This is a genomic window from Paenibacillus sp. L3-i20 (genome assembly GCF_022180385.2).
GTDB lineage: Bacteria > Bacillota > Bacilli > Paenibacillales > Paenibacillaceae > Pristimantibacillus.
This window is the reverse complement of the sequence record NZ_BQME02000001.1, coordinates 1,922,034-1,979,704: the sequence shown is the minus strand read 5'-3', so window position 1 is coordinate 1,979,704 and position 57,671 is coordinate 1,922,034. Positions and strand designations below refer to the sequence as shown.

At 41.3% G+C, this 57,671-nt stretch carries 57 protein-coding genes and 1 pseudogene (1 of these 58 only partly in view); 27 read left to right on the top strand and 31 right to left on the bottom strand.

Features of this window, described 5'->3' with window-relative positions; translation table 11 throughout:
- A protein-coding gene (locus MFF31_RS09315) for a chitinase (protein ID WP_238187739.1) crosses the window boundary here: on the top strand, positions 1-553 show its end. Its footprint begins 713 nt before the window's first position; the window shows 553 of its 1,266 coding nt (coding positions 714-1,266); its start codon lies beyond the left edge, outside the window; its stop codon occupies positions 551-553.
- Positions 554-656: 103 nt separating this feature from the next.
- Here MFF31_RS09315 and MFF31_RS09310 read toward each other — a convergent pair whose 3' ends face one another.
- Positions 657-1,133 carry a GyrI-like domain-containing protein gene (locus tag MFF31_RS09310; RefSeq protein WP_238187738.1) on the bottom strand — a complete coding sequence of 159 codons (477 nt, stop codon included), beginning with the start codon at positions 1,131-1,133 and terminating at the stop codon, positions 657-659.
- Positions 1,134-1,188: 55 nt separating this feature from the next.
- Positions 1,189-2,136, bottom strand: a complete 948-nt coding sequence (locus tag MFF31_RS09305; protein ID WP_238187737.1) for a helix-turn-helix transcriptional regulator — start codon at positions 2,134-2,136, stop codon at positions 1,189-1,191.
- Between the two features lie 396 nt (positions 2,137-2,532).
- On the opposite strand from MFF31_RS09305, the gene MFF31_RS09300 reads away from it, so the two are divergent.
- The gene (locus MFF31_RS09300; RefSeq protein ID WP_238187736.1) at positions 2,533-3,921 is read left to right on the top strand and encodes a glycoside hydrolase family 19 protein; all 1,389 of its coding nucleotides are present in this window, start codon (positions 2,533-2,535) and stop codon (positions 3,919-3,921) included.
- 141 nt (positions 3,922-4,062) lie between these two features.
- Here the strand turns inward: MFF31_RS09300 and MFF31_RS09295 are convergent, their stop codons facing one another.
- The 3 genes from MFF31_RS09295 to MFF31_RS09285 form a co-directional block, all read right to left on the bottom strand.
- A complete protein-coding gene (locus MFF31_RS09295) occupies positions 4,063-5,454 on the bottom strand; it encodes an MFS transporter (RefSeq protein ID WP_238187735.1) in 1,392 nt (463 codons plus the stop codon).
- Between the two features lie 56 nt (positions 5,455-5,510).
- Positions 5,511-6,101, bottom strand: a complete 591-nt coding sequence (locus MFF31_RS09290; RefSeq protein WP_238187734.1) for a TetR/AcrR family transcriptional regulator — start codon at positions 6,099-6,101, stop codon at positions 5,511-5,513.
- 346 nt (positions 6,102-6,447) lie between these two features.
- Positions 6,448-7,758, bottom strand: a complete 1,311-nt coding sequence (locus MFF31_RS09285; protein WP_238187733.1) for a GHKL domain-containing protein — start codon at positions 7,756-7,758, stop codon at positions 6,448-6,450.
- A gap of 307 nt (positions 7,759-8,065) precedes the next feature.
- Here MFF31_RS09285 and MFF31_RS09280 point away from each other — a divergent pair, with 307 nt between their 5' ends.
- The 7 genes from MFF31_RS09280 to bioC all read left to right on the top strand — a co-directional run bounded on the left by MFF31_RS09280 (position 8,066) and on the right by bioC (position 14,389).
- Entirely contained in the window at positions 8,066-8,731 is a 666-nt protein-coding gene (locus MFF31_RS09280; RefSeq protein WP_238187732.1) for an HAD family hydrolase, read from the top strand.
- Complete coding sequence (locus MFF31_RS09275; RefSeq protein WP_238187731.1) at positions 8,721-9,338, top strand: NUDIX hydrolase; 618 nt, start codon at positions 8,721-8,723, stop codon at positions 9,336-9,338. Before MFF31_RS09280 ends, MFF31_RS09275 begins: the two co-directional genes overlap by 11 nt.
- Before the next feature lie 106 nt (positions 9,339-9,444).
- The gene (gene bioA / locus MFF31_RS09270; RefSeq protein ID WP_238187730.1) at positions 9,445-10,806 is read left to right on the top strand and encodes an adenosylmethionine--8-amino-7-oxononanoate transaminase; all 1,362 of its coding nucleotides are present in this window, start codon (positions 9,445-9,447) and stop codon (positions 10,804-10,806) included.
- Complete coding sequence (gene bioD / locus MFF31_RS09265) at positions 10,803-11,546, top strand: dethiobiotin synthase (RefSeq protein WP_238187729.1); 744 nt, start codon at positions 10,803-10,805, stop codon at positions 11,544-11,546. Before bioA ends, bioD begins: the two co-directional genes overlap by 4 nt.
- Positions 11,543-12,721 (top strand): 8-amino-7-oxononanoate synthase, encoded by a 1,179-nt coding sequence (gene bioF, locus MFF31_RS09260; protein WP_238187728.1) that lies wholly within the window; start codon positions 11,543-11,545, stop codon positions 12,719-12,721. The genes bioD and bioF overlap by 4 nt, the downstream gene beginning before the upstream one ends.
- A complete protein-coding gene (locus tag MFF31_RS09255; RefSeq protein ID WP_238187727.1) occupies positions 12,718-13,506 on the top strand; it encodes an alpha/beta hydrolase in 789 nt (262 codons plus the stop codon). The genes bioF and MFF31_RS09255 overlap by 4 nt, the downstream gene beginning before the upstream one ends.
- Entirely contained in the window at positions 13,493-14,389 is an 897-nt protein-coding gene (gene bioC, locus MFF31_RS09250; protein WP_238187726.1) for a malonyl-ACP O-methyltransferase BioC, read from the top strand. Before MFF31_RS09255 ends, bioC begins: the two co-directional genes overlap by 14 nt.
- Positions 14,390-14,611: 222 nt before the next feature.
- Here the strand turns inward: bioC and trpB are convergent, their stop codons facing one another.
- Positions 14,612-15,775: a tryptophan synthase subunit beta gene (gene trpB / locus MFF31_RS09245; RefSeq protein ID WP_238188546.1), complete on the bottom strand. Its 1,164-nt coding sequence runs from the start codon at positions 15,773-15,775 to the stop codon at positions 14,612-14,614.
- 283 nt (positions 15,776-16,058) lie between these two features.
- Between trpB and MFF31_RS09240 the strand changes: the two genes are divergently transcribed.
- Both MFF31_RS09240 and MFF31_RS09235 read left to right on the top strand, forming a co-directional pair.
- Positions 16,059-16,997, top strand: coding sequence for a sigma-70 family RNA polymerase sigma factor (locus MFF31_RS09240; RefSeq protein WP_238187725.1), 939 nt, complete (start codon positions 16,059-16,061; stop codon positions 16,995-16,997).
- Between the two features lie 73 nt (positions 16,998-17,070).
- The gene (locus tag MFF31_RS09235; RefSeq protein WP_238187724.1) at positions 17,071-17,514 is read left to right on the top strand and encodes a VOC family protein; all 444 of its coding nucleotides are present in this window, start codon (positions 17,071-17,073) and stop codon (positions 17,512-17,514) included.
- 607 nt (positions 17,515-18,121) lie between these two features.
- Here MFF31_RS09235 and MFF31_RS09230 read toward each other — a convergent pair.
- A complete protein-coding gene (locus MFF31_RS09230) occupies positions 18,122-18,991 on the bottom strand; it encodes a pentapeptide repeat-containing protein (RefSeq protein ID WP_238188545.1) in 870 nt (289 codons plus the stop codon).
- Positions 18,992-19,175: 184 nt separating this feature from the next.
- Between MFF31_RS09230 and MFF31_RS09225 the strand changes: the two genes are divergently transcribed.
- Positions 19,176-19,493, top strand: a complete 318-nt coding sequence (locus MFF31_RS09225) for a hypothetical protein (RefSeq protein ID WP_248565438.1) — start codon at positions 19,176-19,178, stop codon at positions 19,491-19,493.
- Between the two features lie 90 nt (positions 19,494-19,583).
- Here MFF31_RS09225 and MFF31_RS09220 read toward each other — a convergent pair whose 3' ends face one another.
- The 4 genes from MFF31_RS09220 to MFF31_RS09205 all read right to left on the bottom strand — a co-directional run bounded on the left by MFF31_RS09220 (position 19,584) and on the right by MFF31_RS09205 (position 21,737).
- Positions 19,584-19,766: a class I SAM-dependent methyltransferase gene (locus MFF31_RS09220; protein ID WP_238187722.1), complete on the bottom strand. Its 183-nt coding sequence runs from the start codon at positions 19,764-19,766 to the stop codon at positions 19,584-19,586.
- Between the two features lie 195 nt (positions 19,767-19,961).
- Positions 19,962-20,489 carry a GrpB family protein gene (locus MFF31_RS09215; protein ID WP_238187721.1) on the bottom strand — a complete coding sequence of 176 codons (528 nt, stop codon included), beginning with the start codon at positions 20,487-20,489 and terminating at the stop codon, positions 19,962-19,964.
- On the bottom strand, positions 20,482-21,078 hold the full coding sequence (locus MFF31_RS09210; protein WP_238187720.1) for a PadR family transcriptional regulator: 597 nt from the start codon (positions 21,076-21,078) through the stop codon (positions 20,482-20,484). The genes MFF31_RS09215 and MFF31_RS09210 overlap by 8 nt, the downstream gene beginning before the upstream one ends.
- A gap of 92 nt (positions 21,079-21,170) precedes the next feature.
- Entirely contained in the window at positions 21,171-21,737 is a 567-nt protein-coding gene (locus MFF31_RS09205) for a GNAT family N-acetyltransferase (protein WP_238187719.1), read from the bottom strand.
- 234 nt (positions 21,738-21,971) lie between these two features.
- On the opposite strand from MFF31_RS09205, the gene MFF31_RS09200 reads away from it, so the two are divergent.
- Positions 21,972-22,643: a response regulator transcription factor gene (locus MFF31_RS09200; RefSeq protein WP_238187718.1), complete on the top strand. Its 672-nt coding sequence runs from the start codon at positions 21,972-21,974 to the stop codon at positions 22,641-22,643.
- A 71-nt stretch (positions 22,644-22,714) separates the two neighbouring features.
- Positions 22,715-23,641, top strand: a complete 927-nt coding sequence (locus MFF31_RS09195) for a sensor histidine kinase (protein ID WP_248565437.1) — start codon at positions 22,715-22,717, stop codon at positions 23,639-23,641.
- 34 nt (positions 23,642-23,675) lie between these two features.
- Here MFF31_RS09195 and MFF31_RS09190 read toward each other — a convergent pair whose 3' ends face one another.
- Together MFF31_RS09190 and MFF31_RS09185 are read right to left on the bottom strand one after the other, a co-directional pair.
- Positions 23,676-25,640 carry an ABC transporter permease gene (locus MFF31_RS09190; protein ID WP_238187716.1) on the bottom strand — a complete coding sequence of 655 codons (1,965 nt, stop codon included), beginning with the start codon at positions 25,638-25,640 and terminating at the stop codon, positions 23,676-23,678.
- Positions 25,637-26,383, bottom strand: a complete 747-nt coding sequence (locus MFF31_RS09185) for an ABC transporter ATP-binding protein (RefSeq protein WP_238188544.1) — start codon at positions 26,381-26,383, stop codon at positions 25,637-25,639. The genes MFF31_RS09190 and MFF31_RS09185 overlap by 4 nt, the downstream gene beginning before the upstream one ends.
- 720 nt (positions 26,384-27,103) lie before the next feature.
- Between MFF31_RS09185 and MFF31_RS09180 the strand changes: the two genes are divergently transcribed.
- On the top strand, positions 27,104-27,499 hold the full coding sequence (locus MFF31_RS09180; protein ID WP_238188543.1) for a RidA family protein: 396 nt from the start codon (positions 27,104-27,106) through the stop codon (positions 27,497-27,499).
- A gap of 76 nt (positions 27,500-27,575) precedes the next feature.
- Here the strand turns inward: MFF31_RS09180 and MFF31_RS09175 are convergent, their stop codons facing one another.
- From MFF31_RS09175 to MFF31_RS09165, 3 genes are read right to left on the bottom strand one after another with little or no spacing between them, the layout of a single operon-like run.
- Positions 27,576-28,181: a response regulator transcription factor gene (locus MFF31_RS09175; RefSeq protein ID WP_238187715.1), complete on the bottom strand. Its 606-nt coding sequence runs from the start codon at positions 28,179-28,181 to the stop codon at positions 27,576-27,578.
- 3 nt (positions 28,182-28,184) lie between these two features.
- A complete protein-coding gene (locus tag MFF31_RS09170; RefSeq protein ID WP_238187714.1) occupies positions 28,185-29,297 on the bottom strand; it encodes a sensor histidine kinase in 1,113 nt (370 codons plus the stop codon).
- Between the two features lie 37 nt (positions 29,298-29,334).
- Positions 29,335-30,480 (bottom strand): DUF418 domain-containing protein, encoded by a 1,146-nt coding sequence (locus MFF31_RS09165; protein WP_238187713.1) that lies wholly within the window; start codon positions 30,478-30,480, stop codon positions 29,335-29,337.
- A gap of 244 nt (positions 30,481-30,724) precedes the next feature.
- Here MFF31_RS09165 and MFF31_RS09160 point away from each other — a divergent pair, with 244 nt between their 5' ends.
- A complete protein-coding gene (locus tag MFF31_RS09160) occupies positions 30,725-30,961 on the top strand; it encodes an ATP-binding protein (RefSeq protein WP_238187712.1) in 237 nt (78 codons plus the stop codon).
- A gap of 44 nt (positions 30,962-31,005) precedes the next feature.
- On the opposite strand, the gene MFF31_RS09155 is transcribed toward MFF31_RS09160, so the two are convergent.
- The 3 genes from MFF31_RS09155 to MFF31_RS09145 form a co-directional block, all read right to left on the bottom strand.
- Complete coding sequence (locus MFF31_RS09155; RefSeq protein WP_238187711.1) at positions 31,006-31,746, bottom strand: phosphotransferase family protein; 741 nt, start codon at positions 31,744-31,746, stop codon at positions 31,006-31,008.
- Positions 31,747-31,779: 33 nt separating this feature from the next.
- Positions 31,780-32,097 (bottom strand): MGMT family protein, encoded by a 318-nt coding sequence (locus MFF31_RS09150; protein WP_238187710.1) that lies wholly within the window; start codon positions 32,095-32,097, stop codon positions 31,780-31,782.
- Between the two features lie 124 nt (positions 32,098-32,221).
- On the bottom strand, positions 32,222-32,731 hold the full coding sequence (locus tag MFF31_RS09145; protein ID WP_238187709.1) for a C40 family peptidase: 510 nt from the start codon (positions 32,729-32,731) through the stop codon (positions 32,222-32,224).
- A 680-nt stretch (positions 32,732-33,411) separates the two neighbouring features.
- Between MFF31_RS09145 and MFF31_RS09140 the strand changes: the two genes are divergently transcribed.
- From MFF31_RS09140 to MFF31_RS09110, 7 genes are all read left to right on the top strand, one after another.
- Positions 33,412-34,011 carry a glycosyltransferase family 2 protein gene (locus MFF31_RS09140; protein ID WP_238187707.1) on the top strand — a complete coding sequence of 200 codons (600 nt, stop codon included), beginning with the start codon at positions 33,412-33,414 and terminating at the stop codon, positions 34,009-34,011.
- Between the two features lie 61 nt (positions 34,012-34,072).
- A complete protein-coding gene (locus tag MFF31_RS09135) occupies positions 34,073-35,101 on the top strand; it encodes a polysaccharide biosynthesis protein (protein WP_238187706.1) in 1,029 nt (342 codons plus the stop codon).
- Positions 35,098-35,952, top strand: coding sequence for an SDR family oxidoreductase (locus tag MFF31_RS09130; RefSeq protein ID WP_238187705.1), 855 nt, complete (start codon positions 35,098-35,100; stop codon positions 35,950-35,952). Before MFF31_RS09135 ends, MFF31_RS09130 begins: the two co-directional genes overlap by 4 nt.
- Before the next feature lie 463 nt (positions 35,953-36,415).
- Positions 36,416-37,120: an MIP/aquaporin family protein gene (locus MFF31_RS09125; RefSeq protein ID WP_238187704.1), complete on the top strand. Its 705-nt coding sequence runs from the start codon at positions 36,416-36,418 to the stop codon at positions 37,118-37,120.
- A 37-nt stretch (positions 37,121-37,157) separates the two neighbouring features.
- Positions 37,158-38,660, top strand: a complete 1,503-nt coding sequence (gene glpK, locus MFF31_RS09120) for a glycerol kinase GlpK (protein ID WP_238187703.1) — start codon at positions 37,158-37,160, stop codon at positions 38,658-38,660.
- A gap of 221 nt (positions 38,661-38,881) precedes the next feature.
- The gene (locus MFF31_RS09115; RefSeq protein ID WP_238187702.1) at positions 38,882-40,546 is read left to right on the top strand and encodes a glycerol-3-phosphate dehydrogenase/oxidase; all 1,665 of its coding nucleotides are present in this window, start codon (positions 38,882-38,884) and stop codon (positions 40,544-40,546) included.
- A gap of 38 nt (positions 40,547-40,584) precedes the next feature.
- Complete coding sequence (locus MFF31_RS09110; protein ID WP_238187701.1) at positions 40,585-41,127, top strand: glycerol-3-phosphate responsive antiterminator; 543 nt, start codon at positions 40,585-40,587, stop codon at positions 41,125-41,127.
- 116 nt (positions 41,128-41,243) lie between these two features.
- Here the strand turns inward: MFF31_RS09110 and MFF31_RS09105 are convergent, their stop codons facing one another.
- The 6 genes from MFF31_RS09105 to MFF31_RS09080 all read right to left on the bottom strand — a co-directional run bounded on the left by MFF31_RS09105 (position 41,244) and on the right by MFF31_RS09080 (position 49,185).
- Entirely contained in the window at positions 41,244-41,618 is a 375-nt protein-coding gene (locus MFF31_RS09105) for a GntR family transcriptional regulator (protein WP_238187700.1), read from the bottom strand.
- A gap of 200 nt (positions 41,619-41,818) precedes the next feature.
- Positions 41,819-42,478 (bottom strand): fibronectin type III domain-containing protein, encoded by a 660-nt coding sequence (locus tag MFF31_RS09100; protein ID WP_238187699.1) that lies wholly within the window; start codon positions 42,476-42,478, stop codon positions 41,819-41,821.
- Between the two features lie 166 nt (positions 42,479-42,644).
- Positions 42,645-43,838 (bottom strand): efflux RND transporter periplasmic adaptor subunit, encoded by a 1,194-nt coding sequence (locus MFF31_RS09095; protein WP_238187698.1) that lies wholly within the window; start codon positions 43,836-43,838, stop codon positions 42,645-42,647.
- A 23-nt stretch (positions 43,839-43,861) separates the two neighbouring features.
- Positions 43,862-46,960, bottom strand: a complete 3,099-nt coding sequence (locus MFF31_RS09090) for an efflux RND transporter permease subunit (RefSeq protein ID WP_238187697.1) — start codon at positions 46,958-46,960, stop codon at positions 43,862-43,864.
- Between the two features lie 180 nt (positions 46,961-47,140).
- Positions 47,141-48,511: a sensor histidine kinase gene (locus tag MFF31_RS09085; protein WP_238187696.1), complete on the bottom strand. Its 1,371-nt coding sequence runs from the start codon at positions 48,509-48,511 to the stop codon at positions 47,141-47,143.
- Positions 48,508-49,185 carry a response regulator transcription factor gene (locus MFF31_RS09080; protein WP_238187695.1) on the bottom strand — a complete coding sequence of 226 codons (678 nt, stop codon included), beginning with the start codon at positions 49,183-49,185 and terminating at the stop codon, positions 48,508-48,510. Before MFF31_RS09080 ends, MFF31_RS09085 begins: the two co-directional genes overlap by 4 nt.
- A 727-nt stretch (positions 49,186-49,912) precedes the next feature.
- Between MFF31_RS09080 and MFF31_RS09075 the strand changes: the two genes are divergently transcribed.
- Positions 49,913-51,265, top strand: a complete 1,353-nt coding sequence (locus tag MFF31_RS09075) for a lytic polysaccharide monooxygenase (RefSeq protein WP_282570437.1) — start codon at positions 49,913-49,915, stop codon at positions 51,263-51,265.
- Between the two features lie 233 nt (positions 51,266-51,498).
- Here the strand turns inward: MFF31_RS09075 and MFF31_RS09065 are convergent.
- Positions 51,499-51,855, bottom strand: a pseudogene (locus MFF31_RS09065) (winged helix-turn-helix transcriptional regulator); the annotation flags it as partial.
- 170 nt (positions 51,856-52,025) lie between these two features.
- On the opposite strand from MFF31_RS09065, the gene MFF31_RS09060 reads away from it, so the two are divergent.
- The gene (locus tag MFF31_RS09060) at positions 52,026-52,745 is read left to right on the top strand and encodes a 3-ketoacyl-ACP reductase (protein ID WP_238187694.1); all 720 of its coding nucleotides are present in this window, start codon (positions 52,026-52,028) and stop codon (positions 52,743-52,745) included.
- A 123-nt stretch (positions 52,746-52,868) separates the two neighbouring features.
- On the opposite strand, the gene MFF31_RS09055 is transcribed toward MFF31_RS09060, so the two are convergent.
- Together MFF31_RS09055 and MFF31_RS09050 are read right to left on the bottom strand one after the other, a co-directional pair.
- Positions 52,869-54,242, bottom strand: a complete 1,374-nt coding sequence (locus tag MFF31_RS09055) for an MFS transporter (RefSeq protein WP_238187693.1) — start codon at positions 54,240-54,242, stop codon at positions 52,869-52,871.
- 47 nt (positions 54,243-54,289) lie between these two features.
- Positions 54,290-54,652 (bottom strand): DoxX family protein, encoded by a 363-nt coding sequence (locus MFF31_RS09050; RefSeq protein WP_238187692.1) that lies wholly within the window; start codon positions 54,650-54,652, stop codon positions 54,290-54,292.
- A 158-nt stretch (positions 54,653-54,810) separates the two neighbouring features.
- On the opposite strand from MFF31_RS09050, the gene MFF31_RS09045 reads away from it, so the two are divergent.
- Both MFF31_RS09045 and MFF31_RS09040 read left to right on the top strand, forming a co-directional pair.
- On the top strand, positions 54,811-55,278 hold the full coding sequence (locus MFF31_RS09045) for a MarR family winged helix-turn-helix transcriptional regulator (RefSeq protein WP_238188542.1): 468 nt from the start codon (positions 54,811-54,813) through the stop codon (positions 55,276-55,278).
- A 121-nt stretch (positions 55,279-55,399) separates the two neighbouring features.
- Positions 55,400-56,209 carry an alpha/beta fold hydrolase gene (locus tag MFF31_RS09040; RefSeq protein ID WP_238187691.1) on the top strand — a complete coding sequence of 270 codons (810 nt, stop codon included), beginning with the start codon at positions 55,400-55,402 and terminating at the stop codon, positions 56,207-56,209.
- Positions 56,210-56,540: 331 nt separating this feature from the next.
- On the opposite strand, the gene MFF31_RS09035 is transcribed toward MFF31_RS09040, so the two are convergent.
- From MFF31_RS09035 to MFF31_RS09025, 3 genes are all read right to left on the bottom strand, one after another.
- The gene (locus MFF31_RS09035; RefSeq protein ID WP_238187690.1) at positions 56,541-56,981 is read right to left on the bottom strand and encodes a hypothetical protein; all 441 of its coding nucleotides are present in this window, start codon (positions 56,979-56,981) and stop codon (positions 56,541-56,543) included.
- The gene (locus tag MFF31_RS09030) at positions 56,981-57,187 is read right to left on the bottom strand and encodes a helix-turn-helix transcriptional regulator (RefSeq protein ID WP_238187689.1); all 207 of its coding nucleotides are present in this window, start codon (positions 57,185-57,187) and stop codon (positions 56,981-56,983) included. The genes MFF31_RS09035 and MFF31_RS09030 overlap by 1 nt, the downstream gene beginning before the upstream one ends.
- 153 nt (positions 57,188-57,340) lie before the next feature.
- A complete protein-coding gene (locus MFF31_RS09025) occupies positions 57,341-57,649 on the bottom strand; it encodes a hypothetical protein (protein WP_248565436.1) in 309 nt (102 codons plus the stop codon).
- Between the last annotated feature and the right edge of the window lie 22 nt (positions 57,650-57,671).

Genomic DNA, 57,671 nt, shown 5'->3' with positions numbered 1-57,671 from the left:
CGGTGGCGGGCCAAACCCTCGTGGAGGAGTAAGTACGTGGGGATTATTTTGGAACGAAGAAATCGCCTATATGAACACAACAACCGTCAATTATGCCGAATCGCATAATGACTTTCCCCCAGTCGCGGGCAAATCCTATCATGGACGCGGTCCAATTCAACTGAGTTGGAACTACAACTACGGATTGTTCAGCAGCATTATTTATGGGACAAAAGATACGCTACTTGAGGAGCCTGAGCTTATAGTGAAGGACGGTAAGTTAGGTTTTATGACGGCTATCCTATTTTGGATGACACCACAGCCTCCGAAGCCATCTGCTCATGATGTGATGGTCGGTAACTGGACACCTTCGGAAACGGATATCACCAAAGGACTGACATCACCAGGCTTTGGCATCACCATTATGATCATTAATGGCAATCTCGAAGGAAACAATGACGAATCTGACCGTCGTATTAAACGTCGCGTGACCCATTATCGAGATATTACAGCTAGAATGGGCGTAAATATTGATGGTGAAAAATTGGATACAGCAGGTATGAGCCCCTTTTAGAATTAAACGCACCAACGAAAAAGGCTGACTCCTAAACGTTCAACCGATATGCATACCTTAGATGGATGCTTGCTGGGAACGCTTGGAGGTCAGCCTATTCTTCCTATTTAATCGCAATATAGATTTGTATTTCACTATTAGTTGGGTCAAAATTTGATCCATCATACAGCTCGAAATCCCCTGTATATGCTCTTTCCTCGGATGAATCCATATAGTACTGCCAAATGAAGCCCCATGCCTCAGCAACCACTTCGTATACTGGACCTTTCCTAGTCGTAAATACTCTGTACTTGCTTGCTGGAACAACCGCATATGCAACTCCATCACTCGCTGGATCTACGTTCACTTCATGTCCGAGAATGACGGTATATGCTCCTGTTGCATCACTTTCGTAGTCTGTATACAATCCATAGATTAGATGGGAATTTTGATTGTAAGGCTGTGCTGCCGTACCACCGCTAAAGTAAGTTTCCCATAGCTGCGGCAATCGTCCGTTTGACCCCATTTCCTCTGCATTAGTTGTTCGTGTGCTTACTCCAGCTATTTTTATCTCATGCTTTTCAATTGTATATGTGTTCATCTCTCTGCCTCATTTCCTATCGTTTGATCACAGTATACATAGGAAAAGTGGACATCTATCTGTCCACTTTGCAATAACGTTCTATAATTTTTTGTGCACGATTCACTAATTCCTCCGCGATATAATTCGGCTCCTCAACTTTAACAGACTCTCCATAACTCAGAAGCATCCCATAGAACCATTCATCAGCTACATATTGCCCCTTCACCTGAATCGAACCATCCTCTAGTATTGTGATCTGTTCAGGATGGAATGTATCAACAATTCGATAACGAACTTTGGGCTGAAATGTAATTACGACCTCTTCCTTTGTAAACTGCGACCATTGCTCATCCCATACATACCCATCAAGAGAGGGTGCAGGCCGCCGGACGAAATGTTGACCCATAATGCGTAAATGTTGAATACGCGATAATCGAAATACCCGAAAATTATGTCGCAAGGTGCAATACGCGTGTAAATACCATATGTTACTCTTCAAAATTAATACAACTGGCTCAATAACTCTTTGGCTCTCCTTACCGTTCATGTTTAAATAGCCTATTTCTACCAAGCTTGAGCTTTCAACAGCTTGCCTCAACATATTAACTTTTTCCCTAGCCGCAGTCCCTTGTCCCCATGGGTTAAAGTCAAAGACAATCCCAGTGCCTTGCTGCTCTGGATGTTCACGATCTACTTGATTTAGCTGTGTTTTAACCTTCTCAAGCAAGGAAGCAAACACATGATCATCCATCACTGTGTTAATGCCTCTAACTGCCGCAACAACAGCTTCTATTTCGTTCAACGTCAAATATTGACGGGCGATCGTATATTGTTCCATAATTTCGAATCCACCGGCTGTCCCTTGGTGCGCGACAATCGGAATACCAGATTGGCTTAACGTGTCCATATCCCGGTAGATCGTCTTCTTTGAAACTTCAAAACGTTCAGCCAGCTCTTTTGCACTCACCCGACCACGATTCAGCAATAATACCGTCATCGCTAGTAAACGATCAATTTTCATAAACAAATCCCCATTCAGAAGTCCTAACCATATATTTATAGTTTGAACCTTCTTCGGCCTACAAGCAACCTCCTTACGGAGCGTAGGTGAGGCGTAACTGATAAGCGCGATTCAGCAGCTTCGGAAATTAGAAGTGGATGGCTTTATTAAGGAGTCACGACAGACATGGGAACTCGCTGACGCATTAACGGACAATGAATGCAAATAGTGACATGCAGTCCGACTTTTTCGGTCTGCATCTTAATACTCACATCTATCTACCTACTAATTTGTAATATTTTTCTACAGATCATATCTAAAGTTCTATAAATATAGTAAATTATACATATAGATAACAGTTTTCCCGTTTACTATACTATTATTGCAATCAGATTCACCACTATGAGGAGGATGTGTATGAAGTCGAAATTGTTAGGCAAGGGCATTATTCGCTTTAGCGTCATAGTTCTGTCATCACTTTTAGTATTAACATCTTTGGAAGCGGTTACATTAAAAGTCTCAGCTAATGGAGGGCAACAGCAGGTGGCTTCACTAACCGCCACTACTTGGGTGGCAACCCAAGTGTATTTACCTGATCATCAAGTCTTCCATAACGGTAATGTGTACAAGGCTAAATGGTGGAATCAGGGAGATACTCCGGGTGCGGGTGATGCTTCTAGCTCCCCTTGGTTATTGCTTGGTCCAGGTACAGCTAGCGGCGGTAGTGGTGGTGGCGGTGGTAATGACCTTGCAGTAGGTCAAAGCCGTGTTCTGACAGATACTCAAATTACAGCCTCATGGGGCGGTATTGACCCACAATTTTCACCAGCTAATGCGGTAGCGGCAGTACAAGCCGCTTTGCCTCAGACGCAATATGAAGAATTGTTCCCAATGCGTATCGGTACCCCAGCATGGCATACTTTTGCCGCTAGTAAAACGTATTATAAGCCTGGCCAAACAGACTACTACTCCTATAGTAACTTGATTGCCGCAGTAACGGATGTTGCGAACATTAAGTATAAGCTTGAATATCGTCAAGGCGCTACTTGGAACAACCGTGTATTCCGTTTAAATAAAACAACAAAAACTGAAACATTGGTTTATCAAAATGCCGACTTTAACCAATCTTGGAACTTAAACGTTCCAATCGTCTCCAAAACAGTGGACTTCGGCTCCTTTATTAAAGAAGGCTCCGCGGTAAATCGTAAACGTGAGTTGGCAGCATTCCTTGCAAATATTGCACATGAAACAGGCGGAGGCTGGGCGACAGCTCCTGGCGGTGAACTAAGTTGGGGATTGTTCTGGAATGAAGAAGTTGCTTATATTAACTCAACAGCGACCAGCTATATTGCAGCACATGCTGACTTCCCGCCAGTTGCAGGCAAATCTTATCATGGCCGTGGACCGATTCAACTTAGCTGGAACTATAATTATGGTTTGATCAGTGGCATTATTTACGGAACAAAGGATACGCTGCTTCAAAATCCTGAACTTATTGTAAACGATGGAAAGTTAGGTTTTATGACAGCAATCCTGTTCTGGATGACACCACAACCGCCGAAGCCATCAGCACATGATGTCATCGTTGGAAACTGGACTCCTTCTGCAACAGATATTACGAAAGGATTAACGCCTGCGGGCTTTGGCGTTACTATTATGATCATTAACGGCAACTTTGAAGGCAACAAAGACGAAACCGACTACCGTGTTGGTCGCCGCGTAGGTCACTATCGTGACATCACTACTAAGATGAGTGTCTCTATTACTGGTGAAAAGGTGAATACGATTGGTATGAGCCCGTTCTAACAGGGATGTCTTAGAGCGAAGCTCTCAATAAGAGAATGAAATAAGCTGGCGCCGTATTCATTCCGACGTCAGCTTATTCTTTTGCACAGAAATGTCTGTTCCTTAAGTCTTCTCTCAAATAGTTATTACTATTTCGATGCTTTACGCTATTTTCAGCTCTTTTGACTCTATATCTTTACTACTCTCTCTACCAAACTGGTAGTAGTAAAAAATCATAGTGAGAACCTGCAGAACTGCTATAACCAAAAAGATATTGCTGAACACAAAACCACCTGATTGACTACCCGCTGGATTCCATAGCGTATCTGAACCTAGAGCGACCACCTTGCTTAATACGCCGGTCGAAATGCTTTGAGAAATGAAATTCAGCATGAAGAACAATCCCATCCCAACTCCAACTTGTTCTTTGGGCAACACTCTTGAGACTGAATTAGACAAAGCGATTAGTATAAAGGATTGCCCCACATTACCGAAAATTAAGAAGAGGGCAATAAATACAGCTGAGCTTGTCGTGAACGTTGAAAGCAACACAAAACATATCATTAACAGCGCTGATGAGAGATAAAACAAATAAGAGTTTCCTTTCGAATCTGCTAACCTGCCACCTCTTCTCCCCATGAGGGCAGAAGCTACAGCAGCAGGCACCATCACAAAACCAATCCAGCTAGAAGGAAGTTGCTGCACTGTTGAAAGCAGCAATGGACTTAGGAAATAGAGAGACAATCCCATCCCGTTTAATAAGAAAGTAATCGGAAGCACCAGCGTATATTTACGATTTTTGAATAAGCTAGGCTGAATGAATGGGTCCCCCGCTTTGCGAATTCGGACAATAAACAATAGGAGTGCGAGTAAACTACCCAGCATAATCAACCAAGATTCATTCGTAACTGACAGCAGTAATAAAGCTACCATTATTCCTAGCAGACTTCCGCCAATCCAATCAAACTTCCCCGTTGCCGTTCCTACATCATTGCCCAAATACTTACGATAAAACGGAATAGTCAATACAATCAGGAAAGGTACTGCGAACAACCACCGCCAATGAGCAACACTGACAATTACGACGGATATAACTGGTCCTAGTGCACTACCAATTGCCAAGCCAACTGCGGTCATGCCTAGTGCCGATCCTCTGCGCTCTGGCGCAAAGAAACGTATTGGAATGAGCATGGCAGTTGCCGGGATAGAAGCAGCTCCTAATGACTGCAGGCATCTCCCAACAAGCGCAAGCCAAAAAGTTTCTGATAAAAGTCCGATCAACGAGCCAAATACAAACATAAGCAACCCAAAAGTAAGTAAGTTTTTCAACTTAAATCGATCAGCAAGCTTGCCATAAGTAACCGTTCCAATAGCATAAATGAGCGCATATGCGGATGAGAACCAACTTACCTCTGCAATAGATAAATTAAATTCCTTACTAATATCAGGGAGAACGATGTTAAACATTAATGCACTCATCATCGAAATAATTAATGTAAACACCATGACCATCATCAACTTTTCACCTGTGCGTTGTAATTCTTTTGTATTCATTTTTCTCACTCCTAATTTGCCTGTCAGTACTTACTGTCATTATTTCTATTAAAAAACTAGGGAGTTAAAGCCCTAGTGAATAGATCTACACTTTCCGTTATGAAATCGTCCATTGTAATTGTCGGATAGTTACATTGCAGCCCTAGATCGTTTATAAATGCGCCAAAATTCGCCATCATAAATGAAAAGGCATCCATCTTTGGATTTCTGCTGATGACCTTGCCCTTCTCCGCCATATCAACGAAATAACTAGTTAGAAACTCCAGAAGCTGCTCGGGATGCTTCTTTGTTCGTTCTTTAAAACCTGGCAGGTTAATTTCTTCCTTCATACTAATCTGAATCATCTTCCGATTACGGTTCATAATTTCATGATACGTTCGGCAGATCAAGAGCAAATCCGTATGCAAGTCCCACACGAGTTTTTCTTGAAAAAGCTTTCTCATCTCTTCTGCATAATGATACCGATCGAAGGCATGCTCTAGAAGGTTCTGCTTACTTGTGAAGCGCCGGAACAATGTCTTTTCACTTAAACCAGCAGTTGCAGCAATTTCTAGCGTAGTAGCTCCGTTATAACCTTTTTCCGAGATCAGGCTAATTGCTGCCAGCATAAGCCGCTCATCGCTGCTTAACTTCGTGTCATTGCTCATTCACGTTCCGCCTTCCAAAATCAACTGTCAGTGATCACTGACATAATAATATCCCACTTATTAACCGCAGTCAATAACCAACTTTCCTAACGAAAAAAAGAGGCTGTCCCAGCATGCATGGCTATCGTTCAAACTGTGCAAGACATATGCTTCCGATCGTTGATCAATCCAAATTCCTTGATTTAGAAAGGTTATGGATGGAATTCGGATACAAAGGCGTACGCTATCGCTTCTCCAGCATATGTCTTACTCCGTTTGTTCTAGCCAGCAAAACTGTTTTGGAACAGCCCCTTTACGTTCCGTTATAAGATATTTTTGTTGTTATTTATAACGGAACGTAATTGTTTTATAACGTGATTCTAATTAATATTTTCCCTTGTTCATATTGAAAATATATATCGCCCTGATATTGCTCAACCGTTCTTTTAATAATCGTAAGTCCGTTGCCTCTCAAACCATCCCTATTATTTTGCGTTGTAAAACCGTACTGGAATAGTCTCTTCTCATCTTGGCTCGAAAGCTCTGCTGGATTCTCCACAGCGAATACGTATTTGGTCCCAAACGATTTACAAACAACCTGAATAGGTTCAGCATCCTCTTGCGGATTTGAATCCATCGCTTCAATGGCATTATCGATAAGATTAGCGAAAATTCTCACCAAATCCATAGATTCAACCCGACTGAAATCATTAAGATCGGTTTCGAAATGAATATGTATGTTTTTCGACTGAGCAAGCTCCCATTTACTTTGAAATAAAACCATTAGAACAGGATTTTTGATTTGTAATGATAAATCTAATCTTTTAGATTCTAATGCCATACCTCTTAAATAGTCTCTCGCTCGATCATACGATTTGATATCCATTAAACCATATAGTACTTGCAGATGATTTTTCAAATCATGTCGGCTTGATTTAATCGTGTCAATTATTTTGCCAAGCTCGGATATATACATCTTTTCTGTTTCTTTCAAATCATGCTTCATGCGGTTTTTGTACCATTTATTTAAGACAAACACAACAATCAACAGTGCTAAAGCAAATAATATATCGATAACAAAAATAAACATATTACTTTTTACAACTTGGCTGCTTACTGATTTTAATTCCTTCGCATCAATATCTATTCCCACGACACCAAGAATGTTACCATCGTCCCCGTAAAAAGGTACACCTACGGATAAGTAATAGCCACTATGATCGTCACCAATAATGCCCGTAAAGTAACTATGACCACCCTTTGCCCTTCTTACTTGTTCAGGTGGAACTGTGCACGATGAACCAAATAGAAACTCTTTTGTGTTCGGTGGCGTTGCGACTACTGTATTTTTGGAGACGTTACTTTCGTCCAACATTAACGTGTAAACATAGACCGCATTGATCCGATGGCGGTATTCCTCTAAGTAGTTCTTTGTTTTACTCCAGTTCTCATCCTTCTTTTTCGTTTTCAAATAGTTTTGATAGGCCTGTTTATCAATCCCACTGGCAATATCATCGGCAATTGCTATGTATTGCTTCGCAAGAGCAACCTGAGCCGATTTGTCGGTTGAATAGTAGGACACGACTAATCTAGAAATCGTAAGCAAACCTAGTACAAAAGATGAAACGATAATAAAAAATAGAATTCTTTTATGTGCATATAATTTCGTAAATTTCATGATTCCATTCCTTTTCTCTTATGCACTTAATCAAGCTTTAACTTCAAAATAGGTTCGATCGCTTCGAATATACTATCCACATTCAATTATAAGGAAAATTCGACCAAAAGGGCACTATTAATTTAATTTGATGGTGGTGTAGGGATGACTCACCTCTTGTCTTCAAAATCGTAGATTTGCAAACCTCTTATTCCCTTTGGAAACGGTTATTTCTGTGTGTTGTTTTTGTTATAAAAGTAAATATTATGAAATTACTCTGCTATAATAGTGGTTATTGCATCCAACCATACAAGGGAGTGACCTTATTATGTCAATCAAGGTTGTCTTATTTGATTTTGACGGCACACTTGCTGATACTCTACCACTATCATTTCATGCATTTAAAACCGTATTTAAACAGTACGATAATAGAGACGTTTCGAATGATGAGCTTGTTGCGATGTTTGGTCCCACTGAAGAAGATATCATTGACGGAAATTTTAGTGACAAGACTTTAGTTCAACAGGCTATTGAAGATTACTATTCCATATATGAGCAAGGGCATTTTGGCACATTTCAAAACGATCAGGAAATTATAGATTTACTGCAGTTTCTAAAAGAAAGTGGCCTCATAATAGGCGTAATTACTGGAAAAAGCAGACGAGCATTTCAATTATCCTCTGAAGCTTTAATGATGCAACGTTTTTTTGATATCTCTATTACAGGGGATGACGTTGATCGGGCGAAACCAGATCCAGAAGGAATCAACAATGCACTAAGCATACTAAACATCGATAAATCAGATGCAATATTTATTGGGGATAGTAATGCGGACATATTGGCAGGTGTAGCTGCTGGGGTGCGTACTTACGGCGTCCGCTGGTTGCCTACATACCAAAGTCCGGACTATGATCTTATGCCGGATGGTATCTTTAATCGTGTAGCTGAATTTCGTGAACTACTTGAGAAGGAGAACATACTCCATGGAAACTAAATGGTTAGAATGGGCCAAACACATTCAAGCGATCGCACAAACAGGGTTAACCTATGCCAAGGATGTGTACGACATTGAGCGGTACGAAGAGTTGCGTCATATTAGTGTCGATATATTAACCAACTATACCACGGTTAGTAAAGAAAAGATCAGTCTTTTATTTGCTAGTGAAATTGGCTACGCCACTCCTAAAGTTGATATTCGTGGTGTTGTTTTTAGAGACAATAAAATCCTTTTAGTCCGTGAAAAAGGTGATGGAGCATGGGCTTTACCGGGAGGTTGGGGAGATATTGGCTATTCCCCCTCAGAAGTAGCCGTGAAAGAAATCAAAGAAGAATCCGGATTTGATGTTACACCAACTCGCCTTTTAGCTGTACTAGACAAGAAGTTTCATAATCACCCACCTGAGCCCTATCATGTGTACAAATTTTTCATTCAATGTGAAATCATTGGGAGCGAAGCCGTGACTGGTATAGAAACAAGTGCGGTCGAATTTTTTGCCCATGATGATCTGCCTCCACTTTCTCTAGAGAGAAACACAATACAACAAGTTAAAACGATGTTCCAATTCCTTGAGGATCCCACGAAAGAAACGATTATTGATTAGGGTGTGCTCTGACTCCCTGCCTTCCCTACCTGCTATTGCACATTTATTGTTAACCAATTAATATTATTATTGGTTAACAATAAATGCAATGAGGGTGTGATTATTCGTGACAACCGATTACAAACGACTTGCTTCCTTAAATAAGGAATATGTATGGCATCCATTTACTCAAATGAAAGAATACAATCTATCCGATCCCCTTATTATTGAACGCGGGGAAGGTGTGACCTTATTTGATGTCCAAGGGCGTGCTTACTATGATGGTTTCTCTTCCGTTTGGCTTAATGTGCATGGGCATAACGTTCCAGAATTGAATCAAGCCATTATCGATCAACTGGGTAAGGTAGCCCATTCTACTTTGCTAGGAATGGCTAACGTACCAGCCATCGAGTTAGCTGCTAAGTTAGCCCAAATTACACCCGAGCGATTATCAAAAGTGTTTTACTCTGATTCAGGTGCAACTGGTGTTGAAATCGCGATCAAGATGGCATTTCAGTATTGGCATAATCGAGGATTAAAGAGCAAAACATCGTTTATTACGATGAATCAGGCTTATCATGGAGATACAATTGGCGCTGTAAGTGTTGGTGCAATTCCGCTATACCATGAAGTATTTCGTCCGATGTTATTCCCTTCTCATGTTATTCCTTATCCTAATGCATATCGGCATGAGGGCGGCGCTGAAGGGGCAAATGAAACAACGTTAAGGGCATTACGAGATTTACTCGAGGCAAGTGCCGAAGAAATAGCGGCCCTCATCGTAGAGCCAATTGTGCAAGGTGCAGGTGGCATCATTATTATGCCGCAAGGTTGTTTGCGTGAGATGGCAGCGCTTTGTCGTCAATATAATGTACTACTTATAGCTGATGAAGTGGCGACCGGCTTCGGACGGACTGGCACCATGTTTGCATGTGATCTCGAAGACGTATCTCCCGATTTGATGGTCATCGGAAAAGGGCTGACTGGTGGTTACTTGCCTGTAGCAGCAACGCTTGCAACAGATGAGGTATACAACGCTTTTTATGCCGATTATGAAGAGCAAAAGACGTTTTTTCACGGTCATTCCTTCACAGGGAATCCACTTGGCTGCGCTGTTGCTTTGGCTAGCCTTAAGTTGATGGAAGAACGCAATATGGTAGAACATGTAGTTTCCAAAGCGGACTTTGTAGCGCGAAAACTCGCAATTCTAAGGCATTTCTCACATGTCGGTGACGTTAGGCAACAAGGTTTAATGATCGGAATTGAGCTTGTACGCGATAAAGCTACTCGTGAACCCTATGATTGGGCAGAACGGATCGGTGTTCAAGTATGCCAAGTCGCAAGGGAGCTTGGCATGCTTACGAGACCACTTGGCAATGTTATTGTATTTATCCCCCCACTTTCTAGCACTGAGGCCGAACTTGATAAAATGACGGATATATTGGTAGAGTCGATTTTCACAGTTACTGAAAGTAGCGAAAATCTATGAGCCAAATACGTGGAATATTTGTAACAGGTACGGACACCGCCGTTGGTAAAACGATAGTAACAGCAGCTTTAAGTGCCGCCCTACGCACCGATGGTATGAATATAGGCATTTGGAAGCCTGTTCAGTCTGGTGCGTTACTAGGCAGCGGCACTACGGACGCAGAACTTCTGCTGAAATATACAGGAATCAACGAACTGCCCCAGATTGTAGCAACTTACTCATTTGAAGCCCCTCTTACTCCGCTCCTTGCGGCCAAAGAGGCTGGTGTGAGCTTCGAGTTGCACAATTTAGTAGTAGCTGGCACTGAGCTGCTGATGCGTTACGAGTCATTAATTATCGAAGGAGCTGGCGGTGTAGCCGTCCCTCTAACGAGTGACTATCTCGTGGCGGATTTCATTCGGGAGCTACAAATACCAGCACTAATTGTAGCTCGTTCTGGCTTAGGAACGATTAATCATACGTTACTAACCATATCCTACTTAAAGCAGCACAGCATTCCGATTATTGGCTTTATTTTCAACGATGGAGTAGAAATTGATAAGCATGACGACCCAAGTATCGCAACAAATGCAGCACTTATCGAACGTTATAGTGGTATAACGTTTCTCGGACAATTCCCTCACCTAAAGGGTGAAATAACTTCAAAACTATTGATTAATGCTGCCCGGGAACATATTCGATTGCCATTTATTAAAGAGATATTAGTCGAACAAGCCGTGAAAGTGCGGTGTGAATCATGAATTGGATGGAAAAAGAACTAAAGTCATTGAGAGATGTTTCATTAGAACGTATCTTGCACGATAACGCCCCTGCATTGGATCGCCCCGGTTATATACTCAGAGGGAATCGTTTGCTGCTTAATCTGGCATCTAATGACTACCTTGGACTTGCGCAACATCCGGCTATTGTAGAAACGATTAGAGAATCTCTTTTAACCGAAGGTGTTGGCTCACGCGCATCACGTCTAGTAACTGGTAATCGTACACCGTATGGAAAGCTTGAAGAGGAACTATCTAATTGGCAGCATAGTGAAGCATCACTTGTATTTGCCAACGGATATATGGCTAACACAGGTGTTATTAGTGCACTGGTAGGCCGAGACGATGTTGTTTTTAGCGACCAGCTAAATCATGCAAGCATCGTAGACGGCATACTGTTAAGTCGTGCTGAGCATGCGCGATATCGACATAACGACATGGAGCATTTGAGAACTTTATTGCAGAAGTATTCTCATAAACGACGCAAACTGATTGTGACAGATGCCATATTTTCGATGGATGGCAATGTAGCGAACTTACGTGAACTCGTTGCGCTCAAACAGGAATATGATGCCATGTTAATGGTTGATGAGGCGCATAGCGGTGGGATTTATGGAGAGTGCGGTGAAGGAATGTGCTTTCATCTTGGTTTACAAAATGAGGTTGATATACATATGGGCACTTTCAGCAAATCCTTTGGTGTATACGGCGCTTATGTTTGCGGCAGCCAGACGCTAATTCGCTATTTAATTAACAAAGCAAGACCACTCATCTACTCTACTGCGTTGCCACCTTCTCTTATAGCTGGCATCTCGACCGCATTAGCAATAGTCCAAGGGGAGCAATGGCGCCGTGAACGACTCTATGCGTTAAGCGATCTGTTTCGATCCTCACTCCAAAATGCTGGATTTAACGTTGGTACAGGGAATTCTCCTATTATCCCATTGATTGTAGGCGATAACGATACCGCACTTCGTTTCAGTAGAGTACTGGAATCAAACGGTATTAAAACAGTTGCAATCAGGCCGCCTACTGTCCCTAACGGCACAGCACGTATTCGCTTCTCCCTCTCAGCGGCTCATACTGAGAAGGAATTAGCAGATGCCGCTGCTATTATTTGCGCCACCGGGATTCAGCTAGGAGTGCTAAAACCATGAGTATAAAAGATGACAAACCTACTACTATAACACTTGAAAAAATCGGCACAATCATGTGGCTGACAGGATGGAGTCTACCAGACTCTGTATTTGATCAGCTTCGTTTGCTGCTTCCAGACTTTCATCATATATCCGCAGAATACAGCAATGCTAATTCTCCAGAGGAATTGCTGCCCATAACTGAAACTACGATTAGAAAGATAATAAGTCGAGATGAAGAAGCTCGTCCGGCAAAGCTAGAACATGAGCCGCTACTCCTTGCAGGTTGGTCGCTCGGCAGCTTATTAGCGCTGAAACTAGCAGCTAAAGGTTATGGAGATGGTCTTATATTATTTAGCGCAACCGCACATTTCACCCACTCTACAGAGATGAATATACACGGCTGGTCAGATGCTCATATTAGAGGAATGATACGTGGGATTCTAACAGATAGGGTTACGGTTGAAGCCCGCTTTCGGCAGCTCATGTTCATGGAAGAAGATTCGGAGTATGGTATTGTAACACTTCCACCGGCGGGCAGTTGGACAAGCTCAGCACTAATTGCTGGCCTTCAGATTTTACGAAACGAACAATGTTTGTCCGAGCTTCCTCATATTGATATTCCTGTTCTTCTTGTTCACGGGATAGAAGATAAAGTATGTCCTTATGATGCAGTCCTAGAAATTGTAGAGCGATTGCCACGAGCAACGTTAATTGCATTACCCAACTGCGGGCATGTTCCCTTCTTAGGAAAGGAAGCGCACATAGTTAAGGAAATAAGGGGGTGGTGGCATGATAAGCGATAGAAGCAGAGTTATTGGGCAGAAGTTTAGTCGCAGCGCTATCTCTTATGATGCCCATGCTCAAGTTCAGCGAATAATGGCTGATCAACTGACCAAGTCTCTCGTGAAATGGAGCAGCCAAGCGCTCGTAGAAACACCCGCTATACTAGAAATCGGCTGTGGTACCGGCACACTAACCCAAATCGTAATGAACAAATGGCATGAAGCAAAAATTACAGCAGTCGATCTTGCATCTGAGATGATCAAAGTAGCTAAGGAACGTGTTCTTTCAACAGATAATCAATGCGCTAGCACTGAAACATTAGATACTGTATGTGTTAATCAAAATGACAGAGCAGAGCGTGTTGATTTTATTCAAGCCGATATTGAAACGTGGGTAGTTGATGCTCCGACATCTTCGTTCGATATAATCATCTCAAGTGCCTGCTTTCAATGGCTAAGTAATCCTTTGGGGACATTAGTTCATCTTCACCGACTGCTAAAGCCTAATGGCTTGCTGTTATTCACTACTTTTGGACCCGATACATTTTGTGAAATGCATTATGCTTTTAATAAAGCCTATCGAGCTTACGGATTAGAGCCTCAGCGTCACGGGCTTTCTTTTTTATCGTTAGCCCAGTGGGAAATACTGCTGATGCAATCTGGCTATTCAAGTGTTTGTTATGACCGAACTATTCATGTAAAGAAATACGCTTCCGCTAGAGACTTTCTTCATTGTGTTAAAGCTATGGGAGCAAGCACATCAGAGGCAATTCCATTAGGCGGGCATAACTTGAGAAATCTATTTACTGCTATGTATAAGGAATACGAGGATACATTCAGCACACAGGGTGGGGTTACTGCGACATACGATCTCCTTTTGGTACAGTCAGAGACTACTAGTTAATCTTGCCTCTATACATGAAGTCACCAATCAGCTGAGTGAAATCACTCCAAACGCAGTATACAACAAACTTGAAGACCAAGATCACAATCCAAACCCTGAAATTGCACTTCAGGTACTCACTAGTTTTCTAAAATAGTTGCGAAGCATCAAACAGCCCTCATCTTGTTATTCAAGATGAGGGCTGTAAGTGGTTTGGATGGCAATCAGAGAAGTAATGTATAGCTAGTCTTTAAGCATATGGAACACTTGCTCAACATCTTTATCGCCGCGCCCTGACAGGTTAATAATAATAATTTGGTCCCTGCTCATTGTAGGAGCAATTTTCTTCGCATAAGCGACCGCATGTGCACTTTCTAGTGCAGGAATAATTCCTTCTGTACGTGATAGTTCCTGGAAAGCTGACAACACCTCTTCGTTGCTGACTGCCACGTATTCAGCTCGTCCAATTTCTTGAAGGTGACTATGCTCTGGTCCGACCCCTGGATAGTCTAATCCAGCAGCAATCGAGTAAGTTGGCTTTGGGTTACCTTCTTCATCAAGTAGAACTAAACACTTGAATCCATGGATTACACTCGGGACACCTTCCGTTAATGTAGGTGCTTGATCTGGCTCTACACCGATTAAACGAACCGAACTTTCGTCTAAATAATGAGCGAACGCACCAATTGCATTGCTCCCGCCACCTACACAAGCAATAACTGCATCTGGAAGGCGACCTTCTTTTTCTAAAATTTGACGTTTGGACTCCTCACTTACAATGGACTGAAAATGTTTCACCATCGTCGGGAAAGGATGTGGACCTACCGCGGAACCAAGCAAATAGAATGTCGTTTTATAATTTTGAACTAGATCGTTTAATGCTTCATCCACCGCATCCTTTAAGCGCCCTTGTCCTTTATGTACGGGTATAACTTTAGCCCCTAGCAACTCCATCCGAAATACGTTCAAAGCCTGACGCTTCGTATCCTCCGCACCCATATAAATGATGCATTCCATATTAAACATCGCACAAGCTGTCGCTGTCGCAACGCCATGTTGACCTGCTCCAGTCTCAGCAATAACACGTTTCGCTCCCATTCTTTTGGCAAGCAAAATTTGTCCAATAACGTTATTAATTTTATGAGAGCCCGTATGGTTCAAATCTTCACGCTTCAAATATATCTTTGCACCGCCCCACGCTTCCGTTAACTGAATAGCAAAGGTCAGCGGGTTATCACGACCTACATATTCACGTAAATAATAGCGTAGTTCTTGGTTAAACTCAGGGTCTTCTTTATATGTGTAAAACTGCTCGCTTAAATAACCTAATACTTCCTTTAATTCAGGAGGAATAAAGCTTCCTCCAAACTGGCCGAAATATCCTTCTTCATGTTCATTAGGACTTATTGTCACAACGCACACCCCAATCTATCAGAATGAATTCCTTCTCAATAGTATCATATTGGATGTGAAAGTTATTGACATACTCTGCCTCTCGTTCAATTAAAATTCATTCATTTACCTATACTTAGCTGTAATTCAGAGCTTTTTGTAAGAGCCAAACTTTTTGACCAATGTTAAATTTTGGTGTAAAATCCACACTGAATAGATGATTCTGCGCCTCGTATTTTAGACGTTACGTAATTATGAGGATATCAAACTTATTTCAAAAAACTCCGCATGGGAGTGATTGAACATACTTACCAATAGTGAAAAATCCGATTATCAACTCGTAATCGATGTTCAAAGTGGAAACTTTGACGCTTTTCGCAGCATCGTTCTGCGTTACTCCAACGCCTTGCTTTCTGTTGCTTTCAATATTGTTGGCAACTATCATGATGCTCAGGATGTCGTACAAGAAGCCTTTATTAAGAGCTACAATCAAATGCACACTTTAAATGACCCCAATAAGCTTGGCAGTTGGCTTTACTCCATTACCTTTCGAACGAGTCATGATTTTATAAGAAGAAAGAAGCCTACACTTCCATATAACGATAGTACCACCCCTAAAGCAGACAACGTTCATTCATGGCTTGATGGACATGTAATTCATGAAGCTATTTGGTCCGCCTTACATACACTTGATGAAAAAAATAAATCAGCCATTATACTTTACTATTTAAGTGATTGGTCGATGAAAGAAATCGGACAATTTATGAGTCTCTCCATTTCAGCAGTAGAAAGCCGTATACGACGTGCTAGAGAAACACTTAGACTCCACCTTGCCGAAGATTTTGAAACTTATTTCAATACATTTCGCCTTGGGCATCATTTCGAGCAAAAGGTAAGCGGACAGATCATAAAAGGAATGGGACACTTCTATATTCCCGCCACCAACAGGAAAAAGACGACCGATTGGTTCGTCCGCCACTTTCATTTAGAAATAAGTAAACACGGCAACCTGTTATTAGAGTTGGGGCATGAATTATATGTACTGCAATGCCATGGACACAGCCCTTTAGATACTCCTATTTTATCTTTTTCTATATCGAATGCAGAGCAACTATGGTTTCAATTAAGTAATAATGGCGTTATAGCTGATCCTATTCAACATGATGCATGGCTTGGGAAGCATTTTACTTTCTATGATCCGGATCACAACAAATATATAGCTGTAGATAATAATTAATCCTCCGTGACGGATTCCGCCGATAAGAAGCGTCTATATGTTGCACTGGATAAAGTGAGGAGTGATATACGTGATGTCAGATCAAGAAATGAAAAAAATGCAGCAACAACAAGTTGCAAAACCACCTATGCTTAAGAGGGTTCTGTGCAACTACTTGCCTGTATCGAATGTAGATCGAGCGTCAAAGTGGTATGCAGATACTTTTGGATTAACCATTAAAAAGCGTGAACCTGGTGGAGCTATTATTGTATTAGGAGATGGACAGTGGTTTTTCTTGCTTGAAGCAACGAATCATAGAAATGCAAACTTTATGACGAATCAATGGGACGGGGAAAACTATGAAATGTTCTCATTGACTTTCGAAGTCGGAAATATTGTGGAGCTTCATAAGAAGCTCCGAGAAACGGGGGTAGCCGTCGAACCGTTGCTTGACCTAGACGGATGCGGCTTGCAGTTCAAGTTCGTAGATCCTGATGGCAACAAGTTTAATGTGTGGCAAGATCCAAAGCCCGTTTAGAGTTATCCTCGCATCCCGAAATAACGATTGACAAGCACTATTTAGTAATTACAAAAGAGCTAGAACTTTTCAAAGAATCGAAGCGTATATATGTCATTTCTTATTTTTCATCAAGGAATGAAGTGAAGAACTGATCTAGCTGCCCAGAAAGTCTGAGCAGCTTCTTTATTAGCTCAAAATGTTTAACTAATAATACATTGCACCCAAATGTCGTTCATTGATTCTCAGATAAAACATGCACCTCATGGAGCAAAATTAAGTATTATTTCGAAAATGTTTGGGATTTGATAACAGAAGAAGTGTACTCCATCTCGGACGTACATTTGTTAGCAGTCGATGAGAAGGTAGCTACTTGTATTTATTTCTATCACTACATTAGCATAAACGCCTGATAATTTCCCCATGGCTTCTCATGGCTTCTCACGACCGCTGACATGCATATAGCTTACATCATCACCCGATATATATGCGTTGTTTTTTACGCATTAACTAATGCACTTGAAGTTGTTGACTTGCCTACTCCCACTGGCCCTGAAACGATATAAACGTTCTGCATGAACAATCTCTTTTCGCACCGTATTAAACCTTTTTCTAATAATACCTCTGTCTAACTAACCCAATGTTCCGGCCGTGTAAGTGACGAAGGCAGCTTTGTCGCTGCATCACCTTTTGCTGCGTTCATCTGCGCTTGGGTGAGAAACATACTTCTGCTAAGGTTCGCCCCTCTAATATCGGCATCTCGGAAGTCCGCCCCAATAAGGTCAGCGCCACTCAAATCTGCTCCCCTTAGATCAGCCGCAATGAAATACGCTCCTCTCAGGTTCGCATATTTAAGATCCGCACCTTTAAGTTTCGCACCGAATAATTGTGCCCCAGGTCCATATTGTTTCTTCCTGCCTTGCGAATTTTTCTGCCCTCGATGAGCTTTATCTCGCACTAGCTCACTAGTCTGCAATAGAAGCAGTTTGATATCCTCTCGGTGTGAAACGAAATCTACTTCTATTAAAGCGTCAGCACTGGATTCAGTGAGTTGCTCTGTTTTATTTAGCGCTAATCTCAGTTTATCGTGTATGGGTTGAGCTGCTTCTAACGTAAGTGCTTCGGATAAATACCAAAGCAGCTCATGCAGCTTCCACATGATCGGGAATACATCGTACATTTGCTTTGCAAAACTAGGCACCTCCCGCCAATCGCGTCCTTTGAAGGTATGTTGAGAAACCTTCTGCCCAGCGCCGAAGCAATCGTACACTGTGCAGCCACGAAAGCCCCGCTCCCTCAAACTAGTATGAATGCCACAACGGAAATCAGCTTTCAGGTTAGAGCAAGCATGCCCCGCATCTTTATTCAATGCAAAGTCTGCCGAAACTGCAAAGGGTAGCGCCACACAACATAAGCCAAAACATTTTTCGCAATCGGCTCGTAGATGTTGCCTATCCCCACTCAGGTCAGCATTTATATATTCATAGCTTTCCAAAATGATATAATCCCCTTTCACATAAGCAAATACGTATTCATCCATCGTTTAATCGTAAAAGAAATTTCATTTATAGGAATAGGTATTTTTTATATAAAATGATTTTTTACCTTCCATATTTAAACATATCAACGTCTCTTATACAACCCCGTCTGCACACGGCGGTAATCCTGCCGAGGCTTTCCACTTGGTCATTCCTTCGGTACCGGGATTCGGATTTTCGATGCCGCTGAGCACGCCCGGATGGACACCTGGTCGTGTTGCTGGAGTATTTACAAAGCTAATGGGACAACTAGGCTATGATCGATATGGTATTCAAGGCGGAGATACGGGATCATTTGTCGCACCAGAAATGGGTCAACAAGATGCTGACCATGTTATTGGTATCCATGTAAATGCCTTACTGACATTCCCCATCGGCGTGAAAATAATAAGCCCCTGTAAACCGCCCTGCATCAGCATGATTAAATATTCCCGCTTCGTAGAACTTATTTATGGCATCTAAGCTGTCATTGGGTTGCCAATACTGTGGATATTGCAGCGACGTAAGCGTCATTCTCATGCGACTTTGCATAGCAACAAATACAATTCCATCCTACTTCGTTACCCGATGCAACTCTCTGACTGCGCATACTCGCTCCTCTTCTTGTTGCAGATGATAGAGTGGCCCCAACATAAGGGAGGCATCAAATTTTTTATCAGATAATCCTTCCAAGTGTATAGCGTTCAGCACATGGAATCCATTAAATCTGGAGTAATAATCAATTACATTGTTCATCTGTCACAGCACCCACCTCTACTCGTTTTTTGAAAACAGAAAAAACCTATCGCCTGCAAAGAGGCGATAGGTTTAACCTTCGCGGTACCACTCTTCTTAAACGTTCTTTCTATTGTGTTTAACTTTATTAAATTTAAAAGAGTATATAATTTCCATATTTTTCTGTAAATACATAATTTTCTTAACCACCAAAAATTAGTTTATCCCTTTATCTTTTTCCACTCTAGCTTTATCAATCACAGCCGCAATGAATGGGTGCTTCGCATTAGTATAGGCTGATCGGTCATTATAATATATCTCTGACAGCTCTCTCTTCAACTGTGAATATTGCTCATGAGCATCGGCATGAGTTCTTAAATAGTCTCTAAACAGAATAAGATCTTCCCATTTCTGACTTCCGTATTCGTACACATGCAAATGGTGCGTTCCAGCATTCTTCTCGCCTTTTCTAAAAAATCGTCTGTTCGGAAATTGTGGGTGATACACATGCTCGTATCCAATACCCGCTAATGGTTCGATAAATTGTTCTGCCTCTACTAATTCATTGACTCCAACCATAAAATCTATAATTGGTTTTGCATCTAACCCATAAATAGATGTACTTCCAATATGTTCAATAGCTTTGACTTTCTCACCTAGCAGCTCCAAAATTAATTCTTTTTCTTGCTTATACATCACAGCCCAAGCTTTATTATACTCCTCAATAATAACGGATTTACTCATATGTAAGTCTACTTTTCGCTGTAGTTAACACGCCGGTACAGCCCCACTTTTCATAAGATATGCCCAGTCCTTGGCGTAACCGCTCCACCCAAATTAGTTCATTTCTATATGATGAAATAATATTTTCATGAATCATGTCCCATATATAAAGCTCTCTGTCGGTTTCATCAGGACAAAAGGTATTGATGCGCCTTTTTTCTTGGTGAAGTGCGATCTGGCATTTAATCTCATTTTCATAACCTTCTAGTTGAGCGTTTAGTTCTCTTATATTTAATTGACCGGACCAGGCAAGCTGCATCAGGAATGTTTTCTTAAACTCAGGTGGTTCTGGAGCAATTTGTGCGCATTTCCTTAGTTCTTCTCGACCAGTTTCGGTTATCGTATATATTTTTTTTGAAGGAGAACCTTCTTGTTGTTGTACCTCGTTCGTCACTAAACCTGTAGCCAGCATCTCTGCTAACGCTTTATAGATTTGATTGTTGTTGCCGGACCAATACATAAAGGGTGACTCTTGAATAATCTTTTTCAATTCGTAACCAGTTAACGACTTACTGCTGAGAATCCCTAGTATCGCAAAATTGATAGACATTGATTCACCTCATCATTCATTATCATACGTTAATAGTATCTTATATTCCAAAAAAAGACATCATACCTGTTTGGGATGATGTCTTTTCTCGTCTATAGTCGCTGAGAGTGCTTTGTTTCCCACTCTTCCTTTAATATTCCCATAATGATTCTGCTGTAGGCTTTGCCTTCTCTAAGTACTGCGGCTCGCATTCTGCCTTCTTCTTTGAATCCTACTTTTTTGTAGGCACCTACGGCAGCTTCGTTATATTCAATAACATCCAAACCTACTCGGTTTAAATTAAGCTCATGAAAGGCATATCGGAGAACCATTCTTAAAGCATCCGTCCCATACCCTTTGCCCTGATCAGTAGGATCACCAATTCCGATAGCGAGGCGTCCTGCTTGATTGTTCCACTCGATAGCGAATAAAGCGACAAAACCAATTAACCTGTCATCTTCTAACGTCCGCAGCATGAACTCCACATTATTATGACCACGATTACTGGATTCTTTTTTAGAATCGATGGCTTGTGGTACTGCAAAGTCTGTATCTAATCTTCTAAGATAATCAAAATCTTCCGAAAATCTAGCTATTCTCTCTGCATCACCCGGATATTGAGCTGTAAATCTTAGCTTTTCACCATGAAATAGACTTTTTCTGTTTTGTGTTTGTGTCATGAAAACTCTCCTTATTGTTTATTCGCTGCTCACCTCTATACAACTTCTCGACCTATTTATAACTGCACTCATTGGCTTAATCCCCTTGTATGTTAATGTACGTACATGTACCTCAATAGTATCTTGCTCTTAGCCCTTCGGCTTAAGTGATCATATCATAATCAACTTGGAGTTTATTGGTACAGGAATGATATAATTAAACTATACCAAGTCACCTTGATCGGAGGAGCAACCTTGTTTCGAATCATGATTGTAGAAGACGATGAAAAAATCAGAAAAATCGTAGCTGACACACTTCGGAAATGGCAATATGATGTCGTCGAAGTGACCTCCTTCGAGGAAGTTATGGATGATTTCATAACTGTCCAGCCTCATTTAGTGTTGCTAGACATAAACCTTCCATTGTTTGATGGATTTTATTGGTGCCAGCAAATCCGTTCCATTTCCAAAGTACCTATCATCTTCATATCATCACGAAATCAAAATATGGATGTTATTATGGCGATCAATATGGGCGGCGATGACTTCGTTCAAAAACCTTTTGATCTCGGCGTTCTCGTAGCGAAAGTGAGTGCACTATTACGTCGCAACTATACGTACCAAGATGAAAGTCTTCAATTGGCTCACCGTCGCCTTATATTTCATCTATCCAACTCCTCTGTTCAATATGGTGACCATACAACGGAGCTGACGCGGAATGAATTTATCGTTTTACAAACGATGATGCGGAATATTGGAAAAATCGTCTCACGTGACGATTTGATGCAAGTCCTTTGGAACGACGAGCAGTTTATTGATGACAATACGCTGACGGTCAACGTTAATCGCCTCCGCCGCAAAATAGCCGTATTAGGCATCGAAGATTTCATCGTCACCCGCAAAGGAATGGGGTATATCATCGAATGAGATTTTGGAGATTCCTCACATATGAAAGACCATACCTCTACATATATTTCGTAGCATTCCTTCTAACGATAATGGTGTTTGCTATCGATCCTGAGTATTCATGGCGATGGCAAACGTTTTTATTTGCACTAATTCTTATTCTGTTGTTGCTAACAGCATTTTTTATCCATCGTTATCTGAAAACGATACAAGCTATACGCAACATGCATAACGAAGATGCTGAGCCACTTTCGCTCGAATCCGAAGCTTATTACGAATCTATGGAACAACTGCACTCTTCACATATACGTGCACTAAATGAGGTTCAAGCCAAACAAAAGGAACATTATGATTTTATCGTATCTTGGTTTCACGAAATTAAGACACCTATCGCCGTCCTTCGATTGATGCAGCAAACAGAAGTTGATCCCAAAAGCTTAGAAGAAGAAGTATCCCGCATCGAGCACTATGTGGATCAAGCACTATATTATGCTAAGCTAGATAGCTTTAGCCAAGACTATGAAATTATCAACTGCGATTTAGAACTACTGGTAAAAAAGGTCGTTAAATTACATTCCAAAACGTTCATTTCCAAAAAAATAAAAATCAAATTGGACGCCCCGTCCACGATTGTCCAAAGCGACTCTAAATGGCTGTTATTTATCGTCAACCAAATTGTTTCGAACAGTTTGAAATATTCGAATGACCATGGTGAAATTTCCATCACAACACGGGTGACCAAGCAAGAAAAACTACTCATCATACATGATAATGGAATTGGAATTGATTCAAAGGATTTGCCGCGCATTTTCAATCGGGGTTTTACAGGATCCAATGGACGTACACACACGAAATCAACAGGTATGGGATTGTATCTGGCTCAAGAACTATCGAAGAAGCTGGGGCATTATATTACATGCGATTCAACGGTCGGCAGCTTTACAACCTTCGCCATCCATTTCCCCAAAAATCATGATCCTTACCTGAGCATGCTGCAACATAACAAACAAACGCAATAACCTATACTGGTTATTGCGTTTGTTTTGACGACTTCTAATGACTTTCATTGACGATTTTATAATAAATATTCGTTGAAGAAACATAGAACAACAAATAGATGAGGAAATAGACACCCATGATGCTCCAGACGATACTTGTTAGCTCAGGAAAACCATTTACCGAATCGAGAATGTAATACTTAATAATAAACCAGCTATGCAGAACCCCAAGCACAAGCGGCGGAAAAAAAACAAACAGCAGCTGCTTACGAATCACACTTTTCATCTCTCGATTATCGACACCGATTTTACGTAATATGGCATATTGCATCCGTTCATCTGTTGCTTCACGCAATTGTTTGAAATAAATAACGCTAGCAAGTGCAAAGATAGCAATCAATGCAAGAAAACCGCTAGCAAACAACATCAGTGACGAACCTTCGATTTGTTTGGAGTATACGTCTGAGAACGAAGAATAATAAGCGTCTGGCGTTTGGGTAACGATCGCGTGTAGTTGCAACGATAGCTCCTCCGCATTTTCAGCATTTTTTATCCCATAGATTTCAAACGTTTTTTTGCTCGCTTGTACCTGCATGCTCTCGTATGTTTCATTCGAAATGACAAGCACCGCAGGCTTAATGACCATAGACAAAATCGGATCTGATGCCCATCCGAGGTATGCGTAATCCTTTTTTTCGACTAGTTTAAACGATGTTTCCGTATCCGCCTTAACCATAAAATCAGGTTGTTCCCCCATTGCATACGTAGTTGCTAGATCAGATCCTTGAGCAAGTGCTACTGCTTCATTTCCTTGCAGCTTCACACTTTGGTCATGCCCTCGCAATGCAATCAGCTCATTGTATGTACGCTCAGACACGAGAAGAACGTCAGGTGTATAATATTCGGGATTATCAAAGGCAACGTTCATATCCGTTGTGGGTGAAGCAACTATTCCTTCATGCTTAAGATGAAATCGAATGTCATGTTTGGACCCTTTGATCAGTTCATCTATTTTATGATTTGTCGCGCTGTCTAGCGAATGAAAGGCGAGATCATTAGGCAAATTCCGCTCAACTGCTGCGAATTGTACCTTGTAGTTAATGGTGAAAAAGCAAATCATCAGCATAATTGCTGCACTAAATAACGAAATAAACGTTAAATTCAGCGTATTCCCTTGAATTTGGAATCGAAGTGAGGATGTCCACAGTACCGTATTCCCTTCATGATATGTTTTACGACGGCTTATCATTTGAAGGAGCCAGCCAACAAATTGGCGAAAAAATAAATAGGTACCCGCTATAATGCCTATAGCAATAGCAACTATACTTATTTTCGAGTAATCCTGCCATACGGCCGTCTCTTTCCCGCTGCTAATTAATACATAAGCCATTCCTAGCAATAGTAGTGAAAAAATAGCTATGAGACCCGACGTCCGAATCGGTTTCTCCATCTTTTGCTTCGCATGAAACAACTCGGTAAGCTGTACACGGCTCACTGTTAGGTAGCTTTGGATACTAATAACGATAGCCAACAAGAAAAATACACCTGTAGTAAAAGCGATCGCCTCAATAGGAAAGTTAAGAGAAATAGGTTGGTTATATTGCATTAGTTTCATAAGCAGCATTCCAAAAAGCTTAGACAGCAACCCTCCTAGCAGCACACCCGTTACAAGAGATAGGATGCTTATAAAGAGCGTCTCGTAAAATACCATCCTCGTAATTTGTTTTTCACTTAACCCATACAACAAATACATACCGAACTCTTTTTTGCGTTGCCTCATAAAAAACGAATTTGCATAGAGAATGAAAAATACGATAAACAAAAAAATAACGACCGAGGCAACAGCTACACCCGTTTGAAAGTTTTTGCGATTTTGCAACGCATTTGTAAGATCCTCATTAAACATCAGCGAAGAGAACGTAAATTGAATAATGACACCTATAATCATAGAGATTAAATAAATGGTATAGAGGCGAAAGTTACGCTTCACGTTTCGAATCGTTAAGTCCAATAAGCTCATCGCAGCTTGCCCCCCATTAAGCTCTGGGTTTCCATAATCCGATCGTAGAACGCCTTCTGCGTTTGATCGCCTGCGTAGATTTCGTTCACAATCGCTCCATCGCGTAGAAAAATAATCCTTTTACAATAACTTGCCGCATAACTATCATGAGTGACCATCATAATCGTCGTTCCGAACGCTTCATTCAAACCAACTAACTGCTCCAATAACTGCGTTGCTGACCGCGAATCAAGCGCTCCCGTCGGTTCATCCGCAAACACGATAGCAGGTTTTGTTATCATCGCCCTTGCCGATGCCGCCCTTTGTTTCTGACCACCTGAAATTTCATTCGGGTATTTATGAAGAATACCCTCGATATTCAGCGCCTGCATGATAGGGAGCAATCTCGTTTCCATTTCCTTAGACCCAACCTTGCGAAGCGAAAGCGGCAATAATATATTTTCTTTTACCGTTAACGTATCTAGCAAATTATAGTCTTGAAAAATAAACCCCATCCGCTCCTGTCGAAATTGACGCAGAGCATTTCTCTTCAAATCAAGCAGCGACTTTCCCTCCAGCCATACTTCACCGCCGGTAAATTGGTCAATCGTAGACAATACGTTCATGAGCGTCGATTTCCCTGAGCCTGAAGGTCCCATTATCGCAGTAAGTTCCCCCGAAATAATCGTCAAATCAATTCCTTTTAAAACTTCAGTAGAGCCATAATTTTTGGATAAATTAACTGTTTGAATGACCGTTTTCATCATATACGTCCTCCCTTTCCTGTTATTTACTATAATCAGGAATCGGAATTGCAACCATAGAAGTAGCATGAATCAAAGTGACGTTTTTGTCACTAATCCCCGGTAAAAAAAGGTCGTCATTTTGGTATTTGCTTTTTATGGTAAGTGAATTAAAGGTTGTATTTACAAACAAATATATATGCACTCCCAATAATTGAAATGAGATAACTATCTTGCTCTAGACTTATTAAAAGTAATGCTTGTACTTCACAGCAACAAGACTTAGTCGAGTCGTTACCAAATTAGTTGAAGATGAGTTTGCCAAGAACGGCTTAAACAGGCATATGGAATCGGATAGATTAAGATGGATGATTCCCTCTATGTTCTAACCTTGATGATAGCTGTAGCTTCTGGATTAGTTGGCGGGGTATTATTCGCCCTTTCAACTTTTATCATGAAAGCCCTCCCCCACTCAAGGACGATTAGCACTTCTCTTTGTTCTATGTTATTCTTTTCTAGTACGTCATTTTACTTATAAAGAAGGAGGAGTACCCCATGAAAAAGAGATCGATCGCAAATTTATCCTTTGGTATTGGGTATTCTACTGCTGTTTTTTTCTAGAATCGAATGTAACGGGATAAGTCTGTCAAAAATTCGATTGAACAAAAAAACAGAGAAAATATATAGATTGTATTCAATCATATATTTTCTACTTATAAGGAGAATGCTCAAATGATGAACATTAATAATCATGTTGTTTCAAGAAATAATCCGAATCAAATCGCTAAACCTGTGGGAAATTATAGCCACGTCACAAAAATAAATCGAAACGCTGAAATGTACGTATTTTCTGGTCAGATTGGTAATGATCAGGATGGGCATATACCTTCAAACTTTAATGAACAAGTAACCCATACGATGAGCAATATTGTTGCACTGCTTTCTTCTCAAGGGCTGACCCCTGCTAATGTGATCAAAATCAACATTTGGGCTACAGAAGAGATTGACTGGGATCATTTTGACTCCATCTGGAATGATGTATTCGGTGACACACCTCCCTCTATGACGATTGCTTATATTAGTGGGTTAGGTTTACCTGAATTAAAAATTGAATTAGATGTTTGGGCTGCAGGATAATCGTTCTACTATAATTGCTCTATATAAAAAAAACGAACCCTAGAAGCGATTCTAGCGGTTCGTTTTTCGTTTACGATTAAATCCACCCGCGCTCATGCGCTTTTTCGGTCGCTTGCTGCCTTGTCTCAACTTCCATCTTCTGGATGGCGATAGACAAATAGTTGCGAACTGTCCCATCGGTTAGAAATAATTGCTTCGCAATTTCCCTAGTCGACAATCCCGACCTAGATAGTCTCAGCACATTGGTCTCCCGCTCCGACAACGGATTTTCTTCCTTTAGAAAAAGAACCGCCGCTAGGTCTGTGCTAATAACCCGCTCCCCAGCCATGACCTTACGTATAGAATGAATTAAAAAGTCGATTGGCTCATCTTTTAATAAATAGCCGTCGACTTTCAGATCCATCGCCTTTTGCAAAAAACCAGGGCGAGCGAATGTCGTTACAATGATGATTTTCGAAGGGCATCCCTCTTCCCTAAGCTTCTCTGCTACCTCAAGTCCGGTAAGGGAAGGAATCTCAATATCGAGCAGACAAACATCCGGCTCATGTTGCCTAATAGCGTCCCATGCTTGGAGACCATTTTCCGCTTCTGCTACAACCTCGATATCCTCCTCCATTGATAACAAGGAGGTTAATGTTCCTCGAAGCAACTTCTGGTCTTCTGCTATGATGACTCGGATCACCGACTATACCCTCCCAATGCTCGCTAATGGAACCTTTAACGTAATGACCGTTCCTTTGTCCGGTTCAGCAGATATATACATATCTCCTTGCAGCTTGCTCATTCTTTCTTTTATTGACAGCAATCCATTTCCGTCACCTTGTTTGATATGTCCATTGCCGTTGTCACTCACTTTAATATAATAGTGCTCGAACTGTATGTAATGCGCTACCGTACATTGATCCGCTTCACTATGTTTAATAATATTTGTAACAGCTTCCCTGACTGAGAGGGCAGCCATCGTTTCCGCTACATTAGATAACGGAATAATAGCTCGATCTCCCTCCACAATCATTTCAATGCCTGCTTTGCGAAGTATCTCTTTCGACAACTCCATTTCTTTTGTAAAGGAAACAAACTTCATGTCAGTAACAAGCTCCCTTACCTGCTTTAACGCATACCTTGAGTTGTTCACAATATCAAGCAGCTCATCTTTAGCCTTCTCTGGATTTTTGTCCACTAGTCTCATTGTTAATTCACTCTTTAGTTTAATCATCGTTAACGTTTGACCGAGTGTGTCGTGAAGATCCCTAGCAATCCGATTCCGTTCTTCCTCTTGAATAAACCGTTCAAGTTGAGCATTAGCGATATCAAGCTTCTCCTTCAAGAGATGAGCTCTTCCCCTCGTATAAACGACAATTGGCGTGGCGAGCTGAGCAATCATAAACGGGAAGATCAGTGTCGAAATAAAAGCAAATGGATTGCCTGTATCCATCCAACTGTACAGAAAAAACATCGCTACAATTCCACACATCCCAGCGGCGATGGTTGCTCTCCGATTAGCTCTGCCGAGCAGATCAGCGAAGACAAAACCGTACATCAGTATCCACTCTCCAAGGTAAATACCTAGCACCACGAGCACTAAGCTCCCAGTAAGTGTTGCCATAAGCTGGCGCCAATCCTTATACCAAAGTCCCACATAGAGGGCGAGCAAATAAAACAGGATCAGTACAAGCTTTATCCCTATAGATAATTGATCTTCCTCCACTACTATCAAATAGATTAGTAAGCCTGTGAATAGCACATCAATAAGAAGATATTTTTCAATTTGATCGACGGGATATATCCCTTTTAGCATCGCTCATACACACCTTATCCGTTGATGAATCGGTCTATTATTTACCTAAGAGGCCTGTTGTAACCTTCCTGGCTGACTCCATTGGCCCTAGCTTAAATCTATTTAACCATAGGGAGGCGAACATGATTTGGAAGCTACATAATACAAACCATATAAATACAATTGTTACCGAGTCTACTTTGCCGCCTAAACCTAAACCCCAGCCATAAAATAAGATTGAACAAATAACATTTTGCAGGACATAACTACTGAGTGACATTTTGCCTACTAACTCCAATTTGCTCCATAGCCATAACTTCTCATTGGCCTCTACCATCTTAGCAATAAGCCCAATATATCCAAGTGCAAGAATTGGTGCAAATAAATAGCGCACTGGCAGATCAAAGCCGCCACCCGGTACAAAAACGAGCATATTAAGCGGGATACCTACGCAGAGTCCAATCTGAAGCAGCTTTCTCCGCTTTTTCTTTCCAACGTCATCAGGAGCAAAATATCCAGACCTCATCATGCGTATACCTAACAGGAATAGAAAAATATTCATTGGAATAACAAATATTGCTTCTGTCCGCAGAAACGCAAAGTTCGTAAGGCGATACGCTACCTGCTGTAGCCAGGTTCCATCCCCATATAACAGAACTGCCTCGTTTAAATTACCCAAAAATATTTGCTCGCCTATTACACTAAGATAAATGACTAAAATCAAAAGCAGAACCATAACCGACCCATAAAGGCCACCAATAATCTTCATTGCTCTGCGAATAGCACGGTCGCCGCCTTTTATAATAAAAGCAGTAATAATGGCCGTAATCCCATAGCTCATCAAAATATCATATTCCATCACGAGAGTAAAATGGATGAACCCTTCAGCTATAAGAATAATCGACGCCCAAATATAAATACCGGGCCACGCATTGCCCTTTCGCAGTGCTTGCTGATACTTCATTTCCAGACCAATCCCGAACATAATCGTGAGCAAGCCAAGCATCTTTCCATTAACCAGAAACAAAACAAAAACTCTAACGAATTGTTGGAACGACTCCCACCATTCAATACCCATATAGGAAAGTGTATAGTTCACGTCCCCTAAATGAGCAAAGATCCAAATGTTCGTTCCGAGCGTGCCGAGTACTGCGAACCCTCTCAGTATATCCAGCAAGCGCAATCTACCGCTATTTCCTGTCATAACATCCCTCATCCTTCCCAATCCGTTCATAGCTATATTTTAGCGCAGAGCCAGAAATGGAAATATTCACAGCAGTCAGATGTTTGATATGACAGTGTCATGTGACTCAATATTAGCATATTAAGGAAGCCTTCTGCGATTCTAGATTACCTTATTTAGCGGTACTATCGACTTTACTCGATCAATAGATGGCCTCCATTCATCCATGCTAATAGTGGCGATTTGACTATACGCATTAAATGGTATGAGGAAGGCTCTCGATGAAATAATCGCTGGGAAATCTGCTGATGTAGTACTGCCAGCGCGCCTTTTTAATCGCTTTTATTCGAGTGATCATGCCAGAACTAATAACACTGGATTAGGCTTGTCTATTGTGAAACTGTTAGCGGAACAGATGGATGGCTCTGCATACGCATCTTTACAAGGCGGCTTTATCGAGATAAGTATTGAGCTTCCGTTACATCATCCAAAGGTTAACTGATAAGACCACATGTTATTCAAAAACATAGAACAGCTAATCTCAAATTATTCGTTAGGGCACTCTCCTAATCTAGCAACAGTAATTACAGTTAAATAATCTTGAATCATTTCTCGAGTAACATTCATTTCAATTAGGTATAAGTCTGCCAGCATTTTCTTAAGTTGCAGAACTACTTCTCTATCATCCGCAGTTGTATCCGCTGGAACCGGTGTATACTCCACCAAATAAACAGTTCTTGCAACATCATACAAGGGATCTCCATGGCACACGTTCATGAAGTCTATAACCGTTTTACGCTCGTCTGAAATTAATATATTGTCAGGATGATAATCACCATGACAAAGGGAGTCTCCGTCTTTTAAACTATCAAGAATCTCCAAAGCTCTTTCTTGTTCCGCTACATTAACCGATAATGCATTTAATATATTCGTTTTCAAAAACTGTTTGTAATTCGGCACATTACTAACTTTGTTCTGAACAATTGTTTTATGTAACGTTGCCATACGTTCCGCACAACCTTGAATATCTCCCGTTCTAAAAACCCAATTCAACAGGGATTCGCCTTCAACTCTCCCATATATAATACCCAATTGCTCTTCGCAGTTAATCATTTCATATGCTTTTGGTTTTGCAAAGCTCATATCATTGATAGCAGTAACATTTTGAAACTCTCTTTCTACTTCATATTTGGGATAGTCCTGAACAAAAAGCTTAAGTACTGTACCTTCTCCCCATTCATATACAGTTGCCGTATTACCTTTGCCAATTAGTTTCCCAAGTTGCATGGATGCCACCTTGCCTTCATGTCGATTTTTAGTTTAGTGATTCGCATCAGGCCAATATCGGTATTGCTCTAGATTAATACGCCCATCTTCGTCTGTTATAACACCTTCACCATTCAAATAAAGAACCTGCTTAAAACGAGCTTCATCATCCTGCAGAGCAACTTCTCCCTTGGCGTTCACGACTCTATGCCAGGGTAATTCGTATGCACTGCTCATAGAATGAAGAATACGCACCACTTGTCTCGCCCCTCTTGCACTACCAGCCACCCCTGCAATTTGCCCATACGTCATGACATACCCTTCTGGTATGCTTTTTATAATCGAGATAACTCTTTCTGTAAATGGCTGCACTTGCACTACTCCCTTTCGCTCATAAGTCTTATGAACTAATAGTAGCAGTTAAATATACAAATAGGCTACGTCTCGATTTGTATCGAGCCATAGCCTACCATTACTTTCAGACTACTTCGTGTAACTACAGTACTCTTCTAGCTGTTGAGTAACGCTTCGAGTAATCACTCAGTTTATTAATAACGACACCGTTCACTCTACTGCCAGTCGTATTATGAATAAACTGTCCATTACCGATGTAGATACCGACGTGGCTAACTTTAGACGATCTTCCGTTGTTAAAGAAAATCAAATCGCCAGCACGCAGATTGCTTTTGGATACGTAAGATCCTTGGTTCTTCTGAGAAGAAGTACCCCACTTCAAGTTCACACCTTGTTTACCGAAGACATACTTCGTAAATGAAGAACAATCAAAAATCAATCTACTTGGATTGTTAACTCCATACTTATACTTAACTTTACCTTGCAGTGATTTTGCTGTAGCGACAACCTTGTCTGCCTTAGCCGATGCCGTTACTTTGGAAGCCGCTTGGGCTTGTCCAATATGAGAAGTGCCGACCACCGATTGAGCAGACATAATAGCTACGCAACATGATGTTGCAATTAACGTTTTCTTAATCCAATTGTATTGCATGATATACCCCCTGATGTTTTTCTCTGATGTATTAGGAGTATATCACCTCGTATATCAGTGTCGTGGATTCTTAAGGCTTTCTAATAAGGGAAGTTCTACGTGCAGAGGAAAAACTAGCTAATCCATTGTACGGTCAAATTGATAATAATCTCTCATCTTAGGGAAATGAACAGTGACCGTCGTATACTCTCCTTCTTCCGATTCCATGGAAAGATCATGGTCTCCTTAAAGCGCCATTTGCTTCGCAAAATACAGCCCCATCCCCGTAGATTTCGAATAATTTCTGCCTATAGAGCCAGCTTCTATCGTATATTTCCGAGCATGCAATACAATCTGATTCCACTACGCATCGCAAAACAATTTTATCCCCTTCGAGCAGAGCGACTTTCGTCTCTTGCACCATGCTAAAACCCCCTTATTTTCCAATTTCAATAATACGTTAGGTTTAAATAAGAGGTTTCGCACTTCCATTAGCCCTTTGCTCAAGCTTCATCATTACGCCGTCCACTCATCTATCAAAGGAATCTCTTAGCTCACCGCCCGTAATTGTAACGATTAGCCACTAACAAACATATATTTATTAAGGATAAAGTTACGGTCTACGGGTATACACGTATATTACTAGATTGGCATCAGCCTCACATGTCTCAGAATGACCATTACTCATAACGAGGTGTTTTATGAAAATCAGTTTTTTGACGCCCGCATATAATAGTGCTCGGTGGATTGTAACTATGCTAGAAAGTATTCCGAAAGAATATGCCTATGAAATAGTAGTTTGTGAAGATGCCTCTACGGACAATACATTAGCTATTCTGCAACAATACAAAACAATTTGGCCGCAATTGCGCATACTAGTGAACGAAAAAAATAGCGGCGCCAGCTATTCCTACAATCGTTGTATTGAGGAAGCACGAGGGGATTATGTTGCCATTATAGATAGCGACGATCACTATTTGCCTGCCATTAAAGACGTATTAGCGCAAATCGACGGTCAATACGACATCTATTACTACAACATGCTCACTAAGGATGGACACTTATTTACTAAATATCCGAGTAATGAGTACTCGTGGTGCGGTCAATTCAAAATCATTCGAAGAAGCTTTATTGGCGACGCGAGATTTACAACAAGGAAGGATATCGCTGGCGATTGGGATTTTAATAGAATGTTAATGGATAAACGACCAACGTCAAAATATACAGGCTTATCAGCTTATTGGTACAACTTTTACCGCGAAGACTCAGAATCTAATTTGCACCTAAAAGGGCTGAAATAATAAATTTCCGTCGTGAAATTTGTGAGATGCCCCTCATCAATGAGGATGGTGATGTACAGCTGTGTTTAAAAATAAAACTTTGCTCATAACAGGTGGCACTGGTTCATTTGGCAATGTCGTATTGCAACGATTTTTAAATACAGATATAAAGGAGATTCGTATATTTTCGCGTGATGAAAAGAAACAGGATGATATGCGGCTCCTTTATAACCATAACAAAATCAAGTTTTTTATTGGCGATGTACGCGATAGCAGCAGCATTAATAATGCGATGTATGGCGTAGACCTCATTTTCCATGCTGCAGCCCTCAAGCAAGTTCCCTCTTGTGAATTTCACCCGATCGAGGCTGTGAAAACAAATGTACTAGGTACAGATAATGTATTAACTGCCGCCATTCAAGCGGGTGTGCAGAAGGTCATCTGTCTGTCTACAGATAAAGCTGCATATCCTGTTAATGCGATGGGCATTTCGAAAGCGATGATGGAAAAAATATTTATCGCCAAGTCTAGAATTGTTACGCCTGACAAAACATTGATTTGCGGCACTAGATACGGAAATGTAATGGCATCACGAGGTTCAGTTATCCCATTGTTCGTCGAACAAATTAAAGCGGGTAAACGATTAACGATTACCGATCCCAAAATGACTCGCTTTATTATGAGCCTTGAAGAAGCTGTTGAGCTCGTATTGTACGCATTCAATAATGCTGCCAATGGCGACATCGTCGTGCAGAAATCACCTTCTGCTTACATGGCAGATCTGGCACAGGCATTGCTTGAATTGTTTGAAGCGAGTAATGCTGTAGATATTATCGGAACCCGCCACGGCGAAAAGATATATGAAGTTCTTCTTACAAAAGAAGAGGCTGCAAAGGCTATAGATATGGGCAATTTTTATAAAATTCCAGCAGATAATCGCGATCTGAATTATGGCAAATATCTCGAAGAAGGCTCCCCCAAAATCACTTTAACCGATGAATATAACTCCAACAATACAACGATCCTTTCCGTCCCTGAAATAAAAGAGAGATTGCTGCAACTTCCCTATATCAAAGATGAATTGCTCCGATGGAACGGAGGAATAGCATGAAATTTTTAATACTTGGGGCTTCCGGAATGGCTGGTCACACCATCTCTATCTATTTGCAGGAGAAGGGGCATGAGGTCACTACCTTTTCACGATCCCCCTTTCCTTTTGGTGAAAATATTAATGGGACCATTTCCGAAAACTATTCCCTACACTCGCTGCTTCAAACAAAGGGCTATGATGTGATCATCAATTGTATTGGTGTTCTAAACCAAGCCTGCGACTTAGAGCCCGCAAGAGCCGTTTACTTAAACAGTTACTTGCCGCATGCGATTGCTGATCTATTAAAAGGAACTGCAACTAAACTTATTCATATGAGCACAGATTGTGTTTTCTCTGGAAAGTCTGCCCCCTATTATGAGCATAGTCATTATGATGGGGATACCTTTTACGATAGAACAAAAGCTTTAGGTGAAATTGATCATACTCATCATTTAACCTTCCGCAACTCTATTATTGGTCCAGATATGAAGAAGGATGGCATCGGATTGTTTAATTGGTTCATGAAGCAAAAGGGCAACATTAACGGATATACAGGCGCTATTTGGACCGGTGTAACTACTTTAACATTAGCAAAAGCAATGGAAAAAGCAGCAACGGAACGTATAACGGGCATCTATAATCTTGTTAATAACAAAAGTATTACTAAGTTCGATTTATTAAAGCTATTCAACAAAACTTTCAAGGCGGATGAGCTCACTATTACGCCTAGTGATACTGTGAATGCAGATAAAACGTTAGTGAACACCCGCACGGATCTTTCATTTGAAGTTCCAAGTTACGAAGTGATGGTAGCCGAAATGAAACAATGGGTCGACACACACAAAAGTTTATACCCTCATTATTTTGATTAACCCAATTTTAACGGGTTACAGTATGCGCGACGTACGAGGTGCAGCCTCATCGATAAATGACATTATCGATGAGGCTGCACCTTCTTTTATTCATAGGATCACGAATAGTTCGACATTATCCAATATAAGGATATGCACTTTTTTGTGTGTAAGGGTTTACAAAACAACGTAGATGATTTAAGATACGGACTATAAAAGTAAATAGCTTATGCTGTGAGACATTGAGAGCAGCCATTATCTAATTGGTTACGGTCTTCTCCTTCCTAGTGAAGAGAGCGAGTCGTAAGCGGTTTGTGATGGCTGCTTTTTTTATTTCAGGAAAATTGCTGAAATAAACTGAAAATCCAAACTAACCACTATTTTTTGTCGGGGGTGAGAAAGCGCTATCATTTTTATGAGACGGCTATTTTTTCTAATTGTTGAAGAAGATAACTAACACATACACCTTTGGAGGTTGCATTCAATGTCACCATTTATAGCTGAGATTGTAGGAACAGCATTGCTAATTTTATTAGGTAACGGGGTTGTAGCAGGCGTCCTGCTGAAGAAGTCAAAAGCAGAAAATTCCGGTTGGATTGTCATTACATTGGCTTGGGGCTTGGCAGTAGCTATTGCAGCATATGCTGTCGGCGGCTTCAGCGGAGCTCACTTGAATCCCGCATTAACAATTGGATTAGCAGTAGCAGGTCAATTCGAATGGAATCAAGTCCCATCTTATATTACAGGTCAAATGATCGGCGCTATTCTTGGCTCGGTTCTAGTATGGCTACACTACTTGCCTCATTGGAAAGCAACTGAAGATAAAGACTTGAAATTAGCAGTTTTTGCAACAGCTCCAGCTATTCGTAATTACGGCGCTAACTTGATTAGTGAAATTATCGGAACGTTTGTCCTAGTTCTTGCAATACTTGCTATTGGTGCGAACACTCTCGCTGATGGATTAAGCCCGCTTATCGTAGGTGGACTAATTGTTGTAATCGGTCTTTCTCTAGGTGGAACTACCGGTTATGCGATCAACCCAGCACGTGATCTGGGCCCTCGTATCGCGCATTTCCTGCTTCCGATTCATGGAAAAGGATCATCCGATTGGAGTTATGCAATTATTCCTGTTGCAGGTCCGATTATTGGCGCAATTCTTGCAGCTTTATTCTATACAAATGTATTCTGAGTATAATGGGTAACAATAACCTTTGGAGGTCATTAACATGGAAAAGAAATATGTAATGTCACTAGATCAAGGAACAACTAGCTCCCGTGCAATTCTATATGATCGGGATGGCAACGTCATCGGCTCCGCTCAAAAGGAAATTACGCAATTTTATCCAAAAGCAGGATGGGTTGAGCATGATGCGATGGAAATTTGGGGAACACAAAGTGGCGTCGCTCGTGAAGTTCTAGAAACAGCAAGCATTAGCCCGCAAGAAATCGTCGCGATTGGCATAACAAACCAACGGGAAACAACAATCGTGTGGGACAAGCACACTGGAAAGCCCGTGCATAACGCAATCGTGTGGCAGGATAGAAGAACAGCAGAAATTTGTGATGATTTGAAAGCAAGAGGTCTTGAAACGTACATTCGCGAAATTAGCGGTCTTGTTGTTGATGCTTATTTCTCCGGTACGAAAGTGAAATGGATCTTGGATAACGTTGAAGGTGCTCGCGAAAGAGCAGAGCGCGGTGATCTATTGTTCGGAACAGTAGACACATGGCTCATTTGGAAAATGACGCGCGGACAGGTTCATGCGACGGACTATTCCAACGCTTCACGTACGATGCTCTACAACATTATGGAACTTCGTTGGGATGACAGAATGCTTCAAGAACTAGGCATTCCTGCTTCCATGCTTCCTGAAGTTAGACCTTCCGTTGGTCAATTCGGTGTTACTGATCCACAAACATTCGGCGGAGCAGAAATTCCGATTGCCGGCGTAGCTGGCGATCAGCAAGCGGCATTGTTCGGTCAAGCTTGCTTCGAGTCCGGTATGGCAAAAAACACATACGGCACTGGCTGCTTTATGTTGATGAATACAGGTACAAAAGCCGTAACATCAAAATCCGGCCTGCTTACGACTATTGCATGGGGAATCGATGGCAAAGTCGAATATGCGCTAGAGGGTAGTATTTTTATCGCAGGTGCAGCTATTCAGTGGCTTCGTGACGGCTTAAAGTTAATCGACTCAGCTTCTGATTCTGAGTATTATGCTAGCAAAGTGAAGGATACAGACGGTGTATACGTTGTACCAGCCTTTGCAGGACTTGGTGCTCCTTACTGGGATATGTATGCAAGAGGCGCAATGTTCGGTATGACTCGCGGTACGAAAAAAGAGCATATTGTACGTGCGACATTGAACTCACTTGCTTACCAAACAAAAGATGTGCTCGGCGCTATGGAAAGTGATTCTGGCCTCAAGTTGCAAGCTCTTCGTGTGGATGGCGGAGCAACGGCTAACAATCTGCTCATGCAATTCCAAGCGGACATTCTGGATGTTCCTGTGCAAAGACCAGCAGCAACAGAATCGACGGCACTTGGCGCAGCTTATATGGCTGGTATTTCCGTAGGCTTCTGGAAGAAGGAAGATATTTCTCAGCTTGCTGCAGGAGCAGTAACTTTTGAACCTCAGATGGAAGAAGAGTCCCGTAACAAGTTGTACAAAGGCTGGAAAAAAGCCGTTAAACGTACGCTTGAATGGGAAAAAGATGATGAATAGAACAACTAGACTCCGTATGCGTGCCATGTTACACTAATGACAAGTAAATAGCATGTGACGGAGAATGTGAGATCCACACCTTTTAGTACCCTTTCTTTAGCGGGGTACTAAAAGCAGTGTGGATTTTTTCTTGTTCCGTTACGTATCATCCATAAATGGGTTACTAAAGGAATAAGGAATTTATGGACGGGGAAAATAAAGAGCGGAAGAAGGGATACATCATGAATAAACAATTTTCCAGCATCGATAGAGACGGTGTATTGGATAGCAGTAATGGACAACAGGTTGACTTACTAGTCATTGGCGGAGGTATTACTGGCAGCGGTATTGCTCTCGACGCAGCTAATCGAGGATTGAAAGTTACTTTGGTGGAAATGCAGGATTATGCAGCTGGAACATCAAGCCGTTCCACAAAGCTTGTTCATGGCGGACTTCGCTATCTAAAAAACTTTGAAATTAAAGTTGTAGCTGAAGTTGGTAAAGAGCGGGCAATTGTTTATGAAAACGGTCCACATGTTACGAAACCAGAATGGATGCTGCTTCCGATCTACAAAGGTGGAACATTCGGATACTCGTCAACATCTATTGGTCTTCGTGTTTACGACTTCTTGGCAGGCGTTAAGCGGGGCGAACGCCGTAAGATGCTAAGCTTGACGGAAACGCTTAAACGCGAGCCGCTTCTTAAGAAAAATGGTCTGAAAGGCAGCGGTTACTATGTCGAATATCGTACTGATGACGCTCGTCTAACGATTGAAGTTCTTAAACGCGCAGTCGACTTTGGTGCAACTGCCATCAACTACGCTAAAGTTGAACGATTTATTTATGAGAACCAAAAGGTTGTCGGTGCAACAATTATCGACCAACTTACAGGTAAATCCGTAGACGTATATGCAAAACAAATTGTTAATGCGACTGGGCCTTGGGTTGATGAGATTCGTGAAAAAGATAATTCAAAAAAAGGTAAGCAGCTTCGTTTGACAAAAGGTGTGCATCTTGTCATTGATGGCGGCAGATTCCCGCTTAAGCAAGCAATTTACTTTGATACACCAGATAAAAGGATGGTATTTGCTATTCCGCGTAATGGCAAAACCTATGTAGGAACAACAGATACGTTCTACGATGGCGATACAGCTAATCCAAAAATGTCTAAAGAAGATCGCACATATATTATCAAAGCGATTAATGACATGTTCCCGGAAACCCGCATTACGGAAAAGGACATCGAATCGAGCTGGGCTGGACTTCGTCCTCTAATATTTGAAGAAGGAAAAGATCCTTCCGAAATTTCCCGTAAGGATGAAATTTGGCAGTCCGATTCTGGTCTCATTACAATTGCGGGCGGCAAGCTGACTGGATACCGTAAAATGGCTGAAATGGTCGTTGATTTGGTAGCAGAAAAAATCTCGAAAAAAGATGATGTTCAGTTCCGTTCATGCCAGACGATCAATATCCCTATCTCCGGCGGCGATGTAGGCGGATCGTCTAACTTTAAGCAGTTTGTAGAACAAAAATCGCGTCAAGGTGAGCAGTATGGACTTTCTGCCGCAACTGCTAAAGAACTTGTTGAAATTTATGGATCGAACATCGATACCGTATACAAAATAGCTGGAACAATCGATCCCTCGGATGCGGAGAAGAATGGTCTGCCTCTAGGGCTGTACTTAATGCTTCTATACTCCATCCAATACGAAATGTCAGTTAAGCCGGTTGACTTCTTTATTCGTCGTACTGGTGCAGTATTGTTTAATATCAACCTTGTTAAGGAATATAAAAATGAGGTTATAACTTGTATGAAGGACTTGTTGAAGTGGGATGAAGCAACTACAATCAAGTATGTAGCTGAACTCGATCAACAATTAAAGGATTCCGTTAATCCTTCGATATAAAACGTTAGATCGGATATATCGCTTAAGGGGGATCAATAATGATCATTAAAGATTTGATCATTCCGGCAATCAGAGGATTCAAAGAGTTAGAAATGGCTTTAGAAGCACCACAAGAAGTGATCTTTCTTCTTGAGGGCGAGCTTATTCACTTGCAAAGTATTGTCAATACGGTCAAACGAGCAAACAAAAAAATATTTCTCCATCTCGATATGGTAAAGGGAATCAAAGATGATGAAGCATCGATCCATTATTTATCAAAGGTGATCAAGATCGATGGTATCATCAGTACGCGAACCTCGTCGCTCATCAATGCCAAAAAATACGGCCTGGGAGCTATTCAGCGTGGTTTCCTTATTGATTCCCATTCCTTGCAGACGATTATTAATTCTGCAGCACAGATCAAACCTGACTATATCGAAATATTGCCGAGCTTTTCCCATCCAAAACTCCAAACGGTAAAGAAAGAAACCGGCGTGGACATTATATTGGGCGGATTTATTGAGAAGAAAGAAAACTTACCTGTTCTATACGAAGCAGGGGCGTTTGCTATTTCAACCAGTAGAGTCGAGCTTTGGCGATAAGAGCAGTGTCTGTATTCGAACAAGACGATGACAGAGATTTACGCAAAGAAACCAATTCCGTGAGAGCGGCAATTGGTTTCTTTGTTATTGCATGAGCGTAACTACCTTCGCAGTGACTATCTCTCTTCATATAATAAATTAAAATGATCGATTAAATCTTGCTCACTCATTCCTAACTCTTTACTTTCATGAATGATTTCCAACATTTTTTCTTCTAAAAGTTTCATACGCTGCTCCCTTATGAACGCTTTATTGGCTCCTGATACGAATGACCCTTTACCAACGACGGAGTCTATGAGTCGTTCCTTCTCCAATTCTTCGTACACCCGTTTCGTCGTAATAACACTAACTTGCAAATCTTTGGCAAGTTGGCGAATCGAAGGAAGTACATCTCCTGCATTCAGTTCACCATTCAAGATACTATGTCTAATTTGATTCACAATCTGAATATATATTGGATCTTCAGATGCGTGTGAAATAATAATATTCATTTTCCACTCCCGTTAACTAAGTAATTATTGTGTATGTGTAATATATACACCAATTAGTTGATTGTCAACACCTGAGAAATCATAGAACCTCTCCCACGGATTTTGTTTGAAGTGGCTCCATAAAAAATCACCCTCCATATAGCCGAGTTGGCCGCTTAGAGGGTGATTCATAGGTATAGCTAATCAATTATGTTAGTAATTTACTGGGGTAAAGGTGGAACAACAACCGTTATCGGATCGCTGAGCACGGTACCGAACGGGTTAGCGAGCTCAACTTGGTACGTATATGTTCGTGGTGTACGTTTAAAAAACCAACCGAACGTTTGCCCGTTCGCAGTACCTGACTCTTCAAAGAAATTGTGTGCTAACTCGACTCCATTTTCGAAAAGTTTACCTGAAGTAGCCGCATTGCCGCTCCAAATATACCAGTTAAGGTGAAACTCTCCTTTGCTGTATAATTGGTTATCATTAAGCGATAATGTTGGCTTGTTAGGTGCACCTGTTGCGGAGGTAGGTACTTGTTGAATAGAATTGGACCATGTTGTACCGCATGCGTTTTTTGCAATAATGCCAAAGGAGTACCCAATGTAACCATTACGCAAGTTATTCACAGTATAGCTGGTCGCTTGAAGATCTTGTACAGCATAAGGTGCTCGTGGAGAATAAAAGACATCATAAGAATCTGCACCTGCAGATGGAGTCCATGAAAGTGCCATTGAATGATTGCCTGGAGACGCCGTTAATGTGAAATTACCGGGCTTCTCACAATTGGTTACAGGTTCTGCGCTCACCGCGCCAAATATAGATAAGGACATAACAAGGGACAAACTTAATGTAAATAGCTTCTTGCTCAGTTTCATGGTTTCTCTCTCCTAATTCGTGATAGATACTAAGATTGGACGTCCACTTTAATATTAGCAATTTATATAATTATTGTCAAAAGTTAACATCGTTAAGAGTTTGGACAACTCTACCTCTATACTATCCGAGATCCATTTGTGCCTCTCCACTAACTTCAGTAGCCTTTCATTGCTGTATAGTTTGCCCTTCAGTTAAAGCGTGTTGACCTGACACAACTAACGAATCTTCGAGAGTGACTCCACTTATTACTTCCTGATAAGGACCGTTCACTCGGCCTAACTCTACTTTTCGCTTCTCTGCTTTGTTCCCGTTTATAACGAATACATAAGCAGCACTTTCTTCTCTCAAAATACTAAGAGACGGTACAGCTATAACTGTTTCCTCTTCTGGTGTTGTCAATTGAAGATGTACTCTAGTAGACGGCTTTAGCGTATGAGCAGCATTATCTGCTTCGAGTTCCAGCGCATATAATCTTGTAGTAGCATCAGGTACATCTGACAGGTATACAACCTTTGCACTCCGTTCATGTTTATCGCCATTGGAATCAACAAACGTTATTTCCTTCTTATTGCGAACGAGCTTAGTAGCTGATTCCGTTAATTGTGCTTTAATTTTAACCATGTCCGTTTTTTGAATAATTCCGAACACACTCCCTGCGGGAATAGTCATCCCTTCGTTCAACTTCACATCAGTCAGTACTCCATTAGCAGGGGACAAAATTTGTCCATCGTTCCAGGCTAACTCTGCTTGTTCCAGCGTAAGTCTCGCTGTTTCTACTTCTCCCTTCTTAATAGCTGTCGATTTATCTTCTGATAAACCTTCTAGCTTTCTCATTGAAGACTGAAGGCTCCTTTTTGTTTCTTCTTGCTCAACAACAGCAACATCATCCCTCACTTGCTGCTTCAATAATTCCTTAAGCTTTTCGATATCACTAGTTAATTGAAGACGATCTGCACTCATTGATGCTGTCGTGACGGAAAGATTCAGTTCTGCCGTTCTAAGTGCAATTTCTGCTTTTTCTCTCTCTATTAAGGCAGCACGACTTTCAATTTTGGCAATAACCTCCCCAGCTTGAACTCTCTCGCCATTCTGCTTCACCATCGTAACAAGTGCTCCGCCGGATTCAACGATAATGTCAATTCTCGCTGAAGCATTAACTTCCGCTATTTGCTCCCGTGGCTCACCCATACTATGCTTTCCTACCGCTTCAACCTTTACTTGAGGCACTTCCGCCTTCACAGGTTCAGAAGATAGGGCCTGCGATGATGAGCATCCCGCGATATAGACTGCACAGAATAAGATTATTGATAACTTGGAAACCTTACTATGGATGGCACTTCGATAAACCTTTGTCTTCATATACGATAGCTCCCTTGTACAATTTATACGTTGATATCCTTAACGCCAGTTGCCGGCTCGCTCTTCTTGAACATACGGCTCATTCTCTCTTTAAAGGACTCGATCATTTCATAAATAATTGGTACAACAACAAGCGTTAGTATGGTGGATGTAATTAATCCGCCGATTACGACAACTGCTAATCCCTTAGAAATAAGTGTCCCATGTGAAAGTCCAAGCGCTAGTGGAACCATAGCCGAGATGGTCGCTCCAGCTGTCATAATGATAGGTCTCAATCTTACTTTTCCTGATTCAATTATTGCGTGTCGAACGAGATATCCTTCTTTTCTCAGCTGCTGTGTACGATCAAGTAAGACGATCGCATTCGTAACTACAATGCCTATTAGCATCAGAAAACCGATCAGTGATGTAATGTTTATCGATTCGTTGGTTACCCATAACCCTAACAGGCCGCCGATAACTGCCAATGGTAATGAGAACAAAATCGCAAATGGAGTACCGGCATTCCCAAAGCACAGCACCATAATTAAATAAACGATGGCAATCGCTGCACCCATTGCGACATACATCTGATTAAAACTTTTCATCATATCCGTACTTACACCACGAGTCGTAGTAGTTACCCCTGTTGGAAGTTCAATTTGTCCAAGCTCCGCTGTTACTCTCGCAGCCACTGCTGCTTTATCAGCCACATCGATTTTGGCGGTCATTCTAACCATCAACTTCTGACTCTCTCGATCAAGTGATACAGGCGCTTTAACTTCTTCTAATTTAGCTACTTCATTCAAATAAACGATAGCTCCACCCTCAGCCTGAATTGGCATTTGACCTAGCTGTTCTAGTGAGCTTTTGTCCCTTGGAGCAAGTTCGATTCCAGCTCGATACACCGTATTATCCAAACGGATGTTACCAAGCTCATACTTGGCAATCCATCCCCCAACAAGTGCACTAATATGTTCATTACTCAGTCCAAATGATCTTGCCTTAGAAGAGTTGATTGTGACTTGCATCTCCTTCTTCGCATCCCCCAAGCTATCTTTAATTTCCTTGAGCTCTGGAGACTCCTTCATCTTACTTTTAATAACCGTAGATGCTTGCTCCAGCACCTGCTGATCTTCCCCATAAATAACATAAGTGAAATCCGTAGTAGAATATCCACTTCCGCCTGCAAACGACCCTGGCAATACTTCAGAGCCTTTAGGAAGCTGAGCTGCAATCAATTGGGTGTATTGATCTTTAACGAGTTTTGGATCTGCGTTCTCATTGACTTCAGTAATAATTTCAATAGAATTGGTAACACGTTCATCATCCTCATAGTATCCAACCAATGCTTCTACGAATGTAAACAGAGGTTTGTCACTCTCGTCTTTCGCATCGCGAAGTAGTTTTTCGATTACTTTCGATTGCATGTCCGTACTGTCGAATGGAGTCTCGGAAGGCAACATAATGGCAAAGTTCATTTGTTTGTTTACAACCCCCTCCGGCATAAGTGCTTTTGGAAGGTTAGGTACGGTAAACATTATCGTCAAAATGAGTAACAATCCGGAAAATAGTAATGTCTTGATCCGATGAGTTAAGCTCCAGATAAGGACTCTCTCATATAATGATTCAAACTTGCCCCCTGCATGTTCTTGTACATCCGTTGCCTTGGAACTGCGCAGCACCATCAGCTTTGCCATCATCGGAATAACGGTTAATGAAACTAAAAGGGAAGCAAGTAAAGCACAAGATACCGTAACAGCAAACGGGCGGAATAAACCTCCGACCATGCCTGATACAAAGGCGATTGGAAGGAATACTCCAACGGTTACAAAGGTAGACGAGCTGATTGCCATCGCCACTTGTTTAACTGCAAGTAGAATGACCGACTCATTCCTTTGTTGTGCCTTTTGCAGATTAGCATATATGCTCTCAATAACAACGATACTGTCATCAACAATCCGTCCGACAGCAATGAACATTCCTCCAAGTGACATAATATTTAACGTAATGTTCATCGTATGCATCATAATTAACGTTAAGAGAATTGACAGCGGGATCGAAACAATTACAATTATCGTCATTCTCACATTTCGCAAAAAAATCAAAATCATTAACGATGCCAGCACGATACCAATGAAGCCTTCTTTCAACAATCCACTGATGGACCCTCTTACTTCGTCTGCGCTATCGTACAATTTATTAAAGGATACATCTGAGAACTCCTTCTCCCAATTGTGAATGAGCTTATTCGTTTCGTCGGAAAACTCAACTGCGTTAGTTGCAGCAGATTTATAGAGATGGATTCCAATCGCATGTTTTCCATCCATCCGAGCAATAAAATTAACTTCATTAACCGCCTGAATATTGGCCAAATCCTTTAATAACAATGTTTGACCTGTCGGTGCAGCGATCTCTAAGTTCTCCAAGGAAAAGAGGCTGTTCAGCTCTCCTTGAACTCGAACAATTCCTGTATTTCCATTGAATTTAACAACGCCAACAGATCCTTTCGACAGGGCAGACTGTACCAGTTCGTTAACTGCACTTGGAGTGAGCCCATATGCCAGTAGGGCTGATGCATCCAATTGAATATCTAGCGAAGTTTTGCGTGCGCCTATCGTATCGATATGATCGATACCATTAATAGCTTCAAAACTAGGCTTTAATTGCCGCTCATACAATTGATCCAGCTCACTTTGAGACATTGATTCCTTCGCATAAACAGCCAAATAATAGGCCGGCGTAGAAGCGAATCCTAAAGAGGATATCTTTGATCTACCAGCACCCTTTGGCAACGAAACTTCTTGAACAAGACTTTCTAGATCCTGCTTCATCTTGTCCATGTTAACTTTCTCATTAAACTCAAGTGTAACCATCGACATACCATCACTGGAAGTCGAGCTGAGCATTGTTAAACCTTGCACATTTGCAATCTTGTCTTCGATTGGTTTCGTAACTAAGCCCATCACATCTTGCGGGGAAGCTTGATAAGGCGTCGTAATCATAAGATACGGAACAGAAATATTCGGCATGTTCTCTACCTTAAGTGACATTCCCGAATAAGCTCCAGCTCCAAACAAGATTGCGATCAGAATGATCATTGCCGCTATTTTGTTCATAGAAAAATCAATCAGTGCCTTCAAACTTAACCCTCCTGCATTTTCATCTCTATAGACCTCACTTGCCTATAGTAAACATTTCCCAACAACTAGTCATAAGCTTAATATACGAATATGAATAAACTATGACATAACTTAGTTACAACAAAAAAACCAACGATAAAGGAATAAAATCCCTAAATCATTGGCTATTAGTTGATGTTATTATGTGAGATGGGGCAGTGTAACGATAACGGTTGTTCCTTCACCTGGACTACTCTTCAGAGTGATGGTGCCATGATGCCTTGATACAATTTTTTTGACGATAGCTAGACCTAAGCCATTGCCTGATTTATTTTTATTGTGAGATCTATCAGCCTTATAGAACCTCTCGAACACTTTAATGGTATCCTCTTCAGGAATACCAATTCCGGTATCCTTAATATGCACCTCAATGGACTCTACGTGCCTGACTATATGGATACTTATTTGACCGCCTTCCGGCGTAAATTTAATACTGTTTCCAATCAGATTAATCCAAACCTGATTGAGCTGGTCCACGTCCCCTTTAATCTTGGTTCGAGACAAATCAAGCGACCAATTCAGCGACTTGGCCAACCACTGGGGCTCGCTAGCTACGACCGCTTTGCGGAGCTGCTCATCCAGTTCATACAGCACGGGATCAAATGGATGATGCTCCGAATCCAATGATGCTAGTTTTAATAAGTTTTCGCTTAGACGTGACACTCTTTCGCTTTCCTGTTCAATAATACGCAAATAGCGAATTCGTTCCTCTTCGGACAGATCATTATGCTGGAGCGCCTTAGAGAATCCCGAGATCGAAGTTAGCGGTGATTGAATTTCATGTGATACATTTGATACAAAGGTTTGTCTCATTTTCTCTAACTGCTGCATTTGACTCGCCATATAATTAAAGCTCTGTGTGAGCTGCCCAAGCTCATCCTTGCGCTTTGACCAGCCCAAATTAATGTTAAACTCGCCTCTTGCGAGCTGCTCAGTAGCTGCTTTCATCCCTCGCAGAGGTCGTACTAAGTAGCGTGCTCCGACGATCATAATTGAGCAGCCTACAATGAAGTTAATAATCAAGGCAATTGTAAGTAGTATCGAGAAGTCTAAGCTCGCACTACTCTCCGAGGTTTCTACGAACAATGCATAGCGTATCCCGTCCTCTACATAAGGAAATCCGATAACCAACTCCGTTGAAGAGGCCTCGTAACCTTTATAAACTTCACCGTCCAGTACAGACTGAACCTCTTGCTGGGATACAACATAAAGTTCCTCCTGCTTCACTTTATTGAGCGGTAGTAGCTTTCCATTGCTGTCAAATTGCCTAACATCATACTTCTTCGAAAGCCGCTTTTGTTTCATCACCTTGCTAGCCTGCATGTAACCATTATCCTCGTATATCTCTCGAATGATTTCCACATCATTGACCAAACTCTTCTGTAGCCTATCGATGTACCGCTCCCCTATTGAAGTTGTAATTAATAATGATAAATAATAAGTGCTTATCAAACCAATAGCCACTGCTGCCACATAGGTAAGTACGACTCGAACGTATAACGTCTTGATCATCCCTGTACCTCTAGCTTGTAGCCAAGCCCTCGTTTCGTTTCGATCGTGAATGCACAGTCCAGCTCTGTGAAACGATCCCTTATCCGCTTAATATGAACATCTACAGTTCTGTCGTCCCCTTCAAAATCCGCTCCCCACACTTGCACAATTAAGTCATTCCGCGTAAAAATTTGTCCCGGAAAACTAGCAAGTTTATACAAGAGGTCAAACTCCCTCAGCGGAATTGAAAATTGGAGATTATCCACTACTGCTTCATATCTATTTTTGTCCAACATAACATTGCCGACATGTACCTTCATTGAAGTTTGAATTCTGTATCTCTTCAGTAACAGCTTTACTCGTGCTACCAGCTCAATAGGATCAAACGGTTTTACCAAATAATCATCCGCTCCTAAATTGAACCCTTTAAGCTTATGTTCTGTTTCACCTTTGGCAGTTACCATGAGAACGGGCATCTCTAGAAAATCGCCCTTCAAATATCGGCAAAAGTCCCAGCCATCCATTTGCGGCATCATAATGTCCAAGACGATCAGATCGAATTTTGACCGTTCCATCCTTTCGATTGCCTCTTTACCATTACTTGCATCTACAACCTTGAATCCATCCCTTAGCAAATAAAAACGAATAAGTTCAACAATATCCGGGTCGTCATCGACAATTAGGATGTTGGCCATCTCTGCTACTCCTCCGTAACTATATACTCTTTATTATCCAACTATACTATCATATGCCATAAAATGGCTACCTCGCGTTTCTTCATCTACTTCATCTAAAAAATATGAATAAAATGATCGATATTCGAAGTTTGAAAAAAATAGCCGTTAATTGGAACAAGGTATCGGTGCAGCGCCCATCTAGTAATCACCGCTTGCCTGCTACCTCGCTTGTCTTCCAAAAAATTAATCTATCGCACATCGCTTTCTATCTTGCATTGATATGACCATTTGGAATATTATATAGATAGTAAGCGCTTACTTTTTCTGTTACTCTCCTTGTAGATCCATTCGTAGATTCGTAATTATGCTCCATAACAGGCTCTCTATTAACTCTTTAATAGGTGCCTCTACTCTCATTCCTTCTTTGCTTTCCCAACTTTCCTCTACATACATTCTCTGTTAAACCACTTCTTTCGTTTAGAACCGACTATTCAATTCATGCATATTGTGTTGGACAACTTCATTTATCGACTTTTTAAAAGACTTTGCTTATTCGACTACTTTTCATCCAGGAAAAGGAGGTGGTTATCTTCATCCACTCATAACTGGTGACGACATCCTAAGCTATTAGTTATGTCTATTAATCTATGTTCTGAAAGGAGAGATTGTCCATTTACGTTTCTTTGGCAAACTGGATTTCTACTTCCAGTCCTATCCGAAAACCAAATTTGAGGAGGAAATAATAATGGTACTATTCCGATCCCTTTATGAATCAAAGATGTTCAAGCTTGTCGTTGCTACTAGTGTGTTATTTGTTACATTCCTTTCTGCTGGAATATTTGTTGAGAATGCCTCTGCACACGGATATGTAGATATCCCCAAAAGTCGTGCATATCTATGTAAAATCCAAGTAAACACGGACTGTGGAGAAGCACAATATAATGCGCACAATTTTGAAGCACTGAAAGGCTGGCCAGCCGCCGGACCTATTGATGGCCAAATCGCCAGTGCAAGCGGGCGTTACCCGAAACTGGATGAGCAATCTTCAACTCGTTGGTCCAAAGTAGAAGTAACATCAGGAACAACAACGTTCCGATGGAGCCTGTCAGCTGCTCACTCAACTGCAAGCTGGAAATATTATATGACGAAGCAAAACTGGAACCAAAACGCTTCTCTTTCGCGTAACTCCTTCGACCTAGTGCCATTCTGTGACTTACCATACAGCGGTCAGCCTCCAACAACTTTTTCTCATACTTGTAATATCCCCGCACGTACTGGTTACCAAGTAATCTTGGCAGTTTGGGAAGTTGCCGATACGGCCAATGCCTTTTACAACGTCATTGATGTTAATTTCGGAGCTCCCGCTGATATTGAAGCTCCTACGAATCCAAGCAACCTCGCTGTGACGAATACTACTTCATCCTCCGTTTCATTGTCATGGACCGCTTCCCAAGATAATGTAGCTGTTGATGAATATTGGATTTATCGCGGCGGTGTGAAAGTTGGTTTCGTGGGCGGCACGACTACAACTTTTAAAGATATTGGATTAACACCGACTACCACTTATCAATATAAGGTTGCAGCACGGGACGCAGCTGGCAATCAGTCGGGAGATAGCAATTCCATATCGGGTACAACCACAATAGTCGTTCCTGATCCAATAGCTCCAACCGCACCCCTCAACTTGCACGATATGGGCGTAAGTACAAATAACCTCACTCTTATGTGGGGAGCATCCACGGATAATGTAGGCGTTCATGCCTATCGCGTCTACAAGGATGGAGCCCTTCTCACAACCGTATCCGGGACGACACTCTCCTACAATGTGACAGGCTTAACTCCAGGTACAGCCTATAACTTTACGGTATTTGCTGTGGATGAGGCAGGTAATGTATCTCCTTCAAGCAACACACATTCCGTAACAACGCTCAGCACTGTATGTCCCGCACCGTGGAGCTCCACCCAAACGTATTTAAATGGAGATCAAGTCACTTATAACGGAATAAAATATCAGGCCAAATGGTGGACACAAAACGAACGACCTGACCTTAAGAGTGGACAATGGGATGTATGGCTGTCGCTTGGCAGCTGCACTTAATCAATTAGAGATAGCCCAGTGGTGAGACTAGAATCAATGTAATATTGAGCTGTACCTGGCAGATGGTTTAAAAAAGGCTAGAGAAATGGTGGTATTTCTACACCTTCCTCTAGCCTTTTATATTGTATACACAACTAATATATATCCTGCTTAACCGCACTATTAGCTGAATTTAGCTCAGCTATGCTCCTCTCGTCCCTGTTGTCACATGTATCCGTTGTGGCTGCTCTCGTCTTCAAACTCTCCATTCGCTCTTTTCCCCATTCGTACATCATCAGAACGATCGGCAACAGGCTTTCCCCTACCTCAGTGAGTGAATATTCGACTTGAATAGGGCTCGTTTCATAAAATACTTCCCGATTTACGATGCCATCTTCCTCCAGCTCCCTGAGCTGATTTGTTAGTACTTTGTGCGATATTTTTGGAAATAATCTTTTGATATCACTGAATCGATGTGCTCCTTCAACGCCTAAATGATATAAAATGACGACTTTCCACTTCCCGCTAATAATGGACAGGGTCAGTTCCTTTTCGCAATTGTATTGTTGGTTCTCAATTTTCGCTCGAATTTCTTGCCTTAAATCTCCCATTCGTTCATTCCTTTCAGTCGAGATACAGTTACCAGCAGGTAACCCTGTAACTCAAAAGTGCGTCATTATAAAATATCTCTTATTATTGTATAGTATATAGACCATCTTAGCAGGGTAAAGTTAACCCAAGATGCATATTAGAAAAATCCAACTTATAGGAGTGTCTACTAATGAACCTTCAGCATAAAACAGCTCTAATTACTGGCGCAGGAAAAGGAATCGGAAAAGCAATCGCAGTTGCACTAGCAAAAGAGGGAGTTAACCTTGGACTAGTTGCACGATCGAGCTCAGATCTTGAGTCACTTCAAACCCAATTAAAAGAATCCTACTCTGTGGATGTTCATATTGCTTCTGCAGATATTTCCGACAAGGCACAAGTGGATTCCGCTATTTCTGGACTACTAGAGAAGCTTGGGACAATCGACATCTTAATCAACAATGCAGGAACTGCACAATTCGGTACATTGGTCGACATGGACATTGAACAGTGGGAACGCATTATTCAAGTCAATCTTATGGGAACGTATTATGTAACTCGCGCAGTATTGCCAACAATGATCAATCAAGCATCAGGAAACATTATTAACGTTGCTTCCACTGCAGGTGAGCGTGGATTCGCTACTGGTTCTGCTTATTGTGCTTCCAAGTTCGCTGTTCTTGGTTTGACAGAATCTCTTATGCAAGAGGTTCGTAAATCCAATATTCGTGTGACAGCTTTGACGCCAAGTACAGTTAATACTGAATTAGCAACTAACGCAGGATTAAAAATCGGTGACGAGGATCGTATGATGCAACCTGAAGATGTAGCTGAACTAGCTTTAGCAACTCTAAAATTACCTCCGCGCGTTTTCATTAAAACAGCAGGTATTTGGACAACTAACCCACAATAAACAACTGAAAATCCCTTTCACTTATATCTTTGATCAAAATAAAGAGCCTTCATTCCCACTGTCATAGTGGTATTGAAGGCTCTTTAAACGTCATTTTTCATTACTCTCAGCAGGGCTAACCTGTCACTTACCTTTCATCGGCTTAGCCATGCTTGCTCCGAACTGAAAACGGTAAATCAAGAAAGCAATGATAATTAGGATAGACAATAGGGCAAAAATATTACTGAACAAACCGGCAGACTCATTAACAAGCCATGGATTGAAAGCGGTGGAAGTTGAACCCCCGTCGAGCAGCTTCCCAATTAGACTCATAGCGATTGCTCCAGAAATAAAGTTGACCATGGAGAGCATTCCCATGCCAACCCCTGTCTCCTCCTTGGAAAGCGACCTTGAAACGGTATTCGACATCGAGATTTGCATGAAAGTTTGTCCCACATTGCCTAAAATGAGAATGATTGCAATGAAGTAGGCGGATACTCCGACAAAAGTTGATAGTAAGGCAAAACATAAAAAGATGAGTAACACTGCAACAAAAACAAGCGTATAGTTGCCGCGTTCATCAGCTAGCTTCCCGCCTTTACGACCTAGTATAGCCGAGGCAAGAGCTGCTGGAACTAAGACGAAACCTATGTTTCCAGAAGACAAGCCATTCAATGATGCTAGAAATTGAGGTGTCATAAAAATCATACTAAAGCTCATCGCAGTTGTAATAAAAGCAAGCGACAATCCGATGGAATAGTTTTTGTTGCGGAATAGGCTAGGTTTAATAAATGGTTCAGCAGCCGTTTGAATTCTTACTATGAAGAGCACCAGCAAAATAGCCCCGCCAACCAACAGCCATATGTTCCATTGCGTTATCGCCAGCAAGAAAAGAGCTACTGTCCCAGCCAACAGACCACCGCCAAGGATATCAATACGTGCTGCTTTTCCTTTTACGTTATCTAGATATTTTCTGAAAAATGGAAGCGTTAGGAGTGGTAGCAAGGAAATGATGAACATTAGCCTCCAGCTTCCTACACTTGTAATTAAGCCCGCTACTACTGGACCCAATGCATTGCCAAGCGCTAGGCCGACAGCAGCAGTTCCAAGTGCACGTCCCCTTTTTTCTGGAGCAAAATATCGAATCGGGATAATCATCGCTGTTGCTGGAAGAACGGATGCACCCGCAGCTTGGATGATTCGCCCCATAATAACGAGCCAATAATCGTTGGAAACCAAACCAATCATCGAGCCTACAGCAAATATAATGAGTCCAACTGTTAACAAGTCCTTAAGCCTATATTTGTCTGCCAGCTTCCCCATTACGATTGATCCAACAGCATATACGACCATATAGCTGGTCATAATCCAACTTACTTGCGAAGGAATGAGATCAAATTCTTCACCTATCGCAGGGAGCGCAACATTGAACATCGTGCCGTTCATAACCGAAAAGATTAAAGTAATAACTAAAACCCGCAGCAGCTTATCAGCATTTTTTGATGTTGCATCTGACATCATCTAAATCTCCATTCTATTCAGTAGTGTAGGTGCGTAGTTTGCAATTAAAAGATGGAGCCAGCAGAGTAATTTAAGAGAGAAAACAGGAATACAATAATCATTAACAATAACGCAGGGAACATTTGCTTAAACGAATCTTTAACACGAATATGGGATAGTACTGCACCTAGCATAATGCAAGAAATCCACATACCCGCAAGGAAAAGTATACTCTCATGCCAAAATCCTATAATAAGACCAGCAACGCCTACCAAAACGATATATCCTGCTGCTGCTCTGAACCATTGTGGCAGCCCCAAGTGACGGAAAGTTTCAACCTGCATTTTTGCACCTTTCACTTTACTTAACCCTGAAAATAAAAATACAACAATTAATAAACACTGAAATACAAGTGTTAAAATAGACATAAGACCCCTCCAAAAATTTTTTAGAATGTAAATCAGACCAATAAAATATGTTACAATATACAGAGCTACATCATTGTGAGTATAATGAATAGTGATGGACCTCAGTAAATGTAGACTATACGAAAACAGCCATAACTGTCAAGGAGGTACTTCTATTGATCCCAATTAATCAGCCTGCTGCAATAGATATCATTCATGTATTAGTTCGATCAACACATGCCCTTCAGAGAGAATTTCAAACTCGTTTATCTGCGCATGATATGCCCTATCAACTTTCTGGACCTCGGCTCCGACTATTATCGACCGTTGCAGAGGCAGGACAAATTCGTATGAACGAGCTCGCTAATAAATTAGGCATTCAAGCGCGTACAGTTACCGGGTTTATCGATGCTCTGGAAGAGGACAAGCTTCTTGTTCGTATTCCCGATCCAACCGATCGTCGGGCGACGCTCATACAATTAACGCAACTAGCACAAGCTAGTTTAGATCAGGCACTTACTTATCAGGCTGACATAGCGGAGGATCTACTAAAAAATCTTCCAGTAGAACAACGCAAACAGTTGTATGATATGCTTTTTCAGCTTTCCAAAAATAAAGATATATCAAGCGACTGCATAGAAGATTAGAGGAAAACGATGATGTATACCATTCCGAGATACCATCATATAACGTTTAAAAAGCATACCCCGCAATCGACAGACATAACATAAACTTCAAGTTAATCTGTCGTTGATCGGAGGATTTGCGATGTATATCGAGGTCGAAAAAGATGTTCATATTTTCGTACAAGATATTAACCCTGGCCCCGGCAGCAAACCTATATTTTTTGTTCATGGCTGGCCTTTGAACCATAATATGTACCAATATCAATTTAACGTATTGCCAGAGCACGGTTTCCGGTGTATCAGTATGGATATTCGGGGCAACGGTCAATCTTCTAAGCCTTGGGGCAGCTATTCATATGATCGGATGGCGGATGATGTCTATATCGTTCTGGAAACACTCGGCATCCAAAATGCCACTTTAGTAGGCTTTTCGGTTGGAGGAGCTATATCTATCCGGTACATGTCCCGCTATGGAGGGCGCCATATTTCCAAGCTTGCTTTGGTGGATGCTGTTTCGCCTTCTTTCGTTAAAGCTCCGGACTCCCCTTACGGCGTTTCGAAAGAACAGGCAGAAGGTCTTATTAATCAAATGTATGTCAATATGCCAAAGTTTCTTAACGATGTATCCCTTATGTTTTTTAATCGAAACCTGGGCATTGGGACGCTTCAATGGTTTGTTGAAATGGGTCAGCAATCCGCTTCCTATGCACTCATCAAAATATTAAGAGAAGCAGCCCGGGAAAATGTAACCAACGATCTAAGTAAAATCAATGTACCTACGGCGATTTTCCACGGCGTTCATGATCAATTGATCCCGATTCAAAGCGCTCAGCTTACCCAACAGCAGATCAAAGGATCAAAGCTATACCCATTCCAAAACAGCGGTCACGGGCTGCCAATCGATCAAGCGGATGACTTAAATAAAGGACTTATGGAATTTGTGAATTCATAAATAGTGACCCTTATATAAAAATTCGGCAAGAAGCTTTCGATTATAAATCTTTCCACACATAAAATCCAAGCCATTTATTTTGAAAAACATCTTCGTCATTCCCTTGATCTGAGCCATCTGACGTATACCTGTAGCTATATAATAAAGTTTGATAACTTTAAAGCTACCTACCTTTGGTTTTCCGTTAAGGAGACCAAATATTTTTAAAATAAAGTTTGATAAAAACTGAACTTAACAACGAAGGGCTACCACCAGGCAGCCCTTCTGTTATTCAACTATCGTTTCCCGTTAGCTCATTCTTATTCTACCGATGAACCATTTGATGTAGCCTTTAAAGCTTTTTCGTGTAATACTTCCACAGCATAAAAAAAATGATAACAACAAATAGTAATGCAGCCAATAAGGTGTAGAATATCAAGGAATTGAAGAAACCGGCAATCACAGAGGCAATAGCCAGACCTATGAGAATTATGATTATGCTGAGCGAACTGGCACTCTGGAGAATCAGTCCGTTCCGCTCGTCGTTCTCCTCGATATACAACTTTTTCAACTCCTCATCATTTTTGCTGGCTTTTATATACTTGACGAGAAATAAAACGAGAAATAATTCAGTGCCGATAAAAGCGCCTGTGTGAAACCCCTTTATAAAACTGGGTAATTCGGGAAGACCCCCGCGGTAAAACACAAGTCCCACATATATCAATAGCGTGGCAGCAGCTACCAGTGACAGTGCGTTCTTGCGAGTTTTAATTTGAACCTTGTAATTCTCCATTATAATTCCTCCGCTTCACTGAAATCAAAAACATCTTCAATGGCTAGTCCAAAATGCTTGGCAATCTTGTAGGCAAGAACAAGGGAAGCCGTATATTTTCCCCTTTCAAGCGAGGTGATGGTTTGTCGGGTAACACCTACGCTCATCCCCAGCTCTTCTTGGGACAGCTTATGCTGTTTACGCAGTTCAGTAATTCTTGTCTTCAAGTGATCACTCCCATGCAAAGTTCGCTTTGCATTTTTAGAATAGTTCACATTTCATTCTATGTCAAGCTAGCTTTGCATTTTTGTGTCGTATTTTCTTCAACTAATAGTCTACAACATGATTTTGCGGAAGTGTAATGGACATATTATCAATATTTATTCCGAATTATCAAACTTTGTTTTAATTCTACAACACCCAGTAAATTTGCTATCATGAAAAGTGCCATCTTTATTGAAAATATACGTCACTTCACTCGCTAATCCACCACCAGTCCTACTGCTTGCATAGCTAGTAGAAACATACTTGCCATCTAGCTTCACACGACTGGCCGGCACATACTTGGTATAGACATCCCCGTCAATTTCCACTGTCTTAGTTCCCAGCTTGTAGGAATATGTTTTCCCATTGCTTAAGACAAGCTTATTTCCTTTCACTTCATAGGTTAAACACCGCTTCTCCGACAAATCTTATCGGTTGTTTATCAGT

What these genes read in the sequence shown, in the direction of transcription:
- MFF31_RS09035 (WP_238187690.1), bottom strand. Translation starts at nt 56,981, where the DNA reads ATGGAGAATTACAAGGTTCAAATTAAAACTCGCAAGAACGCACTGTCA.
- MFF31_RS09190 (WP_238187716.1), bottom strand. Translation starts at nt 25,640, where the DNA reads ATGAGCTTATTGGACTTAACGATTCGAAACGTGAAGCGTAACTTTCGC.
- MFF31_RS09105 (WP_238187700.1), bottom strand. Translation starts at nt 41,618, where the DNA reads ATGAATATTATTATTTCACACGCATCTGAAGATCCAATATATATTCAG.
- MFF31_RS09085 (WP_238187696.1), bottom strand. Translation starts at nt 48,511, where the DNA reads ATGATCAAGACGTTATACGTTCGAGTCGTACTTACCTATGTGGCAGCA.
- MFF31_RS09115 (WP_238187702.1), top strand. Translation starts at nt 38,882, where the DNA reads ATGAATAAACAATTTTCCAGCATCGATAGAGACGGTGTATTGGATAGC.
- MFF31_RS09255 (WP_238187727.1), top strand. Translation starts at nt 12,718, where the DNA reads ATGAGTATAAAAGATGACAAACCTACTACTATAACACTTGAAAAAATC.
- MFF31_RS09310 (WP_238187738.1), bottom strand. Translation starts at nt 1,133, where the DNA reads ATGAACACATATACAATTGAAAAGCATGAGATAAAAATAGCTGGAGTA.
- MFF31_RS09220 (WP_238187722.1), bottom strand. Translation starts at nt 19,766, where the DNA reads ATGAACAATGTAATTGATTATTACTCCAGATTTAATGGATTCCATGTG.
- MFF31_RS09170 (WP_238187714.1), bottom strand. Translation starts at nt 29,297, where the DNA reads ATGCTAAAAGGGATATATCCCGTCGATCAAATTGAAAAATATCTTCTT.
- MFF31_RS09095 (WP_238187698.1), bottom strand. Translation starts at nt 43,838, where the DNA reads ATGAAGACAAAGGTTTATCGAAGTGCCATCCATAGTAAGGTTTCCAAG.
- MFF31_RS09075 (WP_282570437.1), top strand. Translation starts at nt 49,913, where the DNA reads ATGGTACTATTCCGATCCCTTTATGAATCAAAGATGTTCAAGCTTGTC.
- MFF31_RS09215 (WP_238187721.1), bottom strand. Translation starts at nt 20,489, where the DNA reads ATGAGTAAATCCGTTATTATTGAGGAGTATAATAAAGCTTGGGCTGTG.
- MFF31_RS09300 (WP_238187736.1), top strand. Translation starts at nt 2,533, where the DNA reads ATGAAGTCGAAATTGTTAGGCAAGGGCATTATTCGCTTTAGCGTCATA.
- MFF31_RS09235 (WP_238187724.1), top strand. Translation starts at nt 17,071, where the DNA reads ATGTCAGATCAAGAAATGAAAAAAATGCAGCAACAACAAGTTGCAAAA.
- MFF31_RS09100 (WP_238187699.1), bottom strand. Translation starts at nt 42,478, where the DNA reads ATGAAACTGAGCAAGAAGCTATTTACATTAAGTTTGTCCCTTGTTATG.
- MFF31_RS09055 (WP_238187693.1), bottom strand. Translation starts at nt 54,242, where the DNA reads ATGTCAGATGCAACATCAAAAAATGCTGATAAGCTGCTGCGGGTTTTA.
- glpK (WP_238187703.1), top strand. Translation starts at nt 37,158, where the DNA reads ATGGAAAAGAAATATGTAATGTCACTAGATCAAGGAACAACTAGCTCC.
- MFF31_RS09280 (WP_238187732.1), top strand. Translation starts at nt 8,066, where the DNA reads ATGTCAATCAAGGTTGTCTTATTTGATTTTGACGGCACACTTGCTGAT.
- MFF31_RS09145 (WP_238187709.1), bottom strand. Translation starts at nt 32,731, where the DNA reads ATGCAATACAATTGGATTAAGAAAACGTTAATTGCAACATCATGTTGC.
- MFF31_RS09050 (WP_238187692.1), bottom strand. Translation starts at nt 54,652, where the DNA reads ATGTCTATTTTAACACTTGTATTTCAGTGTTTATTAATTGTTGTATTT.
- MFF31_RS09285 (WP_238187733.1), bottom strand. Translation starts at nt 7,758, where the DNA reads ATGAAATTTACGAAATTATATGCACATAAAAGAATTCTATTTTTTATT.
- MFF31_RS09165 (WP_238187713.1), bottom strand. Translation starts at nt 30,480, where the DNA reads ATGACAGGAAATAGCGGTAGATTGCGCTTGCTGGATATACTGAGAGGG.
- bioD (WP_238187729.1), top strand. Translation starts at nt 10,803, where the DNA reads ATGAGCCAAATACGTGGAATATTTGTAACAGGTACGGACACCGCCGTT.
- MFF31_RS09275 (WP_238187731.1), top strand. Translation starts at nt 8,721, where the DNA reads ATGGAAACTAAATGGTTAGAATGGGCCAAACACATTCAAGCGATCGCA.
- MFF31_RS09110 (WP_238187701.1), top strand. Translation starts at nt 40,585, where the DNA reads ATGATCATTAAAGATTTGATCATTCCGGCAATCAGAGGATTCAAAGAG.
- MFF31_RS09160 (WP_238187712.1), top strand. Translation starts at nt 30,725, where the DNA reads ATGAGGAAGGCTCTCGATGAAATAATCGCTGGGAAATCTGCTGATGTA.
- MFF31_RS09155 (WP_238187711.1), bottom strand. Translation starts at nt 31,746, where the DNA reads ATGCAACTTGGGAAACTAATTGGCAAAGGTAATACGGCAACTGTATAT.
- MFF31_RS09210 (WP_238187720.1), bottom strand. Translation starts at nt 21,078, where the DNA reads ATGTCTATCAATTTTGCGATACTAGGGATTCTCAGCAGTAAGTCGTTA.
- bioF (WP_238187728.1), top strand. Translation starts at nt 11,543, where the DNA reads ATGAATTGGATGGAAAAAGAACTAAAGTCATTGAGAGATGTTTCATTA.
- MFF31_RS09140 (WP_238187707.1), top strand. Translation starts at nt 33,412, where the DNA reads ATGAAAATCAGTTTTTTGACGCCCGCATATAATAGTGCTCGGTGGATT.
- MFF31_RS09060 (WP_238187694.1), top strand. Translation starts at nt 52,026, where the DNA reads ATGAACCTTCAGCATAAAACAGCTCTAATTACTGGCGCAGGAAAAGGA.
- MFF31_RS09295 (WP_238187735.1), bottom strand. Translation starts at nt 5,454, where the DNA reads ATGAATACAAAAGAATTACAACGCACAGGTGAAAAGTTGATGATGGTC.
- MFF31_RS09185 (WP_238188544.1), bottom strand. Translation starts at nt 26,383, where the DNA reads ATGAAAACGGTCATTCAAACAGTTAATTTATCCAAAAATTATGGCTCT.
- MFF31_RS09195 (WP_248565437.1), top strand. Translation starts at nt 22,715, where the DNA reads ATGGTGTTTGCTATCGATCCTGAGTATTCATGGCGATGGCAAACGTTT.
- MFF31_RS09205 (WP_238187719.1), bottom strand. Translation starts at nt 21,737, where the DNA reads ATGACACAAACACAAAACAGAAAAAGTCTATTTCATGGTGAAAAGCTA.
- MFF31_RS09290 (WP_238187734.1), bottom strand. Translation starts at nt 6,101, where the DNA reads ATGAGCAATGACACGAAGTTAAGCAGCGATGAGCGGCTTATGCTGGCA.
- bioC (WP_238187726.1), top strand. Translation starts at nt 13,493, where the DNA reads ATGATAAGCGATAGAAGCAGAGTTATTGGGCAGAAGTTTAGTCGCAGC.
- MFF31_RS09305 (WP_238187737.1), bottom strand. Translation starts at nt 2,136, where the DNA reads ATGAAAATTGATCGTTTACTAGCGATGACGGTATTATTGCTGAATCGT.
- MFF31_RS09040 (WP_238187691.1), top strand. Translation starts at nt 55,400, where the DNA reads ATGTATATCGAGGTCGAAAAAGATGTTCATATTTTCGTACAAGATATT.
- MFF31_RS09130 (WP_238187705.1), top strand. Translation starts at nt 35,098, where the DNA reads ATGAAATTTTTAATACTTGGGGCTTCCGGAATGGCTGGTCACACCATC.
- MFF31_RS09125 (WP_238187704.1), top strand. Translation starts at nt 36,416, where the DNA reads ATGTCACCATTTATAGCTGAGATTGTAGGAACAGCATTGCTAATTTTA.
- MFF31_RS09080 (WP_238187695.1), bottom strand. Translation starts at nt 49,185, where the DNA reads ATGGCCAACATCCTAATTGTCGATGACGACCCGGATATTGTTGAACTT.